Below are 57,671 nucleotides of genomic sequence, written 5' to 3'. Positions count from 1 at the left end.
TTTATACGTTCGATTGTTTTACTGTCGGGAGGTAATTTACATGCCGTTGATCATCTCATATCACGTTATTTTTGATACTTTCAACACTTATGGGCTTAACCCCAAAAGTGACTATAGAGTTAGTTTCAGAGGCTAACTTAGACGCTTTTTGAGTAGAAGCATAAAAACTATTCAAATCACCTATAAAATGGTCTGAAGGCAGAATTAACATTGTCTCGTTTTCATTGCAGAGAAGTGCAGCAATTAATATTGCCGCTGCTGTTCCAATTTTCACTGGTTCGAAAATCACTTTATATTCTTGCAGTGCATGCAATTCCTCCATCACTAATGACTCGTACTGTATATTTGTAGCAATTATGGGCGGCATATAATCGCTTTTTAGCCTCAACAAAGTGTTGTGAAACATAGTGTTCTGACTAAATATTTTCTGAAATTGCTTTGGCTTAGATAAAGGCCAAAGTCTGCTACCACTACCACCACACAATATTACAGGGCGCATTTAGTTAAGATATTAATTAAATAATTAATATCTTATACTGAGGGCAAAATACATGCAAGTTTTTGTTGTGGAATAGTTAATAAAGAAAGTAAATGTTGATTTAAAGTAATTGCTAATGAGAGTGATCATGTGTAGCGCCTTGCCCTTGCTGTGAATTTCTTCTATTTTGTAATTCCTCAACATGACCTTTTCTTTTATCACTTAATATTTCATTACCCTTATTTTGTTCTTCCTCAGGACTCTTTAGTATTTCATTACTCTTGCTAACTTCTTTATCATCCCCTTGTTTCTTTGGCCTTCTAGCGTTAAGCTCATCCCATGTGCCCACTAGTGAATCACGATTCCCATGATCCGGCTTTAGCCTTTCTTCACCTTTAATAACATTAAAGTCACTTTTTGCTTCTTCCCAACATCCTTTCAATTGGTGTTTCCACATAGTAAAGTAAGCATCACCATATTTTTTCTCATTTGCTACAAACAATAAAATTGGGGCCTTAAGTATTGTAGCTACCATATTTACTGAATTCTTCACTGCCATCGCAGGGGTGAACAAAAGATAGCCAAAAGACTTTGCAATTGGGTTTTGTTTGCTTATTAAATGCTCCCCTAACTTTATAGGAAGAGAAGTCAACAATTTAGTACAAACTTTAGCCAAGCTTGTAGCAAAAACGATAGGAACAGATATAAGACTTTTATCTAGCTCTAGATTACCATCCTGATCTCTAATTTCTGAAAAATGGGTGCTTAGCTTCTTGTAATCACTAGTGTATAATAATTCTCCATTTCTTCCTTTTTCATCAACAACTTCCTGAACTTTACCTTCTTTATTTTTTACCTCTTTAGTTAGCACAGAAGAATTAGTTAATTCAAATGGATATTGAGGATCCTTAGTTTTTTCAGCTTCAAAAATTGGCACGTGTTTTTTCAAATCCATTCTCGAAAAGCCTAATGGCTCAAAATATGACTTATGCAACTCATTTATCGGAATTTGCTTACCCTGATTGTCTATATAATTGATAGTAAAATAAGATCTATCATTATCTTTATCTTTGGTAACTAAAGATAATCTGAAACTTGGTTGTTCTCCATTCTCATCTTTTTGACCATACAAAAGTTTATAGGTTGGATTTTTATCTTTATCTAGTATAGCATTTCCATGCATATCCCTGTTTTCTATGATTTTAGCAGACTGTACAATTTGATCATAATTTTTTGGATACTGGCATTTCCTTCCATCATACATCATTACCTTTCTAAGGTCTTCGACGTAAACTTGAGATTCAGGTGAAGTAAGCAGACCTTTTGCTTTAAGTGTAAGATCTATTGCTCCCTTTTTTAATGCTTCAAACATATTGTCAAACCAAAATCGCTATAATGCTATAGTTCAATAATAAAACTAGTACACTAATAATATATTAACACAGCACCGGTGATTTTACAAGAAAATATGCCTGTAGAAGATAAAGATTGTAAAAGCGAGGGTTATATAAGTAATGCTTGATAAGTACTTTATGCATGTAATTGTAAAAATCCTCAAAGGTACGCTGTGTACATAATCTCCGCATACTACCTGCATTCCAAGAACTGCGTGCCAAAAAATGCAAAACAACAATACAACAAAAAATAAAAGCTCTAGAGGGTGATTAATAAATTTTTCACTAAAAGACAAAGAGCTATCAGTATAAAATGTGCAAGAAAATGAATAGATAAACCAAGGAAACAGGAACAGTAAAATTACCGCAGAAACACGCTGAACCCACCAATGATGTACTGAATTTCCAGACTGACTCATATAAACATAAATAAAAAAGCCATAGTAGAAAGAAGTAGCGTTACTGTCAGCAGTATAGCACTCCTTGAAACGCCAGTAATTTCTAAATTAAGCCCAGCATTCCACAATAAATGACGAATACCATTAAGAAAATGATATACAAAACTTATAAAACATAAGACATAAGCTAATTTAGCAACAGGAGTGAATAATAATGCATTTAAGTACCTTACTATAAGTAACTCAGGAAAGTAAACATGTAATATGAAATACCAAGAAAGTATCATTAATAAAAGGAATAGCAAGATACCAGTCAATCTATGCATAATAGAGAAAAAACTAGTAACTTGTACTTTATATATTTGTAAATGTGGAGAAAGAGGTCTATCACTCATAAAATTCCGTTATCGGGAAATTAAAATAAAGTAGAAGTAAAGACAGCAGTATAGCACATAACAACACCATCATTAAAAATGGTAAATTATGTGCAAAGCCTAAGGAGGTAATCCAGCTGCAGATTCCCCTACTGCTACCTTGTTACGACTTCACCCCAGTCACCGATCCCACTTTAAATAACTCCCTCCTTGCGGTTAGGTCGTTAGCTTCGAGTGAAACCAATTCCCATGGCGTGACGGGCAGTGTGTACAAGACCCGAGAACGTATTCACCGTGGCGTGCTGATCCACGATTACTAGCGATTCCAACTTCATGCACTCGAGTTGCAGAGTACAATCCGAACTGAGATGGCTTTTAAGGGATTAGCTTAGCCTCGCGACTTTGCAGCCCATTGTAGCCACCATTGTAGCACGTGTGTAGCCCACTCCATAAGGGCCATGATGACTTGACATCATCCCCACCTTCCTCCAGTTTATCACTGGCAGTTTCCTTAAAGTCCCCAGCATTACCTGATGGTAACTAAGGATGAGGGTTGCGCTCGTTGCGGGACTTAACCCAACATCTCACGACACGAGCTGACGACAGCCATGCAACACCTGTGTGAAACCCGGCCGAACCGACCCTATCCCTTCGAATAGGTATAATTTCCATGTCAAGGAGTGGTAAGGTTTTTCGCGTTGCATCGAATTAAACCACATGCTCCACCGCTTGTGCGGGTCCCCGTCAATTCCTTTGAGTTTTAATCTTGCGACCGTAGTCCCCAGGCGGAATGTTTAACGCGTTAGCTGTAATACAGAAAGTAAAACTCCCCATATTTAACATTCATCGTTTACAGCGTGGACTACCAGGGTATCTAATCCTGTTTGCTCCCCACGCCTTCGCGCCTCAGCGTCAGATTTGAACCAGATAGACGCCTTCGCCACTGGTGTTCCTCCTAATATTTACGAATTTCACCTCTACACTAGGAATTCCTCTATCCTCTTTCAATCTCTAGATTAGCAGTTTTAAAAGCAATTCCAAGGTTGAGCCTTGGGATTTCACTTTTAACTTACTAATCCGCCTACGCGCCCTTTACGCCCAATAATTCCGAATAACGCTAGCCCTCTCCGTATTACCGCGGCTGCTGGCACGGAGTTAGCCAGGACTTCTTCTGTGAGTACCGTCATTATCTTCCTCACTAAAAGAGCTTTACAACCCAAAGGCCTTCTTCACTCATGCGGCATGGCTGGATCAGGCTTTCGCCCATTGTCCAATATTCCCCACTGCTGCCTCCCGTAGGAGTCTGGACCGTATCTCAGTTCCAGTGTGGCTGATCATCCTCTCAGATCAGCTATAGATCATTGCCTTGGTAGGCTATTACTCCACCAACTAGCTAATCTAATATAGGCTCATCTAATAGCAATAAATTTTTCCCCCGTAGGGCGTATACGGTATTAGTTGCCGTTTCCAACAATTATTCCGTACTACTAGGTAGATTCCTATACATTACTCACCCGTCTGCCACTAAGTTATACCATAGCAAGCTACAATATAACTCCGTTCGACTTGCATGTGTTAGGCCTGCCGCCAGCGTTCATTCTGAGCCAGGATCAAACTCTCAAATTTAGACTTCAACCTATAAAAGGTTGAGGGTACATCGGATAAATCCGACAAAAAATAATTTAGCTTAATACTGCTGTCTTTATTTCTACTTTAGAAATATTTTAATCTCCAACTATTCAAACAACTTTGAGAATATTATTATGTGATATAATCACTATGTCAATATGTTTTTGCAAATCAAAAGCATTAATGTATAAATATATAACTATTTGGAATATTACCATGAAAAAATACATCTTTCTGCTTGCACTCGCGCCAATGTTAGTTGGCATCACATTATACTTATTGCGCAACATTGATAACACAAAACAATCTATAACTGCAGGTGACAAGTTTTACGAAGTATTATTCTTAAAAAAAGATAATAAGCCGCTGCTAGAAGAAATAGATTCAAATTGGGAGTATTTAGCAAATTTTGAACGCGCATTCAATCATATCTCAGATTCAATGCCAACAGACACAGCATCTATTTATAATGATTTGGCAGATGATAAAGATGCTCCTAATGTTTTGCGTGAGTTAGCACAATATTTAGAAGTAATGAGCTTACTTCACTCCAACGGTGAAAAAATAAATAAAGATAAAATTGATAATTTAGAATCAAGTGCAGTGTATCCTTATTCAAGCCAAGAAGCTATCGCTGTAGTAAAGATACACAATAACGACATTAAAGGTGCAACTGAAGTATTGCATTCCCTATTAAATGACAGAAAATGCCCTACTCTAATAAAGGCTAATGCACAAGAACTACTCCGGATATATGGGAGTTAACTCATTGGACTTTTTGCATAGCTTTTGGCAGCGCGTTGGATGAAACGAAAAACTTCCTTGACAAGCCTCGCCAGCTCCCTTATCATAAAACTGAAGCTATTTATTTATCTTCGCAATCTGTGCAGGTTAATGACAAAAAACTTAGGGTATTTGGCGCCTCATGTTTAATTTTTCGCACTACGTGCATCGCATGTCTTTAAAAATTTCTGGGTTTTTACCTATATAAGCCGAAACGCGCTTACAAAGCGTTTAAGACAGCAAAAAACGTCAAATTGACAAGGGAGAATTTGAATGCTAGCTACTACGGGGTTTCTTTGCCTTTTTTCCTGCTTAGTAAATTTCTTAAACACTTGCGGTGTAGGTTAGTTGCAAGTTAAAAGCAGCTAAATCGCTCTTAATCAAGCGTTTTAGAATAAAAAAAACGCCGATATTTTAGTACATGGTAAATAGCCAACCACCACGGGGTTTCTTTTGCCTTTTTTTTCATTTGGTAAATTTTTTAAATATTTATGGCTAAAGATTGCACGAATGTTGCAATTACAAAAACGATTTCTACTAGGGTATCACGCACTGGGATGACACCATTCTTTTTCCTGGATCCAAGTAGTCAGGGCACTGGGATGACAGCTACCCTGACAATCGTCATCCCGCTGCTTGTTAGCGGATACCGCGGCGGTATGACGTAGAAGTTATACTTTTATGCTTACCAACTTAATAAAATTCCTGGATTCCAGTGGGCTTTGTTGCATAGCAACTGAAAAAATCTGGTGGCTACTGACAAAATTCATTATAAAATAGCCATTTAACCTTGAAAGAAAAAATATGCCACAAAAAATGAGGGTCAGTAACCATAGCGAATATAACAAATTTCTAGAAAAAAGAGGAAATATTTTTCATTATATCAACGAAGCCATAGAAAAGTGGTACGAGAATGGTCCAAAAATACCAGGTGGCAACAATATTTATAGCGATAAAGTTGTAATTTTGGTGCACATAATAACTTGTTTATTTAGAATAGGCCTGAGGCAAACAGTTGGGTTTATAGCAGGATACCTTGAGCAAATTGGGAAAAATTTGCAAGTTATCAGCTATTCACAATCATCAAGAAGGTTTAAGAAACTCAATATTAAGATCAATGATTGCAGAATTGATAAAAATAATATGGAAGATATCGAAATTACTATAGACAGTACAGGAATTAGTATATACAACAACACTCCTGGTCATAGCAAAGAAAATAGCGAAGATAGAAAGTATCGCAGCTATGAACAGACAAGAAAATTGCATGTAATGTTGAATACAAACAGCAAAAAAGCCATAGCTGTAAAATACAGTAACGGTGTCTACTCTGATCACTATGGAGCTTGTGATTTGCTAAAAGAAGTCGATTTTCAGTATGTCATAAAAGTACTATATGCAGATAGGGCATATGACAGAGAAAAGCTCTATAAGCTGTGTAATCAATATGGTATAAAAACGAAAATTCCTCCGAAAAACAACGCAGCAGAGCATCCAAAATTGGATTATATGCTTGATAGAAATGCCGCTATTCAGTTAATGAAATTACATGGTGAGAATGGTATAAAAAGATGGAAAGAAGAAGTAAATTACGGAAAAAGATCGTATATTGAAGGATTTTTCTCAAGGTTGAAGCGAATATTTGGGTTTAGTTTTAGGAGCAAATCTGAGATTAATCGTGAGAAGGAACTGCTACTCAAGTGTTATTTGCTTAACAAATTTACTGAAATAGGCATGGCTAAGTTTGAGATAGCTTCATGAATTTATTGTACGTTACCTACTATCCGAAGAGCGATACAACAAAGCCATTCCAGTGTCAGCTACTTTCATGACACCAACAGTTGATATTGGTTTGTTGCTTTGCTAGCCAACTACTAGCTATGCCTCAAGTTTCCTATTCAAAATTTTCAATATCAAATCCAATTCATTTGGATTATCATACCGTATCATAACTTTACCCTTAGAATTGTTGTCATTAATTTTGATCTTTAAACCAAGTTGAGAAGATATAGCGCCTTCTATTACTGTCATATCTTGATTTCTAGTATATCTCTGCTCTTTTTGATTGTTGTTTTGATGTAGGTCCTTTATCAGTTTTTCAGTTTGTCTAACGCTTAAGCCCTGAGAAACTATTTTTTCTGCAATACTTTCCGCATTTTCAACATTAATCAACGCTCTTGCATGACCCATAGACAATTTTTTCTCATTGATCATTGTTTTCACCCTATCAGGGAGCAACAACATCCGAATCATATTGGTTATGTGGCTGCGGCTTTTGCCTATAGCTGAAGCTAATTCCTCATGTGTATAGAAAAACTCATCTATCAGTTTTCTGTAAGCTTCACCTTCCTCTATTGGATTAATATCTTGCCTTTGTATGTTTTCAATAATGGATACTTCCAAGCATTCCTTGTCGCTCAGATCTTTTATGATAACCGGTGCACTATCAAGATTTGCAATCTTGCTTGCTCGCCAACGACGTTCTCCAGCTATTATTTCATAACCATCATCATTTGAATCTTTGCGTACCACGATAGGCTGTATAATGCCACTTTTCTTTATCGAATTTGCAAGTTCTCTTAATGACTCCTCGTCAAAATGTTTCCTCGGTTGAAATTTGCTTGGGTGCAGTAATGAAATAGGCAAATGCTCTTGTCGATCTTCTTTATTATCATAATTATCGCCTATGAGGCCGGCAAGACCTCTGCCGAGGCGTCTATCATCCTTCATACTACGCCCTCGCTTACTAGTTTCTTCTCCTTACAACTGCTCGCGTGCTTTTTTAAAATTTCCCTTGCCAAACTTATATATGCTTGTGCACCAGGACACTTAAGATCATACACAATAGCGGGTTTTCCATGAGAAGGCGCTTCTGATAACCGTACGTTACGTGGAATAACAGTCTCATACAATGGGATGATAGTTTTGTATACTTTATCATTTAAATACTGGCAAATATCGTTTTTAATCTGTTCACTGAGTTTGTTGCGCCTGTCATACATTGTTAACACTATCCCTTCTATTGCCAAAAAAGGGTTTAGGTTATTTCTTTTTATCAGCTCTACAGTTTTAACTAAATGGCTTAATCCCTCCAAAGCAAAAAATTCACACTGAAGAGGAACAATAATAGAATTAGCAGCAGTCAAAGCATTTATGGTTAGAAGCCCAAGTGATGGAGGGCAATCGATGATTATATACTCATAATTATCGCGTATCTTCTCTAATGCGCTTTTTAGCACAAATTTTCCTCGCTCAAGTTGCGATAATTCAATTTCTGCAGCTGATAAATCAACTACTGACGAAATTAGTGATAAATTTGGAATTTCCTTTATATTGAAAATTGCCGATTCTATCAATTTATTTTCGCTGCTTAGTAGTATTTTGTATATATTTTTTTCTTCCCTACTACGATAAGAAATCCCGAGTCCGGTGCTAGCATTTCCTTGAGGATCAAGATCTACCAATAAAGTGCTTTTTCCTACAGCAGCAAAGGCTGTCGACAAATTTATACTAGTTGTGGTTTTGCCAACTCCACCCTTTTGATTTACTATTGCAATAATCTTGCTCACGCCTTTTATCTTATGTATAAAATAATTCTATTGTATATATGCAAGAAACTTTTGCATTAGAAAATTTTTTTGTTGTTAACCACACTAAAATTAGACTGTCTTTTTTGCTTTGTGTAACACACTTTGAACCTTGTTTCCTAATTCATTCAGAGTGAATGGTTTTGGCAAAAAGTGAAAATCTTCTATATTGATGTCATCACTCTTTAAAAAAGCATCTTCTGCATACCCAGAAATAAAAATAACGTTGATATTTGGCCTATGGATCAATGCTTCTTTAACTATTTCTGGGCCGCTCACCTCTGGCATGATTACATCAGTGATTATAAGATCTATGTGTTGACTTTTTTTACTGATTATTTCTAGCGCCTCGCTGCCTATGCTTGCTTCTATTACATCAAATCCTTTTCTTTTGAGTGCTTTAGAGATGAATTCCCTTACTGAATCTTCATCTTCAATCAATAAAATTATACCATTACCTTTAATTTCACTTACTACCGGTCTTTCTATTTCTTCACTATCTTCCTCTCTCAGATTTTCATCTGATATGTAAACCATGGGCAAAAATATGCTAAATTTAGTTCCATGATTTACTTTGCTAGCAACATAGATGTATCCTTCAGTTTGTTTAATAATGCCATATACAGTAGAGAGGCCAAGACCTGTACCAGAGGTAATATCTTTGGTAGAAAAAAATGGATCAAAGATCTTTTCAGTTGTATCACTCGTCATTCCACATCCAGTATCAATTACTTCAATCACAACATAATTTCCATGTTCAATCGCTTCCTTGTCTGGAGAAAACATATCCTGAGGTGTAGAATTTAATGAGTCAATCTTTTGATTAAAGGTTCGTATAGTTAATTCTCCGCCCTTTTCCATAGCAGCACTAGCATTGACTGCTAAGTTAAGTATAACTTGCTCTAATTGCCCTTGATCAGCCCTAACAGCACCCAAGTCTCTACCATAATAAATATTAAATTTTATATTTTCACCTATTAATCTTTTTATCATTTCATAAAGATTAGCTATAGTATTATTTACATCAATAATTTTTGGCTGCAAGGTCTGTCTTCTTGAGAAAGCAAGCAATTGTCTTACTAAATTTGATCCACGCTTTGCATTTTGCTGTATCTGTATTATATCTCCAAAAGATGGGTCACCAGCTGAGTGTTGGAGTAAAAGCAAATCGCAAAATCCTATTATCCCAGTCAATATATTGTTGAAATCATGCGCAATACCACCTGCTAACTGCCCTATAGCTTGCATCTTTTGATAATGCTCAAGCTTTATCTCTAGGTTTTTGTGTTCAGTATTATCAATAAAATAACAAAGTATGAAGATCATTTTATTATGAAGAAACTTATTGAAATATATTTTTATGTTATTACCGCCGTTGAGCTGTACATCAAAAGACGCATTATTTATTCTATTACTCGAAAAATATTCACGTATTTTCACATGATAACTATCCAATATCAACGTAAAGATTGAATTATTATCTGACCCTGCAAGCTTTATTAGTGCCGTATTTTTCTTTACAAAGTTGCCGTTTATGTCACATTGTGCAATAGCAATTGATGAATTTGCAAAACAAGGGTGTAATTGATAATCAACAATATTTGATTCGGTTGGTGTTATAAAGCCATATATATAGCTATGGTTGTATTTATCACAAAATATAGCAGTGCTCATATAAGCCTTGAATGGAATACCACTTATAGTAAAAAACAAAATTTCATTATCGGTTGTTGTATTGTTATATTTAGATTGAGATATAAAATCACTGATTGAGCTACCTTTTTCCAGTTTTTTCAGTTCAAATATGTCTAAAAATCTTTTATTTACAGATAAAATCACCCCTTTGGCATTTGCAATGTAAGTTCCTATACTGTGTTTTTCTATTAACTCTTCATATATCTGCTCCTTGTTTATCTGTGTTGCTTTTAACACAAAATACCCATCTGGCCTTGCTATTGGCACTAATGATAAATTTAAAATCTTATTACTATTTATAGCAATTTGGGGATTATCTGGTATCGGCTCAAAGAGCAAAAGAAAGTTAGATACTCTATTCTTCTTGTTTAAGGAAATGCATACCTGTACAGAAGAGTTATTTTTTAGTGCATGATAGAGTACTTTTTTGTCTGCTTCTGAAACATCTCCTATTTCAAGAATCTTGTCTAACGTAATGTCATCATCTATATGATCTTTAAACCTTTCGTAGAACCTTGCATCAGCATAAATAATACCTTCATCTTTATGTAAAATAAGGCAAAATTCTGTATTATGATTTAGTGCATTTGCAAATATTGCATTTTGAAATTCTATAGTATTAAGTAGGTATCTGTAGCGTTTTACATTATACATCATAAAGAGAGTTGTTAGAATGCTAACTAATAAATTAATCTCTATATTAATATGCTGACTATATATATCAAAAAAGTAGAGTATCGATATTGCTACTGGAGGTAAGAGCATAATAACTGCCATCACAACAATTGACATTCCATAATTTCTTAGTATGAAGTCAACCCTGTTCTCTTTTTTGTTATCTATGTATCTTTTATTCATTATTGTTACTTGGCATTGTTGTACATACGAAAATGTTCTATTATATTGATTTAATTATTATAGATTTATTAACGTCTTTGATAGATAATTATCATCCAAATCTAATTAAGTTCCTTAAATATCAGATATAACAATGTTAATAAGCTAGCAAGAGGATATTATGGAAAAACAAAAAACACAAGCATTTAAATGGTTCTGTGCACTAAGAGATAAGATCATAGAATCTTTCTTATTAATTGAAAAACAATCATCCGCAGAGCCAAAGATCGAAAAGAGAAAGTGGGATCGCCCAGGTGGTGGAGGTGGTGAATCTACAATTATTTTTGGTAATGTTTTTGAAAAAGTTGGAGTAAACGTTTCAAAAGTACACGGAAAATTTGCAGATTCAGCCATTAATGAAATTCCTGGTGCAAGTGAAAGTAACGGAGAGTTTTGGGCAAGCGGTATATCTTTAGTGTCTCATATGCAATCGCCCCTTATCCCTGCAGCACATATGAACACAAGGCTGATATATACTTCAAAACAATGGTTTGGTGGAGGAATGGATTTTACGCCAATATATACAAATGAAGAAGATTGCAAGTATATCCATGAATCAATCAAAATGACATGTGATAGATTTGACACCGGATATTATCCAAAATTTAAAGAGCAATGTGACAACTATTTTTTCTTACAACACAGAAAAGAGCCGCGTGGCATTGGTGGTATTTTCTATGATAATCTGAGTTCTGGTAATTGGGAAAATGATTTTGAGTTCACAAAAGCAGTAGGTGAAGCCTTTTTGGAAATTTATTCGCACGTCATACGTAAACATATGCAAAAATCTTGGACAAAAGAACAACGAGAAAATCAATTAATAAAACGTGGCAGATATGTAGAATTCAATCTGTTATACGATCGTGGCACAAGGTTTGGTTTAATGACGGACGGCAATCCAGATGCAATTATGATGTCAATGCCACCACTTGTTAAGTGGTTATAGAGAGCTGCTATTAGTAGAAAATAAATCATCATAGTTTAAAATTGTACCATGGTAGTGAGCTTTTATATAGGGGGTATAATCATGGGCATAATAGATAATTTTTTAATTAAATCTGTCAAAAACAATGACATAAAAGGTGTTAAACTGACTCTAATTCTCTATGATGCATTAAATAGTTTTAGAAAATTCTTTTCAAAGACTATGTCTCTCAAGAATACAGGATCATTTGATATAAATAATAATCAAGCTTTAAATCAGGCTTTAGGACATGCTACAGATCACAAAATAATGGAATTGCTGATTAATCGTGGAGCTGATATCCACTCAATAGATGAGAATGGAAAGAATGTTATAATTCGTGTTATTGAGAGTTTAGCAGAATCAAAAAATCTAAAATTGGATAGTGAGAAAAACTTACCAGCAGAGATAATTCTTCACCCCACAGTTTCCTTTTTACTAGGAAAAGGCGCAGAGTATTATTCTACAGATGATTTGAATGTTGAAGCTATACAACAAAAACCTCCTAGAACCTCTGAATATGAGCCAATAATACCAACTCTCATTGTTGGCCAGTCAAATAGGAGACATTGCAGAGTTGTTTAATTGTGGAGCTGGCAAGAGAAGTAATAAATTTGCACAAAGCACCCTCAAGCAGAGCAATTGTATCGTATATTTTATTGCGCAAAATGTTCTGTTTTATATATAACCAAAGCCTCTCAACAGGATTTAGCTCTTACTTTTACCCACAATTTTGAGAGGTTATGATGTGAAGCATAACAATGCTCTCCTTAAGGTTTTCATAGCCCCGCCATAGAGTCATAGACCCTGGTAAATTATCACTTTTTCTATTCATAAATCCACCCAATTTTCCTAACCAAATAATAGCTTGTTTTATGTTTGGAGGTTCTTCGGGTAATGTTGCATAAGTGTTGAAAGTATCAAAAATAACGTGATATGAGATGATCAACGGCATGTAAATTACCTCCCGACAGTAAAACAATCGAACGTATAAAAGAGTCATTTAGATCCAATGTGAATTGCAGTAATGCTATTTTGAACCCATGTAGATTATTTTTGATTTTATAAACAAGAAATAACAAAGCCGTAATAATAATCATGTAAATATACACCTTCATGCCATTCATAGTATGGCTTAAAAAGTGCTTATATCCAAGATTTTGCTTTATAAATTTAAAGAACACTTCTATATCCCATCTGCGCCTATATAGCTCTGTTACTTCATAAGCTGGCATTTCAAACAAGTTTGTCAAAAACCATATTTCATCTCCAATTTTATTTCTGATTTTTATTAGCCGTAGATCATGCTTTTCTGCCACTTTACCTCGTGCACGATAAAGATTAACTATTATATCTTCTAAAATCTCTGATCCATCCGATTTTTGTTCTCTTATAACTTTGTTCCTGCTTATAACATCATGTTTTCTTCCTACTTTAACTCTTGTGATAAATTTGTACTCCTTTTCATCAAATTCGGCAAAAGTTCCAACTTTTCTGATTCCTCTATCAAATAATAAAATATCCTCTTTTTCAACTTTAGCTTCATTAATTGCTCTCACTAATGCTATATCTTCACTACTTTCTTCTTGTCCTTTACAAAATCTTATACTTGTCGGCAATTGATCCTTTAATCCTACACTCACTTTAACTTGACTGTCGTTACTTTTACCGCCTATTTTTAGCCCATCTTTTATGAGATATCCCGATAAATTTATGATCGTCGAATCAAACTTATGTAAGTTATTTAATGTTTTTTGGGGTAATAGCTTTTTAATCTTGCTCATCAAATCAATATATACTCCCTTAAAATATTCTGGATTTATAACTTTTAACCTTTTTGACAAACCACTGTATGTTACTGTACTTTTATCGCTATTCTTATCCATTATACACCTGTTTATTACCATTTCTAGCGCTCTTAGGCTTGTTTTTTGCCCCATTAATATTAACTTCATTAGACCTTTAAATATAATCTTGCCCAACAATTTAGTATTACATTTATCTACTTCACTTAATTTTCCTAGCCTTTCTAAATCCTCATCTTTTATTAAATTTAGTACTCTTTCTATTTGATCCATTATTGCCTCCATTTTCTTGCAATAATAGTTCTTTATGTCTTTTTTGTGTTACTTTCAACACTTATGGGATAAATGGCTGGAAAGAGAGTTAAAACACATTAATTTGGGAGATAAAAGGCTTAATAAAAGGCTTATAAAAACAAGTTATTGCATAGAGGGTAAGGCATCTGGTTCAATTAATCAAAGCTGTAGTGGGTGGAAAGAAGCTAAGGGTGCATATAGATTATTTAGCAATGAAAAGCTTGAAGATAAGGAAATTTATTCTTCCCATTATAAAGAAACTAAGGAAAGAATAAAAGGAAACCAGTTGGTCTTTTCAGTTCAAGATACAAGTTATTTGGATTTTGACTCTCATATAAAGACCAAGAGACTAGGCAGTATTTCTAAAGCTTATACAAAGCATAAAATGGGTTTACTGTTGCATAGTGCCTTAATAGTCAGCAGAGACGGATTACCTTTAGGTCTATCTTCCCAACAATGTTGGGCGCGTTCTATTAGGGAAGAAGAAACGGCACAAGAAAAAGCAAACAGAAAATACCGTACCTCCATAGAAGAAAAAGAAAGTTATAAGTGGATAACAGCTCTTAAAGAAACTATAAACAACCTTCCTCCAAATGTACAACTTGTTACCCTTGGTGATAGGGAAGCAGACATCTTCAAATTTTTATGGGTGGCTGAGACGTTAGGTAGTTTTTATGTAATCCGCAATCGAGCTAATAGAAGATTTATCTGTACTGAAGTCGGAAAAACAGATTTGCAAACACGCATCACTCAACTGCCAGTAAAAAAGAAAATTTCTCTAGAAGTTACTAAAGGTGGAAACCAGAGATCAAGGAAAGCTAATATTGAAGTTAAGTATATGAAAGGCTATATACCTATCAGATCTTCTTCCATTTATGGGTCAAAAGATACAATACATAAAATAAGTGATAAAATCCCTGTATATGTGGTAAGTGCAAAAGAAACAAATCCTCCTGATGGATTGGAAGCTATCGACTGGACTCTACTAACTAATGTACCGATTAATAATACTTTAGATGCCATAGAAAAGATAAATTGGTATAAGCTAAGGTGGAAAATTGAAGAGTATTTTAGGATTTTAAAATCAGGATGTAAGATAGAAAGCTCCCGCTTAGCTACAAAAGAAAGATTACAGAAGTTAATTGCTATAAAAAGTATAATCGCGTTTAAAATTTTATATTTGACAAAAGTGGCTTTATCAAATCCCATGGAAATTTGTACTAAAATTTTAAGCAACGAAGAGTGGAAGGTCCTTTACATGCGTGAGTATCGGGTAGCAACATTACCCGAAGAACCTCCAAACATAAAACAAGCTATTATTTGGTTAGGAAAATTGGGTGATTTATGAATAGAAAAAGTGATAATTTACCAGGGTCTATGACTCTATGGCGGGGCTATGAAAACCTTAAGGAGAGCATTGTTATGCTTCACATCATAACCTCTCAAAATTGTGGGTAAAAGTAAGCCCTTAACAAAGGAGTATATCCTGGATCATTAAATTTCTGACCTTACCCAGAAAAAGTGGAGAGAAAGAAAGGAGTTTTTTCGGGTAAAATAAAATTTTGGAGGATTAGAAATGGTAAGAGAATATACAGCAGAATTCAAATTGGAAGCTGTTAAACTGGCAAATGAACAAAGAAAGGTAGGTCAACCAGTTGCAAAAGTAGCAAGAGATCTAGGAATAAGGGATAGTGTATTAGGAAAATGGATGAAGAAATATAACGAAAAAAAGTCAGCGGCAAATGCATTTCCAGATGTAGCACCTTATGACAAAGAGAGATTTGATTTACAGAAAGAGTTAGCAAAAGTAACAAGAGAAAGAGACATTTAAAAAAAAGCCCTGGCCAGTCAAAAAGAGTAAAATATTTTTTTATAAAAGAGCATAGTAACTGCTATAAAGTACAGGAATTATGTAGGATTTTCTGCTAGTGGCTACTATAAGTGGACCACAAGAAAAATAAGCAGTAGAGAATCAGCAAATAAAGAGCTACTCGCAGCTATTCAAAGTATTATGCAGAAAAATGACATCAGGGCTATACTGAGAAGAAAGTTTAAAATTAAAAAACAACAAACAGATAATAGAGCTGTAGCTCCCAATATACTAGATCAAAACTTTATTGTTGATCAACCAAATAAAGTACTTACTATTACCCACAAATATAAATGTTTGTTGCATAGCTCTTAATGGCATAACTTTTGCTTGAAATAACTGTTTATATGGTGCAATTTACAGCTTTTAGTTGCTAAAATTATAACTCTTAGTTTAATAATTTTAATCTAATAAGCTTTCAGGTTAATAAAATTAAATTATTTGAGTAAATACAATACTATGTTTTTATTTGTGGGTAATAGTAAGAATAAAGTATGGGATTACTTACATCAAAACCAAGGAGGGATGGCTATATTTGGCAGCAATAATTCTCACGTATGGTAGTTAATGAGTAGTGCAATAAATAAACAATTGGTTATGAACTCTTTATTAATGGCCATTAATAGGCGTAAACCTGTTAAAAATCTACTGCTGCACAGTGACCAAGGTTCACAATATACTGCGCAAGGGTATCAATATCTCTTAGCTGTAAAGAATATAGATGAGTAATAAAGGCTGTTGTTACGACAGTTCTGTTGCAGAAAGCTTCTTTAGCTCATTGAAAAGAGAAATACTTATTGATACTTCACAACACTCTGCTCAACAAACTAGAACTGCAATATTTGAATACATAGAAATTTTTTATAACAAACAACGTCACTATTAACTATTGCATTCCTGAGCATTTTGATTCATCATTCTCTTTGTGAAAAACATTCCAAACTTTCTCTCCACTTTTTCTGGGTAAGGTCACTTTTCCACTGATCATATTTAATCGCCATAACTTTACTCCTACTTTAATAATATTTTAATTATCATATATTATGGCAAGAAAGTCAACCCTACCTAATTTTGCTTAGTGAGCACACTAACTATGAAACAATCTATATTACCATCAAAAACAGAATTTATATTGCCCACTTCATGTCCAGTTCTTAAATCCTTCACCATTTGATATGGATGCATAACGTACGATCTGATCTGATTGCCCCAGCCTATATCGCATTTTTTACCATATTCTTCAGCCATTTTCTGTTCTTTTTTTTCCAGTTCAATTTGGTATAAACGTCCTTTAAGTAATTTTAACGCCTCATCTTTATTTCTGTGTTGAGAACGACCATTTTGGCATTGAACTACAACACCAGTTGGAATATGCGTAATGCGTACTGCACTTTCAGTTTTGTTCACATGCTGACCGCCTGCTCCAGAAGCTCGGTAGGTGTCGATCTTTAGATCCTTTTCATCCACAGCAATATCAATTGAATCTTCGATCACTGGAGTTACTCCTACACTTGCAAAACTGGTATGACGTTTACCATTTGCATCAAATGGCGATATTCTAACCAGCCTGTGAATTCCACTTTCACTTTTTGCCCACCCATAAGCTTTTTCTCCAACGATTTTTATCATTGCAGACTTTATACCAACTGACTCTCCTTCTAATTTTTCTACAACTTCAACTTTAAAGTTGTGATAAATTTCTGCCCACCTTATATACATGCGCATCAGCATTTCAGCCCAATCATTGCTCTCGGTTCCGCCAGCTCCTGAGTGGATTTCTAAAAAGCAGTTATTATTATCTGCTTCACCAGTAAATAAGGACTCTGTTTCTTTATACTTGATTAATTTCTCTAGCTTAGCTAATTCATTTTCAACTTCAGAGAAAAATTCTTCATCATTTTCATCAATAGCAGACTTCATTAAGCTGATGGCATCGTTGTAATCGCTTTCCAGCTTTAAAAACGACTCTACGTCATTCTTAATTTTAGAACGTTCTTTTAAAACTTCTTGTGCTTTTTGGTTATCTTGCCATAGGTCATCATTCGACGCTTGGGAGTCAAGCTCTTCAAGGCGCAACTTTAATTTTTCTATGTCAAAGACACCTCCTGATAAGAGAAATACTTTTATTTAAGCTTTGAAAGTGTTCAAGAATTTCTGGATAAGTTTTCATTATACTTTAGATTTTAATATATTTACTATCAATAACAATAACAGTAAACAAAATAGAAATTTAACCATATGATAGTTAATTTAAATAATTTCATTATACTTTAATGTTTAAGGAAATCAAGCGCGTATATTTATTAAAAAACAAGGTAAAGTAATGAATATTGAAATAAGTTCCCATTATGGTTTAGACAAAAAGGCTATTGATGACTTAATAGAGTCACTTGATAACGAGGAGCTAGAGAATGTTCGTAATATTGTAAAAACGATAGACAGTGTTCAGTTAGCTTATTTTTTATCTACTTCAATCAGTGATCACAGGGAGAAATTAGTTAATATCCTCGATCAACATTTGTTAAGTGATGCCCTAGTGCATGTAGTGCCAGATTTACAAATAGAGATCATAGAAACATTGGGAATAGAAAATACAGCAAAGTTACTAATGCTCCTTGATGTAGAAGATATAGTAACCATAGTGAAAGATTTAGATAGAAAGTCTGTAGAAAATATACTTTACTATTTGCCCAGCAAAACTCAGAAATCGGTAGAGGAGTTGCTATCATATCCAGAAGAAAGTGCAGGAAGGTTAATACATAAAGATATGGTTATAGCTCCATATTATTGGACAATAAATCAACTGACAGAATTTGTGTGCAACTATAAAAAAATACCAGAAAAATTTCACCAGATATTCATTATCAACTCAAAATTAGAGCCTATAGGCAGTGTTAATTTAAATAAGGTAATATCTCACTCAGGAGACACAATAATAAAAGAGATAATGGATCATGACATAAAAATCATTAAAACTGGAATAGACCAAGAGGAAGTAGCAAGAATATTTAAAGATTACTCTCTATTATCGGCTCCGGTAGTAAATAAGAATGGTAAAATTATTGGTGTGATCTTAATTGAAGATGTGATAAAAGTTGTTCAACAAGAAACAGAAGAGGATGTACTCAAAATAAGCGGTGTATCTTCTAAAGCCGATATAAATGCTCCTATACATAAAACTATAATTAAAAGGCTACCTTGGTTACTGTTTAACCTCTTAGCTGCAACAATGTGTTCCATAGTAGTTGGCTTTTTCGATGATGTAATAAAAAGTTTTATAGTGCTGCCAATAATCATGCCGATAATTGCATCAATGAGCGGAAATGCAGGATCCCAAACAGTAACGCTAACCATCCGGGCAATCGCAACAAAATATCTAACTGAGCAAAATGCAAAAAGAATACTGATGAAAGAATTTTTAATAGGTCTTATAAACGGGGTGATCTTATCTACTATTTCATTAGTAGTGTTAGCAATAAGGTTTCACAACTTCAAAGTGGAGATGATTTTTGTGGTCTCCATGATTATGATGTCAATTATTGCAACGTTCATCGGAACTTTCATTCCTATAATGCTTCATCGCTTAAAGTCTGACCCTGCCGTTTCTTCTTCAATCCTAACATCGGCAACAACTGATATTCTCTCAGCTTTTATATTTCTTGGTTTAGCTACGATCTTTTTATTAAATAGCTAATACTATCTATAGCTATACCGCCGCGAACCGTCATGCCGCGATTCATTCGCGGTATCTCTTAGCATAGATCCCGCTAACAAGTAGCGGGATGACGAGAAAGGGGCTACTTGGATGACATTCTTCCTGGTGTGCCCAAATCACAATGTTCGTACATCTGTGGATTTATTCGCGGTATAGATTCCGCTAACGAGTAGCGGAATGACGGTTTTTCAAATTGTCGTAAGTCAGTTTAGCTATAATATCAAATTTCACAACTTCACCAACTATTTCTTTCTATTAAATAAGAATAAATTGCCTATACAAAAATAGATTGGCAATATTTCAAGTCTGCCAAGCAGCATTAAAAACGATAGAAATAATTTTACTTCATTACTGAAAGAGGAATAATTACCCGAAGGACCTATTAAATTACTAAATCCCGGGCGGCTTTGTTGCATCACACTTTATGAGATGGTGATTTATGGTAAATTCATGTAACTATCTCAAATTTAGCCATACCAATATCAGTGAATTTATTAAGCAAATAGCATTTGATTAGCAGTTCTTTTTCTCGATTTATCTCAGATTTATTCCTAAAACTAAATCCGAATATTTGCTTTAATCTTGAGAAAAACCCTTCAATATAAGATCTTTTCCCATAATTTACTTCTTTTTTCCATTCTTTCATGCCATCTTCACCGTATAATTTTATTAACCTAATAGCAGCATTCCTGTCAGACATATAATCTATTTCTGGATGTTCTGCCGCATTGTTTATTGGTGGAATTTTTGTCTTTATATCGTATTTGTTACACAACTTATAAAACTTGTGCCTATCACATGCTCTATCTGCATATAGTGCTTTTATGGCATGCTGAAAATCAACTTCTTTTAGCAAATCACAAGCTCCATAGTGATCAGAGTAGACACCGTTACTGTATTTTACAGCTATGGCTTTTTTGTTGTTTATATTCAACATTACGTGCAATTTTCTCGTTTGCTCATAGCCACGATATTTTCTGTCAGTGCTATTTTCCTTGCTGTGACCAGGAGTGTTGTTGTATATACTAATTCCTGTACTGTCTATAGCAATTTCGATATCTTCCATATTATTTTTATCAATTCTGCAATCATTTATCTTAATATTAAGTTTCTTAAACCTTCTTGATGCTTGTGAATAGCTGATAACTGCCAAATCTCTTCCTATTTGTTGCAAATACCCTTTTATAAACCCGACTGTTTGTCTTAAACCAATTCTAAAGAAACTGACGATTATATGCACCAAAATCACAACTTTATCACTATAAATATAGTTGCCGCCCTGCATTTTTGGACAATTCTCGTACCAATTTTCTATGGCGTCATTGATATAACAAAAAATGCTTCCTCTTTCTTGGAGAAATTTGTTATATTCATGGCAGTTACTGACTCTCATTTTTTGTGGCATATTTTTTCTTCAACAGTTAAATGGCTATTTATAATGAATTTTGTCAGTAACTGCCAGTTCTTTTCACTTGAGCGATGCAACAAAGCCATCCCGGGCCAGAGTTTGTAAGCGTTGCAGAGACTGAACTGACAATGGCGTCAACTTAAGAACTTTCATTAGCAAACTCTCCTAAAGACATGATGGCGTTTGGGCTTATCTACCTTATCGCGGCTATACAATCGTCCCGGTCGGATTTTAACTCTTACTATTACCCACAAATAAAAACATAGTATTGTATTTACTCAAATAATTTAATTTTATTAACCTGAAAGCTTATTAGATTAAAATTATTAAACTAAGAGTTATAATTTTAGCAACTAAAAGCTGTAAATTGCACCATATAAACAGTTATTTCAAGCAAAAGTTATGCCATTAAGAGCTATGCAACAAACATTTATATTTGTGGGTAATAGTAAGATTTTAACTTTAGCGCGTATACTTGCTCTATCAAAAAGGGCTTGAAAGTTTTTTGGCGCAATAAGTACCTGATAGAGTTTCTGCCTCATTACACCAAATAAAACCGAAAAATTTAAACGATACTCAGCAATTTGATCTGGATTCCAAGGCCCTTGTGCATCACACATATGAAGCGACAATATATTACACATGACTAAGTTTGCCCAAAATTCTTGTAATACAGCCTCTAAATTTACGCCAGAAAAATTCTCTAATTCTGCACCTATTTTGAGTCGTTTATAGCACTCCTCTATATGCCACCTTAACACATAAGCTTTGCTGATATCTTCCAAAATAAATTTTACTCGGTCAAAAAGTGAAGTAATCAATACCTCTGTTTCTCAGTTGGCTAATGTCAGCACTATAACTCTTACTTTCTGTCCTTTCATTTTATTTTTTAGCTTTTCATTTTCTAATATAAAATCGAAATCTAATTCGCCAGCGTTCCCATAGCTTGCTATAATTTCTTTTTTGCAAGCGAAAAATAAAATCTACTTCCAAATCATAATGCTGCTGAATGAATTTTACTGAAGACGATCATAGATAAATAATAATTTCTTTTGATTTAATGAACGCATTTGAGTGATAACTTCGGGTAATTGCTCTTCCGCCAACGTTTGTTCACCTATATTCCAAGCCGCAAGACGAGCACTACAAATCAGCGAAGTACACAAATCAACAAACAAATTGCCAATGGTGGCATTGTGCCTGTTGTTCCATTTGGTTTAAAGCGGCCAAACTCGGATACAATTTCCTCAGAGCTGGGTAATCTCATACCAGAACCATCTGCTGCAATAAGCCTATAGCCTCTCCAACTCAGGCTCATCTTGATAGGCTGTTTGGATGCTTAAATTCTTTAAAACCTGTATGACAAATCTTATATCTTGCTTTAGAAAAAGCTTGCTTTGAGGGTACATGTCAATGGCTCCATAAGTTCACATTCTATTCCCAAACTTTTTTTAACTAACTTTAAAATCATAGAAAATACTGTCGAAAAAGGAAGTTTTCTTGTTCGTGTAAAACTCAACACAATGGATTCTCTGAAAAGCTTTCGAGTATATTATATTTTTAATTTGTAGAATAAAATTTTTTCCTTTTTGTTTGGTAGAAGTCATAGTTTTAAATCCTCCTGATTAAGTTTTATCGCTATGACTCCCCCACCAGAACCGTGCTTGCAGCTTTCCCGCACACGGCTCCACAATGTAGTATTCACAGCATTTCCTATTTTGTATATAATGAGTAGCATATTCTTGGTTTTGGTAATGGATTAACTTGTAGATAGTGTATAAATTGCTTTGAATTCATACTCTTCTTCTGACTACGTCGGTTTATCCATTTATACGCTAGCTTGATTACCCGCCAGAAGAATTTATTCAACCACCGGTAATTTCCGCTAACTCCGAAGTAGTTATAGTGTCCTGTTAGTTTTGCTTTAAGTATTGACCACCAATCTTTAAGGTGAACTTTATTTCGAATCTTTTTCACCCATTCTTTGATTTCTTTAAGTTTTCTAGATAGATTTTCTTTCGAGGTTTTATGACCTACCATTACTCTACCTTTACGACTCCTTGTACCATAATGGGTGAATCCTAGAAAGTTGAAACTTTCCGTTTTTCGTTTCTCCCTTATTCCTTGTTGCCACTCCTTTTTGCCAAACTTTACTATTCTTGTTTTGTCTTCAGATATTTCCAGTCCAAATTTTCCTAGCCTTTGTTTCAGTGACTCTAAGAGTTCTCTAGCATCTTTTTCTCTTTCGCAGCAAATCAGGTGATCGTCTGCATACCTAACTAGCTCCATATAACCTTTAGATCTTAGCTTGAATTTCTTTTCAAACCACAAATCCAGCACATAATGCAACTATATATTAGCTAGTATAGGACTTACTATTCCCCCCTGAGGTGTGCCTAGTTCAGTTGCTTCATAATGTCCTGCTTCGACTACTCCTGCCTTAAGAAATCGTTTTACTAACCACAGTATGTTTGGGTCTGTTATCCGTTCTCTCAAGCATCTCATTAGCCATTTGTGCTGGACATTATCAAAGAATTTCTTGATATCAACTTCTACTACATAGTTAGTTGGTCTGTACATAACTGCTTTATTTAGTGCATTTACCGCTTGATGACAGCTTCTACCAGGACGAAAACCATATGAGTTATCCAGAAAGTTAGCTTCATAAATATTTTCTAATATCTTCTTCAGCATTATCTGGACTAACTTATCTTCTGTAGACGGTACTCCAAGCCCGCGTTTCTCTTTGCTTCCAGCTTTTGGTATATATACTCTTTTCACTGGTTGCGGTTGATATCGCTTTCTTTTCATACTATCCACCAGAGTGTTGAGCTTCTCTTCAAGATTTTCTCCATAAGCTTCTACTGTCACCTGGTCTATACCGCATGCTTTGTTATGCTTTAGCTCTTTATAACATTCAGCAAGATTCTCTGCGTTTATCAGATGAATTAACGATTAAATTTCAATCGTTTATCTTGCCTGGCTCTTACTGCTATCTGATTTAGTTTTCTTTGCACGTTATTCCAACCTCCGTTGTATTGGCATAGCAATTCCTAAACCAGTCACTATATTGCTGACCGCTTCCCCTTGTATGTGGCTTTCCCACACTCTGAGTACTATCAATCAGTCCGACTTCCTTTATATCTTCCGTCAGTACTCGCCTTTGTTGACTTGTTCCAACGTACCTTAATAGGAATACAAAGGATCTCCCAAGTTTACGTAAACTCCATCTCAACACGTGATACGGCCTCAGATCCCGATAGAGTGAGTGATAACTTGCCCTATTGTTACCCTTCTTGCTGTCTTCCACTATATGCAACGTGTCGACCTCTATGACATCGAGAATTTCGGGACTCAATACCTTCACTTTCGTTGTACCCTGTGTTGTCCATTCCACTAGCTTTACTACGCTCGTTACCTTACGCAGCATAGTGGTTTGTTCCAGCCTGCTGGCTAGGCTTTGCCTGGGTTGGATTTTCACCAACTGGACTTTACGCACTTTGCTTGGCGCACGCATGTTTCACCTAAAAAGGACACATTTTAAACTTCTTTGTTGAAATAAAATAGAAACAAAAGTGCTGTTTCCTGCGGCTTCTGGATAATTTAATGGTAAAAGTTTTAGAGAGAAATTTTATACACTATCGCTGATATTTTTCCTTAAGTTGACGCCATTGTCTGTTTACGGGTTTTCATTTAATCCTGCAATTCTTTGACCTTATTAATGGAAAACTTAACAATAGTGTTATTATTAGCCAACAGAAACTTCTTAGTTCCTTAAAACTATGTAAAAGCAATAAATTTCTTTATTTAAGGTCGAAGTTTTGCTATTCTCAGGTTTTAATAATTTAAATTTAATGAATATAAACAAAAATGAGTTTTTATTTCTTCCGCTTGGGGGAGTAGGAAGAATCGGGATGAATGTTAGCCTATATCATTACCAAGGTAAGTGGATTATGATCGACCTTGGTGTTGGTTTTGCAGATGAAACTATGCCAGGTGTTGAGCTGCTCATTGCTGATATAGATTTTATTGCTCAAAGAAAAAAAGATTTACTTGGAATAATAATTACACATGCACATGAGGACCACTGCGGTGCAGTGCCCCACTTGTGGGAAGAGTTGCAGTGCTCCATATATACAACAAAGTTTACGGTTAATTTTCTTAAAGAAAAACTAAAAGAATTTCGATTGGAAGGTATAGTGCCTGTAAAAGAGGTAGACATAAATGGCAGCATAAATTTGGGTCCTTTTACCGTCGAGTTTATAAATGTAACTCATTCAATTCCTGAGGCAAATTCAATATTAATTAGCACTGAAATGGGTAGTGCACTCCATACCGGAGACTGGAAATTTGATCCAAAACCTGTTGTTGGATTAACTTCTAATATGGAGCGTCTAAAAGAAATTGGCGATAAAGGTGACCTGCTTGCAGCAATTTGCGATTCAACCAATATATTAAGCAAGCATCACCCTGAGTCAGAAGGTGAAATTTATAATAATATTTATAACATAATAAAGCGGTCTAAAAAATTAGTTGCTGTTTCGCTATTCGCTTCAAATGTGGCACGAATTGAAACGATAAGCCAAGCTGCAAAAGCACTAAATAGAAAAGTAGTTTTACTTGGTAGATCTTTATGGAGAATAGTGAAAGTTGCGCAAGATAGTGGTTATTTAACTGATTCTCCTCAGTTTCTTGAAGCAAAGGAAGCAGTAAATTTTCCAAGGGAAGAACTGGTGCTACTTTGCACAGGTTGTCAAGGTGAGCCACTGGCAGCTACCGCAAGACTTGCTGCTAAGAGTCATCAAGCATTTAAAATGCAGCAAGGTGATACCATGATCTTTTCGTCAAAAATCATTCCTGGAAATGAAACTCGTGCGCACAACATGCTCAATGCCTTTATTGAGATGGGGGTAGAAGTTATTACTGAAAAAACAGAGCATGTTCATGCTTCTGGGCATCCAACAAGAGAAGAGCTAAAGGAAATGTATTCTTTAATAAAACCGAAGATGTCTATTCCAGTTCACGGCGAATATATTCACACGCATGCACATGTAAAATTTGCTAAAGAGTGCGGTGTGGCAAAAGCAATAATGATTGCACCAGGTGATATTGTTAATTTGGAGAACGGAGAAAAGGTTGATTCAATTGATGTTGACTACTTTGGTATTGATGGTATGTTGCTACGTCATCCGGAGAGCAGTGTTATAAAAATGCGTAAAAGAATGAGAGATGCCGGAGTTATTGTGGTAACAGCAGTTGTAAACAAGAAAAATAAATTGCTTGCTAAACCAAAAGTATTTGTACCTGGTGTTTTTGAAGTGCTAGAAGATGCAGCTACCATACAGAAAATTGTCAAGAAAGTTGAGTCGTTGTTTAGTTTGCAGCCAACAAAAAAAATTAAAAATAAGATTGAAAGTTCAATATTGAGTATCTTAAAGGAATATTTACTAAAAAGACCTATAATTGAGGTTCAGATAGAACAGGTATGAAATGAATGAAGCTATTCGTTCATCTGGTGTTATTTATTTCGTTATTTATTCCTTATTTTACAAAAGCTGCTTTATATGTTGATATAAAAAAAAGCAGTGTTGGTAACATTGGTCTTGTTGTATCTAAATGTACATGTAAAACAGCGTTGGAAAGCGAATTAAGCGAAAATATTGCAAAGGTAATAGGAACAAATTTATCTAATTGTGGCTTATTTAATGTAAAACGTGGCGCGGAAGCTGAATCTAAATCTTGGAAAAGCGATACTGTAGTCACAGTAAGTTTAAGCGAAATATCTGGTAGTGCATTAGAGCTATCATTTCGTTTATTTGACACTTTTACAAAAAGAGAATTACTTACTCAGTCAGTTGTTTTTCCAGCAAAAGACTGGAGAAAAATTGGTCACCTCGTTTCGGATATGATACATGATAGATTAATTGGTGAGAAAGGGCACTTCAACACAAAAATCACGTATATCGCTGAAGAAAAAGATAGCAACTACAAATCTGTGCGTAAAATTGCTGTGATGAATCAAGATGGAAGTAATATAAAATACTTAACAAATGGCGATAGATTTGTGTCAACACCGAGATTCTCACCAAATGGAAAGGGTATTGTTTATATCTCGTACGCAAATGGTAAAAGTTATATAATATTAAAAAATTTAAAAGATAACACTGAATCAATAATCAGCGCATTTGAAGGAGTTGTTTCTGCACCAAGATTTTCTCCCGATGGTAAATCTCTTTTAATTTCCCACTCATTGGGTGGTGAAACGAATATATTATCTTTGGATTTAAGTAGTAAACGAACAAAAAAAATTACTAAAGGTTCAGCTATAAGCACTTCTCCCTCTTTTTCTCCAGATCAAAAGTATATGGCTTTTAGTTCTGATATAAGTGGGAGTCAGCAACTGTACGTTATCGATTTTACTAACAAAAGTAAAAAACCTAAAAGAATTAGTTTTGGAAGTGGAAGATATGCTACGCCTGTTTGGTCGCCAAAAGGAGATCTGATAGCTTTTACAAAGATTCAGTCAGAAAAATTTTACATAGGAGTTATGAAGCCAGATGGCAAAGAAGAACGTCTGCTTTCAGAGGGGCATAAAATTGAATCCCCGGCATGGTTACCAAATGGTAGAGAAATCATTTTTACAAGAACAGAATCACCAAGCAACTCTAAACTATATTTAGTAGACTTAGTAAAGAAAAATCAAAAAATGGTTTCCACTCCCACAAATGCTTCTTTACCGGATTGGTCTTATTTTTGAAAGTAGATCTATTATAGGTTTGATATGAGCCTTATTTTACTTTAATCGCTTATAACCTTTGGCACTACAAAATACCCATGCTCAGGTTTTGTATTGGACAATATCTCTTTTTTAATGTTTTGAGAATTTATAACATCATCGCGTACATGAATGTCCTTGTCTATGCTGCCATAACGCATAGGAGAAACACCTTCAGTATTAACTTGCAATAAAGTATCATGTATCCAATCCAGCATTGTCAGTTCTTTGGAGTAGTGATCAATCTCGTCATTTGATAACTTAATCCTTACAAGCTGTGCAATTTTAAGCATTTCTTCCTTGGTAATTGTTATTTTTCTCTTATTTGCAAATTCTATTAGTGAAGTAATAACGTCTTCTGTTGACTTAGCTGGCATTTCTACCTCCTTGGATGAAGTGAGTTAAAATATTTACAACCGAAACAACTTCTATTTTACCAGTTTTTTCAAGTTTGTGAAGTATGGTATCCGTAATCACTAATTTATCTAAAGAAGAGGAAGAGATTTTCTCAACTGCACTTCCTGAAAGCACACCGTGTGTGATGCATGAAGTTACGGACTTTGCTCCGTAACTTTTTAAAGCAAGAGCTGCATTACACAATGTTCCACCAGAGTCAACTATATCATCAACAATGACACAATTTTTGTTTGCAACTTCTCCTATTATGTTCATTACTTGAGATGTGCCTGCTTTCTCCCTATATTTATCTACTACAATAATCTTATCACTTAACCCTATCTTGTACTTTTCCTCTAAAGTCTTTGCAAAAGCACGTGCTCTACCAATTGCTCCAACATCAGGTGCAACAATTGCCAAATTTTCCGTGTGTATAGAGTCAACAAATGCTTCAAAGCAGTTCAAATTAGTTATCGGTACATCAAAGAATCCTTCAATTTGACTTGAGTGCAAATCAATAACTGCAACGCTACTTGCACCTGCAGTTTGAATAAGATTTGCAACTAATTTGGCACTTAAAGCAGACTGCACATTATTGTTCTTGATAATTCTATCTTGCCTGCTATATCCATAATAAGGGATAATTACTACTATCCTTTTGGCTCCTAATCTATTTACTGCATCAATTATAAGCAGAAGCTCCATAAGATTATCATTCACAGGGGGAGAAAGAGATTGTATTATATATACTTCTTGATTATACAGATCATTTGCTACTTCTACATTTACCTCACCATCGGTAAACTTTGATATCCAAGCAGAGGATGGTTGAACATCTAGCCGGTTAACTACTGATTCCCCTAATTCCTTACTAGCATTACCTATTATTATCTTCATAACGCACTAATTGAGTTTTTAAGATTATACAGAAATTGTGAAATAATTGAAATGTAAGTGTCTTTATCTAGCATTCTTGTCGGTGAATTAGGTACCTCTTGTACAATGACCTGTCATTTTCACGCGTTGTTTCAATATACAGACCCAAATTGAAACAACTATACAAAATCCTGCTTATGTTTCAAGATAAATGACTTTAATGAAATATAATTTATCTAGTCATTTGTATCTGCTAACATACTACACTTCCCATTGTAGAGCCTCTGCAACTTACTGAAATTTATAATCGCTTTATAAAAATTTATACTCTTTGCTTAATTGGAGGCGCTACCTCTGCACTTTCTGCTCTGTCTAGGGTACTACTTGGTTTTTCTGCAGTAATTTTTTGAATGCTACCATCTACCTTATTCTTGATATCTGCTCCATATGATCTTAATACTTCAATAGCTTTCTCGTTTCCACTATTCAGCGCAATATCCAAAGCATCCATTCCATCATTATTTTTGTGGTTGATAAAATTCTCTAACTCAAAGATTTTTATATATTGCTCAATGATGAATTCTACCACTTTTCCAGGGCAATTATTAGCGGCAGGAAAGAGTACTGCATTGTTATTATTGTCTTTCTTTGTTACATCTGCTTTGAGCTTGTCTATCAAATACTTGATAATTTCTATTCTGCTATCATCTTCTGCTTCAGTGCACTGCCTAGCAGCTAAAAACAGAGCTGTTCGCCCATTATTGTCCACATCTTCAATATCTTGTCCCTTATCAATTAAGGCTTGTATTATATTTTTGTTCCCATATAAAGCAGCAAAGTGAAGAGGAGTATACCCTTCGGTGCTTTCTCTTTCATTAATCAATGCACCATGGCTAGCTAGTAATTCTATAAATTCTGGCGTATTTGCAAAAACTGCAAAGTGCATTGGTGTTAGATCATCTTTACCATGATTTTGAGTTTTTGCATTAACGTTTGCTCCATTTTTTATCAGCAATTTTGCTATTTCTAATTGTTTGCGTCCGATGGCAATATGCAGTGGCGTACGATTGCGTTCATAATGATCATTGACGTTTGTGCCACATTTTATTAGTAGTTCTGCAGCTTCAATATTACCTTCCTGAATTGCAACGTATAAGGAAGCATATCCATCTTTTGTTTCCTCTGTCATACGAAATTGCGAACATGTTAGTTCATATATTATTAAGGATTATTATTAAGTTTTTATTAATACAATATTAATGTAGCGGGATGACGAGCTTATCGTCATCCCGCCGCGAACCGTCATACCACTGCGAACCGTCATACCGCCGCGGTATCTCTAGATCCCGCTAACAAGCAGCGGGATGACGGTTTTTCAAATTATCGTAAGTCAGTTTAGCTATAGCTACAAGTTTCATTCTTCCCTTACAAATAACTTTACTGCGTCCTTTTTTCGGATTCAGAATTAGCAAGAAACGTTCTTGTAAGGTGGTCTACTAAAATTTTGCTTTATAAAACAATGTCTGAACTATGCAATTAATACATTATCAACACAACTGATTCATAAAAGCAAATATTATAACCACGAAGAGAGAAAATGTTATGCTTAGTTTAATAAGAAAGACCTTGAGAAAAAAAATGACTCATCAGGTAAACGATTCGAAATTGAAAGAGAAAGATGAAAAAAGTATTTTAAAATTAGCATCAAAAATAAAAGGCAAAAAAAGTAGCATTGCTGAAGAACTAGAAAAAATATCTGAAAAGGAAAAACAAAGGATTCTTACTACGGAAGTAAGCAAACATCGGGGTAAAGAATCAACTTTTACACTACTTACTCATGCTATATTTTGCGAGAATAGTCAAACTGTAAAGGATATTTTGCAACAAGCCAAATTGAGCAACCTTTTAAAGAGTGTTCTTAATGCAAAAATCATTAGTGATGATTCATTAATTTACACACCGCTTACTTATGCCATATTATGTAAAAATAGCAAAGCTATTAAAGAAATTTTAAAAGTCTCTAAGGAGAACGGTATTCTGAAAGATATTCTTGACGCAACAACAACTATAAAATATCTAGATGGTCGGAGAGCAACTGTCACACCACTTGCTTGTGCTATACTATGTGGAGATAGTATAGCTATTGAAGAAATTTTAAAAGTCTCTAAGGAGAAAGATACCGTCTCACCAGTCAACAAAAAAATTATAAAAATTGCTCAAGTTACATCATAAAATCAAAAAATACTTCTTATTCATATCCTGTGTAGCGGTACACAGATTATAGTTAGTGGATATGTTGATAAGTAAATTAGTTACATATAAAACAGCAGAAATTTACTTATCAACATATCCACTAACCAACAACATTCAATAAATTTGTGTAAGATGCCATTTTACATAAGATGAATTAGAAGCATTTTTTGATTTTAAAGTACTAAACCTTCAGTTAACCTTTTAGCCCTATAGTTCTTGATATGATCTGGATCAAAGGCCTTTTTTGAACTTAAAACACCAAAAACTATATGAAGTAACTTACGCATTGCAGCACCAACTATGGCCATAGCATGCTTGCCTTTCTCTTTTAATCTTTCGCAAGAAGCCATAATGATAGGATTGTGCTTTTTAGCTGCTATAGCAGGAAAGTACATTGCCTTACGTAATGTTCGTGAACCGGTTTTACTTAATCTGGGCTTGGCATGTACGGATGAGCCTGATGTTATATTTTGTGGTATAATTCCAGCATATGCTGCCAATTGCCTAGCATTTATAAAGGCTTTTATACCAGGAATTTCAGCTAAAATAGCTATTGCTGTTTCCTCTCCTATTCCTGGAATAGTTAATAGGAGTTGAAAATCTTCCAACAATTCTTTGTGTTGTTTTAATAGTTCGCGTATGGAGTTTTTTATTGTTTCTATTTTTTGCTCTATGTTCATTGCAAGGTCTTCCCAAGCATTTGCAACTTCTTTAGGCAGCCTCTCTTTTTTTTCTAAATGATTATTTGCTAATGTTAACTCATCCTTTAACGCATTTGAGCAACGATAAAGATGTTTTAATTTTTTCTTTTCAAGAGAAGGTAGTGTCCAACGAGAAGGTTTCTGTCTTTGACAATAATCTGCAATAATCTCTGCATCAGTCTGGTCATTCTTTTGTCGTGTAAGCTTACTTTTTGCATAAAACCTTATGCAAGCTGGGTTTACAACACTAACGAAATATCCAGCGTTGTGGAGGAACTCAGCCAAAGCTTCGCTATAACAACCAGTGGATTCCATGCAAGCTTTTACTTCTTCTATGTTATGTTTTTGTAGAAAGTTCAGCAGACCTTGAAACCCAGTATCATCATTTTTAAATTTCCTTTTCCTAGTTTCACGCTTTCCTTTTTTACTTATGAATGAGAGAGAAACATCAAAACGTTCTTTTGAAACATCTATACCTAAAAAGTTGTTGATCATATATAACTCCATATACTACTATTAAAAATGAAAAGTAAGGCTTACCTTGTGAATACAGAATTAGAACCATTTAGGTTTTTCTACGATACCGTCCAGCCTCTACTTTTGAGAAGGGAACTCTTTTCTTTCCCACAGATTTTATATCTAAGGTATTGCCCAGAGTTTTTCCCTTCTCCATCTAATGCTTAAGCTTAAAGCATTAGATGCTTTTTTCAAGATACAAGGTGTAGTATGAAGCAATTTAGGTTCTGCAGCTGTTGTGATTTTAGTCCACCAAGAAAGGGTAGTAGCCCGCAGAAACGAAAAACTTGCTTGACAAACTCCGCCAGTCCTCTTATCATGGTATTGAAGGTATTCAGTTATCTTCATCTGTGCAGATTAAACAGCAAGAAAACAACGTAGTTGGCGTCTTATTTTTAATTTTTTGCACTATGTGCACCTTATGTCTTCACAACATTTCTAGGTTTTTACCTATATAAGCTGAAACGCGCTTATAAGTCGTTTAAGACAGTATAGTACGCCAATTTGCAAGATTAGAGAGTGACAACTAGCTAACACGGGGTTTCTTTTGCCTTTTTTTCTGCTTAGTAAATTTCTTAAACATTTAAACTAAGGTGAGTTGCATTTAAAAGCAGCTAAATTGCAGTGTTTAAGACTTAAAAAACGCCAATACTGAAAATAGACAATGACTAGGGCTTCTTTTGCCTTTTTTTTCGTTTGGTAAATTTCTTAAGTATTTATGGCTAAACGACAATCGTCATCCCGCTACGTGTTAGCGGGATCTCTTGTTAGCGGCTGAGATACCGCGGCGGTATGACGGTTCGTGGCGGCGTGACGATAAGCTCGTCATCCCGCTACGTGTTAGCGCCGCGGTGGTATAGCTATACTTAAAAATATGGTTGAATAGTTGTTAATAATAGTGTATAATTATTAATCTTTTCTCAGTATTTTTACTATGGCTCTTTCTAAATTTCTCGATCCAAAGTTAGATTTAACATTTAAGAAAATCTTTGGCACTGAAAAAAATAAGAATATTCTTATCCATTTTTTAAACGATATTTTAGGATGTACTGAAGTCAACACTATACAAGAAGTAGAATTCTTAAGCACCATTATGGACCCTGAAATTGCTTCTGATAAACAAAGCGTTGTTGATGTTCTTTGCAGGGATTCTAGTGGGAACAGGTATATAATTGAGATGCAGCTCACTCGTGATAAAGGCTTTGAAAAACGCGCACAACTTTATGCTGCTAAGGCTTACTCAAGACAAGCTGATAAATCTGGTAAATACGTTGATTTAAAGAAGATTTTCTTTATCGCGATTTCAAATTGTACCTTATTCCCTGATAAGCTTGACTATATATCTAGCCATACCATAAGAGATGAAAAAACCAATGAGCATGACTTAAAAGATTTTCAATTTATCTTCATAGAGCTGCCAAAATTTCCTAAGAGTAGAGAAGAACAACTAGAAAGTGTAGTAGACCGTTGGCTATTTTTTTTCAGTGCGACCTGGAAGGTCATGGTTTTGTGGTGGTTAAATTCCATCTTCCCAGACATCAGGGATAATGTATATCTCACATTTCAAAGAGTGGCAACCTCTGGGATGCAAGCATGAGATAAAAGCAGGTAACACTAAATCTCGTGGTGAATCCCTGCAAACAGAGTTAGATATGATTACGAGAGAAACCTATGTTTGAATTGTCGTCAAAGCATAATATGCGAAAAGAGATTGAACTACGCATAGACCAAAATGGTACGAAGCAAAAAGGGAACTAAAGATTGAAGACTTTAGTTATTGATGTTCCAAGCTTCCGGCAAATAGTAGGAATCTAAGTTTAACGTGAAACGAAGCCATGGAACAGAGTAACCACATAGAAGCTCTTATATTCATTAAAATATAAGTAAGTAGCCAGCCACAAGCTACTATGTGGAAGGATTGTTTAAGAAGCTAATGCCCAAAGTAATATCTGGGATATGCAGACGTAAACACTTTAATTTGGAAGGTAAAGTGGTGAATAGTAGTGAATATGTTATGGACCAGCAAAAAGTTAGGTATGAATGGAATGGAATTCCTTGGCGCAAGCTAAAGAAATCTTCATTTAAGCTACAAAAACGAATTTACCAAGCTTCTAAATGTAATGATATCAAAAAGATGCATAATCTTCAGAGATTATTACTCAAATCAACAAGTGCAAAAACACTCGCTGTTAAGAAAGTAACACAGGACAATAGGGGGAAGAAGACTGCAGGTATTGATGGAAAAGCTAACCTTAATCAAAAAGAAAGATTACAACTATCATATTCTTTAGATATAAAAGAAAAAGCAAAGCCATCAAGACGTGTCTGGATTCCAAAATCTGGTAAGCCATCGGAGCATCGCCCACTTGGTATACCCACTATATCGTGTCGAGCAAAACAAACACTTGTAAAAATGGCTTTAGAACCAGAATGGGAGGCAAAACTTGAGCCAAACACTTATGGTTTTAGACCTGGTAGATCATGTCATGATGCAATTGAAGCCATATTTGATGTGCTAAAACAGAAAACAGCATATGTATTAGATGCTGATATTTCTGGATGCTTTGACAATATTAACCATAATAAATTGCTTGAAAAGCTCAATACCACACCAACATTAAAGAAAATCATAAAAGGATGGTTAGGAGCTGGTGTTATGGAAGATGGAAAGCTTCAATCCACAAAACGTGGTACAATTCAAGGAGGGACGATCTCACCGTTGCTAGCTTGTGTTGCATTACACGGATTAGAGCAACATGTCAAAAAAGCATTAACAAACGAACTCTTTCAATGCATGAAAAGAAAATATGGTAGGATATCGCATAGAAACGCGCAAAAGTCTATTAGTGTAATTTTCTACTGTGATGATTTTGTCATCATACATGAAAACGAAGAGATTATTCTTAAAGCAAAAATTTTAGTTGAAGAATGGTTAGAAACCATTGGACTAAAATTAAAGCCCTCTAAAACAAGAGTTTCTCATACATTAAGAACCATTGACGAAACAAAACCAGGATTTGATTTTCTTGGATTTTCAATAAGACAATATCCAATAAAAGAAAGTAAGAAAGGTTACAAGTTATTAATCAAACCAAGTCGTAATTCTATAAAACAGCATACACTAGCTATTAAACATAAACTCAGAGAAATGCGTGGAGCACCACAAGAACGTGTGATAAAGGATCTCAATCCAATAAACAGAGGATGGAGTCAATATTACTCCTCGGTAGTTTCATGTAAAATCTTTAGCTCATTGGATAATATTATGCATAGAAAACTCTGGAAGTGGGCAGTTTTTAGGCACCCAAACAAAGGGAGATGCTGGATAAAAAGAAAGTACTTTAAGAAGTATAATAACGAAAACTGGCGCTTTATGACAAGTAACAAGGTACGTCTTACTATACACAGCGATCATGTTATTAAACGACATATCAAAGTGCAAAAAACCAGATCCCCATATGATGGTGATTGGGTATATTGGGGTAAACGTCTGAGAAAAATACCAGATAAGCCACTAGGAGTAATAAAATTATTGAGGTTGCAACAAAGTAAATGCGATAATTGTAGACTATGGTTTAAAAGTGATGATACAATAGAAATACATCACAAAGACCGGAATAGACGAAACAATATGATCACAAACTTATCTTTGTTACATGGACATTGTCACGATGAATTACACAGGAGGTGTGCATGAAAAGCACCAAATTAGAGAGAAGCCGTATGAGGCGCAAAGTCTCACGTACGGTTTTGCAGTCGAGTGAGGAAGGGCGACCTTCTTCACTTAGACAACAATATGCAGATGAAACTACGGAAGAAGACTTAAGGAAAATAGCAGAAAAAGCACCAATAATAAAGTTAGCCTACGATGAATTAGACAGGTTTAGCTGGAATGAAAAAGATTTAGTAGCGTATGAAGAAAGAATAATGGATCTACGCAAAGAAGAAGCCATTCTTGAATACAGACTTGACCTTGCTACTGAAAAAGGCATCCAAATTGGCGAAGAAAGAGGCATCAAAATTGGTAAAGAGGAAGGGAAAATCGAAGGGAAAATTGAAGTCGCAAAAGCAATGCTGGCTAATAATGTTGATGTCAACACTATTGTCAAGTTTACTGGCCTTTCTATTAGTGAGATTGAAGAATTAAGTGTGAACGGTACAGAGTAATTTCAAAGTGCATTTGCAGTTGGAACGGATACATTTAATGAGAGTCCCATTTCACGGTGTTCAAATCTACTCCTTCTTGTACCATCTCCCAAAGTGGGCTCATTTCTCTCAGTCGGCCAACATTTTTAGTAATAAGATCTGTTGCGTACAAAACTTCTTCTTTGGTTGTAAATCGGCCTAGGCCAAATCTAATTGATGAATGCTCAAGGTCATGGCCATTATTTAACGACCGTATGACATAGGAAGGCTCAAGAGACGCAGATGTGCACGCAGAACCAGAACTTACTGCTAAATCCTTGATTGCCATGATGAGAGACTCACCCTCAACATAGGGAAAGCTCAAGTTTAGGTTGCCAGGAATCCTATTTTCATAGTCACCATTTAAAACAACATCAGGAAATGCTTCTTTTATCTTATTGTACAAAATATCTCTCAGTCCTTCCAATTTGCTTGCTTCTGGTTCCATTTCTTCTTTAGCAATACGTGCTGCTTCACCAAAACCGACTGCAAGGGGAGTTGGAACTGTTCCAGAACGCATACCTCTTTCTTGTCCACCACCACTGATCAATGGTGTCAATCTAACACGAGAGCCCTTTTTACGAACGTATAATGCGCCTATTCCCATAGGTCCATAAATTTTGTGGCTAGAGAGACTCATAAGATCAATGCGCATCTCATTAACATCAATTGGAACTTTTCCAAAGCTTTGAGCTGCATCTGTGTGGAAAAATATATTATACTTTCTACATATTGCACCAATTTCTTTGACAGGCTGAATTATTCCGATTTCATTATTTACCATCATCACTGAAACCAGGATTGTTTGATCAGTAATTGCTTCCTCAAGCTTTGATAAATCTATAATTCCGTTTTGCTTAACAGGCAAATATGTAACTTTAAAGCCTTCATTTTCCAGATGCCGACAAGAATCCAAAACACACTTATGCTCCGTGCAGACAGTGATTATATGATTTCCTTTATTTTTATAAAAGTGAGCAACGCCCTTGATTGCTGTATTATTTGACTCAGTTGCACCTGAGGTAAAGATAATTTCTTTGCTATCTGCGTTCACCAGATCAGCGATGTGTTTCCTTGCTTTTTCCACTGCTTCTTCAGCAGTCCAACCAAATGAATGGCTGCGAGAGTGTGCATTGCTGAACTCACCAAAGTAAGGTATCATCACCTCTAAAACACGGGGATCCACTTTAGTAGTAGATTGATAATCAAGAAATATTGGTAATTTTATTTTAGCATCATGTATTTTTTTACTTTCAACATTCATAAAGCTACCACAGAGACAAAATTTACAACCATTTAATAGCACTAAAACTTAATTTTTTCAAGATATAATCTTGCATCAAGTACAAAAGTGTCATCCAAGTAGCTGACACATAACTGTACGAACAATGGCGTCAACTTAAGGAAAAATATCAGCGATAGTGTATAAAATTTCTCTCTAAATTTTTTATCATTAAATTATCCAAAGAGTGCAATAAACAGCACTTTTGTTTCTATTTTATTTCAACAAAGAAGTTTAAAATGTGTCCTTTTTAGGTGAAACATGCGTGCGCCAAGCAAAGTGCGTAAAGTCCAGTTGGTGAAAATCCAACCCAGGCAAAGCCTAGCCAGCAGGCTGGAACAAACCACTATGCTGCGTAAGGTAACGAGCGTAGTAAAGCTAGTGGAATGGACAACACAGGGTACAACGAAAGTGAAGGTATTGAGTCCCGAAATTCTCGATGTCATAGAGGTCGACACGTTGCATATAGTGGAAGACAGCAAGAAGGGTAACAATAGGGCAAGTTATCACTCACTCTATCGGGATCTGAGGCCGTATCACGTGTTGAGATGGAGTTTACGTAAACTTGGGAGATCCTTTGTATTCCTATTAAGGTACGTTGGAACAAGTCAACAAAGGCGAGTACTGACGGAAGATATAAAGGAAGTCGGACTGATTGATAGTACTCAGAGTGTGGGAAAGCCACATACAAGGGGAAGCGGTCAGCAATATAGTGACTGGTTTAGGAATTGCTATGCCAATACAACGGAGGTTGGAATAACGTGCAAAGAAAACTAAATCAGATAGCAGTAAGAGCCAGGCAAGATAAACGATTGAAATTTAATCGTTAATTCATCTGATAAACGCAGAGAATCTTGCTGAATGTTATAAAGAGCTAAAGCATAACAAAGCATGCGGTATAGACCAGGTGACAGTAGAAGCTTATGGAGAAAATCTTGAAGAGAAGCTCAACACTCTGGTGGATAGTATGAAAAGAAAGCGATATCAACCGCAACCAGTGAAAAGAGTATATATACCAAAAGCTGGAAGCAAAGAGAAACGCGGGCTTGGAGTACCGTCTACAGAAGATAAGTTAGTCCAGATAATGCTGAAGAAGATATTAGAAAATATTTATGAAGCTAACTTTCTGGATAACTCATATGGTTTTCGTCCTGGTAGAAGCTGTCATCAAGCGGTAAATGCACTAAATAAAGCAGTTATGTACAGACCAACTAACTATGTAGTAGAAGTTGATATCAAGAAATTCTTTGATAATGTCCAGCACAAATGGCTAATGAGATGCTTGAGAGAACGGATAACAGACCCAAACATACTGTGGTTAGTAAAACGATTTCTTAAGGCAGGAGTAGTCGAAGCAGGACATTATGAAGCAACTGAACTAGGCACACCTCAGGGGGGAATAGTAAGTCCTATACTAGCTAATATATAGTTGCATTATGTGCTGGATTTGTGGTTTGAAAAGAAATTCAAGCTAAGATCTAAAGGTTATATGGAGCTAGTTAGGTATGCAGACGATCACCTGATTTGCTGCGAAAGAGAAAAAGATGCTAGAGAACTCTTAGAGTCACTGAAACAAAGGCTAGGAAAATTTGGACTGGAAATATCTGAAGACAAAACAAGAATAGTAAAGTTTGGCAAAAAGGAGTGGCAACAAGGAATAAGGGAGAAACGAAAAACGGAAAGTTTCAACTTTCTAGGATTCACCCATTATGGTACAAGGAGTCGTAAAGGTAGAGTAATGGTAGGTCATAAAACCTCGAAAGAAAATCTATCTAGAAAACTTAAAGAAATCAAAGAATGGGTGAAAAAGATTCGAAATAAAGTTCACCTTAAAGATTGGTGGTCAATACTTAAAGCAAAACTAACAGGACACTATAACTACTTCGGAGTTAGCGGAAATTACCGGTGGTTGAATAAATTCTTCTGGCGGGTAATCAAGCTAGCGTATAAATGGATAAACCGACGTAGTCAGAAGAAGAGTATGAATTCAAAGCAATTTATACACTATCTACAAGTTAATCCATTACCAAAACCAAGAATATGCTACTCATTATATACAAAATAGGAAATGCTGTGAATACTACATTGTGGAGCCGTGTGCGGGAAAGCTGCAAGCACGGTTCTGGTGGGGGAGTCATAGCGATAAAACTTAATCAGGAGGATTTAAAACTATGACTTCTACCAAACAAAAAGGAAAAAATTTTATTCTACAAATTAAAAATATAATATACTCGAAAGCTTTTCAGAGAATCCATTGTGTTGAGTTTTACACGAACAAGAAAACTTCCTTTTTCGACAGTATTTTCTATGATTTTAAAGTTAGTTAAAAAAAGTTTGGGAATAGAATGTGAACTTATGGAGCCATTGACATGTACCCTCAAAGCAAGCTTTTTCTAAAGCAAGATATAAGATTTGTCATACAGGTTTTAAAGAATTTAAGCATCCAAACAGCCTATCAAGATGAGCCTGAGTTGGAGAGGCTATAGGCTTATTGCAGCAGATGGTTCTGGTATGAGATTACCCAGCTCTGAGGAAATTGTATCCGAGTTTGGCCGCTTTAAACCAAATGGAACAACAGGCACAATGCCACCATTGGCAATTTGTTTGTTGATTTGTGTACTTCGCTGATTTGTAGTGCTCGTCTTGCGGCTTGGAATATAGGTGAACAAACGTTGGCGGAAGAGCAATTACCCGAAGTTATCACTCAAATGCGTTCATTAAATCAAAAGAAATTATTATTTATCTATGATCGTCTTCAGTAAAATTCATTCAGCAGCATTATGATTTGGAAGTAGATTTTATTTTTCGCTTGCAAAAAAGAAATTATAGCAAGCTATGGGAACGAATTGCATCTGGAGAATTAGATTTCGATTTTATATTAGAAAATGAAAAGCTAAAAAATAAAATGAAAGGACAGAAAGTAAGAGTAATAGTGCTGACATTAGCCAACGGAGAAACAGAGGTATTGGTTACTTCACTTTTTGATCGAGAAAAATTTACTTTGGAAGATATCAGCAAAGCTTATGTATTAAGGTGGCATATAGAGGAGTGCTATAAACGACTCAAAATAGGTGCAGAGTTAGAGAATTTTTCTGGCGTAAATTTAGAGACTGTATTACAAGAATTTTGGGCAAACTTAGTCATGTGTAATATATTGTCGCTTCATATGTGTGATGCACAAGGGCCTTGGAATCCAGATCAAATTGCTGAGTATCGTTTAAATTTTTCGGTTTTATTTGGTGTAATGAGGCAGAAACTCTATCAGGTACTTATTGCGCCAAAAAACTTTCAAGCCCTTTTTGATAGAGCAAGTATACGCGCTAAAGTTAAAATCCGACCGGGACGATTGTATAGCCGCGATAAGGTAGATAAGCCCAAACGCCATCATGTCTTTAGGAGAGTTTGCTAATGAAAGTTCTTAAGTTGACGCCATTGCGTAAACAGTTACCCCTTTATGTCATTTAGCAGATTTCTTATTTTTTTTTTACTTTACTAAAAAACCCTTCAGATTGCTGTTGTACACTTGCATTTTCCTCTTCTTCAAGCGCTTTTAATAGTTCAATTTGCTTTTTAGTTAAATTTTTTGGATTTAAAGTCTCAACTATTACCTGTACGTATAAATCACCACGAGCATGTGAGTTCATATATGGCATACCCTTTTCCCTACAACGTAGTTTGGTACCAGTTTGAGTGCCTTCAGGGACCTTTACTTTTATTTTAGCTCCATCAATTGATTGAATATCGATTTCACCACCAAGCACTGCTAGTGTCATTCTTATAGGCACTTTACAGTGTAAATCTGCTTTATTTCTAGCAAAGATTTTATGGAAAATTATTTTCACGTATACGTATAAATCTCCACTTTTTCCACCTTTTGTTCCAGCTTCTCCTTTACCACTTATCCTTACCTTAGCTCCTTCTTCTATGCCTTTTGGAATTGAAACGGATATATTTACTTCATCTCTTCTACGTCCACTTCCACCACATTTCTTACATTTGTTTTGTATTATTTCTCCTTCCCCATAGCATGTAGTACATGTTCTTTCGATGGTAAAAAAGCCTTGTTGAGTTCTAATCCTACCGCTTCCCTGGCATGTGTGGCACTGAACTGGTTTAATTGCTCCTTCGCCACCTGTGCCTTGGCATGTATCACATTTTACATTTGTCACATAATGTATAGGCGCTTGTATTCCTTTAAATGCATCTTCTAAGGTAATTTCAAGATCATAACGTAGGTCTGCTCCAGATACTCCTGTTGTACTTCTTTTTGCTCTCGATCTACTTGCACCACCACCGAATCCTCCACCAAAGAAGTCATTGAATATGTCGCTAAAATCTCCTGCAGAGCTAAAGCCTTGAAATCCACCAGAAGCACCTTCGTGGCCATAACGGTCATAGCCTGCCCTTTTCTCAGAGTCAGACAGAACTTCATATGCAGCTGTTACTTCTTTAAATTTTTCCTCTGCTTCTTGATTGCCAGGATTTCTATCAGGATGATATTTTAATGCTAATTTTTTATACGCTTTTTTTATCTCATCAATACTGGCATTTCTGCCTACTTCCAGCAGATCATAGTAGTCTTTTTTGCTCATATATAATAGTTTAGTGCTTAACCTTTAAAGATAGGTATTACATATATTAATTTCAAGTGTGACTTCTGTTTCCTATAAAATGTGGTGCACCCTGAGCGACTTGAACGCCCGACCTTTTGATCCGTAGTCAAATGCTCTAATCCAACTGAGCTAAGGGTGCTTTCACAAAGTTAACTTTAGCAGGTTTTGTAGCTTGATTCAATTAATTTGGCTAAAAATAAAACTGTTAATTTTTATCACGCGTGAACCCCTTACAATTCCCAAACTTCTGTTGCAAATAAGGATTATCAAATGCATTTTGAGGAGGAGCAGTTGGAGTAGTATTAGGATCTTGAGAAAAGTAAGGAGGTGGTGCATCATAACGAGAAGAATCTCCATAACCATGCCCTTGTCTAAGACAGCTATCTACCGCTCCTTTAGCTTTCTCGATATTTTCTGATTCTTCCTCATGCTTCATATGAAAAGCTAAACCACCAGCAAAACATACGAGAGAATTAACGCCAAGGATAGCTAAACCCCACACTGGTAAGACCTTACTATTACCCACAAATAAAAACATAGTATTGTATTTACTCAAATAATTTAATTTTATTAACCTGAAAGCTTATTAGATTAAAATTATTAAACTAAGAGTTATAATTTTAGCAACTAAAAGCTGTAAATTGCACCATATAAACAGTTATTTCAAGCAAAAGTTATGCCATTAAGAGCTATGCAACAAACATTTATATTTGTGGGTAATAGTAAGGGTAATAGTAAGTGGGTAAACAGCACAAGCTACCAAAGCTGCCAAAGAAACAACGCCAACCGCAAATTCTATATTTCTGAACGTTTTAAATTTACTATCCAGGTAATCTATTTTTTCTTCTTTTCTAGCCACTTTTCTGCTGCTGTTATACCAAAAACACATACCAGCATGGAAAGCAACACACACAACTGCAGCTACTATACCCAAAGCTAATAGCTTTCTACTGTCTTCTGATTCTTTTTTATTCTCTTTTCTCCCTTGATGAGTGGTATTACCATTGTTAATATTCGTTATATTATTAACCGTAGTGTGACCACGTCCACCGAATAAAGAATCCATCCAGCATTGTAATAGCAAATAATCCCAAAAGTCTAAACCTCTATTGTGTACATGTATATGTGTAATCTGAGAGCCTGTAGGTTGTGCGTTATTCCCTGCGTTATATTGATCATTTCTGCTTCCTGTATCGTGCCTATTGCTTGAATTTGGATGTGTAAATTTTTCATACGCATTTTTAAAATTCTCCTCACTCCAATTTGTGGTATTTTGCGTATTACAAAATTGTAAAAACTCTTTAACATCACTGTTACTACCAGATTTCTTTATATAGGCTAACGCATACCTTTTTAAAACACTATCACTTGCTACCATAAATACCCTCTTAAGTTAAGATTAAATTAATAAATACTTACTTACTTATTATAACAAGATAACATCTACTTGTCAACTTGAGCCTGATTCAAGTATCCGTTCAGACAATGGCGTCAACTTAAGGAAAAATATCAGCGATAGTGTATAAAATTTCTCTCCAAATTTTTTATCATTAAATTATCCAAAGAGTGCAAGGGACAGCACTTTTGTTTCTGTTTTATTTCAACAAAGAAGTCTAAAATGTGTCCTTTTTAGGTGAAATATGCGTGCGCCAAGCAAAGTGCGTAAAGTCCAGTTGGTGAAAATCCAACCCAGGCAAAGCCTAGCCAGCAGGCTGGAACAAACCACTATGCTGCGTAAGGTAACGAGCGTAGTAAAGCTAGTGGAATGGACAACACAGGGTACAACGAAAGTGAAGGTATTGAGTCCCGAAATTCTCGATGTCATAGAGGTCGACACGTTGCATATAGTGGAAGACAGCAAGAAGGGTAACAATAGGGCAAGTTATCACTCACTCTATCGGGATCTGAGGCCGTATCACGTGTTGAGATGGAGTTTACGTAAACTTGGGAGATCCTTTGTATTCCTATTAAGGTACGTTGGAACAAGTCAACAAAGGCGAGTACTGACGGAAGATATAAAGGAAGTCGGACTGATTGATAGTACTCAGAGTGTGGGAAAGCCACATACAAGGGGAAGCGGTCAGCAATATAGTGACTGGTTTAGGAATTGCTATGCCAATACAACGGAGGTTGGAATAACGTGCAAAGAAAACTAAATCAGATAGCAGTAAGAGCCAGGCAAGATAAACGATTGAAATTTAATCGTTAATTCATCTGATAAACGCAGAGAATCTTGCTGAATGTTATAAAGAGCTAAAGCATAACAAAGCATGCGGTATAGACCAGGTGACAGTAGAAGCTTATGGAGAAAATCTTGAAGAGAAGCTCAACACTCTGGTGGATAGTATGAAAAGAAAGCGATATCAACCGCAACCAGTGAAAAGAGTATATATACCAAAAGCTGGAAGCAAAGAGAAACGCGGGCTTGGAGTACCGTCTACAGAAGATAAGTTAGTCCAGATAATGCTGAAGAAGATATTAGAAAATATTTATGAAGCTAACTTTCTGGATAACTCATATGGTTTTCGTCCTGGTAGAAGCTGTCATCAAGCGGTAAATGCACTAAATAAAGCAGTTATGTACAGACCAACTAACTATGTAGTAGAAGTTGATATCAAGAAATTCTTTGATAATGTCCAGCACAAATGGCTAATGAGATGCTTGAGAGAACGGATAACAGACCCAAACATACTGTGGTTAGTAAAACGATTTCTTAAGGCAGGAGTAGTCGAAGCAGGACATTATGAAGCAACTGAACTAGGCACACCTCAGGGGGGAATAGTAAGTCCTATACTAGCTAATATATAGTTGCATTATGTGCTGGATTTGTGGTTTGAAAAGAAATTCAAGCTAAGATCTAAAGGTTATATGGAGCTAGTTAGGTATGCAGACGATCACCTGATTTGCTGCGAAAGAGAAAAAGATGCTAGAGAACTCTTAGAGTCACTGAAACAAAGGCTAGGAAAATTTGGACTGGAAATATCTGAAGACAAAACAAGAATAGTAAAGTTTGGCAAAAAGGAGTGGCAACAAGGAATAAGGGAGAAACGAAAAACGGAAAGTTTCAACTTTCTAGGATTCACCCATTATGGTACAAGGAGTCGTAAAGGTAGAGTAATGGTAGGTCATAAAACCTCGAAAGAAAATCTATCTAGAAAACTTAAAGAAATCAAAGAATGGGTGAAAAAGATCCGAAATAAAGTTCACCTTAAAGATTGGTGGTCAATACTTAAAGCAAAACTAACAGGACACTATAACTACTTCGGAGTTAGCGGAAATTACCGGTGGTTGAATAAATTCTTCTGGCGGGTAATCAAGCTAGCGTATAAATGGATAAACCGACGTAGTCAGAAGAAGAGTATGAATTCAAAGCAATTTATACACTATCTACAAGTTAATCCATTACCAAAACCAAGAATATGCTACTCATTATATACAAAATAGGAAATGCTGTGAATACTACATTGTGGAGCCGTGTGCGGGAAAGCTGCAAGCACGGTTCTGGTGGGGGAGTCATAGCGATAAAACTTAATCAGGAGGATTTAAAACTATGACTTCTACCAAACAAAAAGGAAAAAATTTTATTCTACAAATTAAAAATATAATATACTCGAAAGCTTTTCAGAGAATCCATTGTGTTGAGTTTTACACGAACAAGAAAACTTCCTTTTTCGGCAGTATTTTCTATGATTTTAAAGTTAGTTAAAAAAAGTTTGGGAATAGAATGTGAACTTATGGAGCCATTGACATGTACCCTCAAAGCAAGCTTTTTCTAAAGCAAGATATAAGATTTGCCATACAGGCTTTCAAGAATTTAAGCATCCAAACAGCCTATCAGGATGAACCTGAGTTGGAGAGGCTATAGACTTATTGCAGCAGATGGTTCTGGTATGAGATTACCCAGCTCTGAGGAAATTGTATCCGAGTTTGGCCGCTTTAAACCAAATGGAACAACAGGCACAATGCCACCATTGGCAATTTGTTTGTTGATTTGTGTACTTCGCTGATTTGTAGTGCTCGTCTTGCGGCTTGGAATATAGGTGAACAAACGTTGGCGGAAGAGCAATTACCCGAAGTTATCACTCAAATGCGTTCATTAAATCAAAAGAAATTATTATTTATCTATGATCGTCTTCAGTAAAATTCATTCAGCAGCATTATGATTTGGAAGTAGATTTTATTTTTCGCTTGCAAAAAAGAAATTATAGCAAGCTATGGGAACGAATTGCATCTGGAGAATTAGATTTCGATTTTATATTAGAAAATGAAAAGCTAAAAAATAAAATGAAAGGACAGAAAGTAAGAGTAATAGTGCTGACATTAGCCAACGGAGAAACAGAGGTATTGATTACTTCACTTTTTGACCGAGTAAAATTTACTTTGGAAGATATCAGCAAAGCTTATGTATTAAGGTGGCATATAGAGGAGTGCTATAAACGACTCAAAATAGGTGCAGAGTTAGAGAATTTTTCTGGCGTAAATTTAGAGGCTGTATTACAAGAATTTTGGGCAAACTTAGTCATGTGTAATATATTGTCGCTTCATATGTGTGATGCACAAGGGCCTTGGAATCCAGATCAAATTGCTGAGTATCGTTTAAATTTTTCGGTTTTATTTGGTGTAATGAGGCAGAAACTCTATCAGGTACTTATTGCGCCAAAAAACTTTCAAGCCCTTTTTGATAGAGCAAGTATACGCGCTAAAGTTAAAATCCGACCGGGACGATTGTATAGCCGCGATAAGGTAGATAAGCCCAAACGCCATCATGTCTTTAGGAGAGTTTGCTAATGAAAGTTCTTAAGTTGACGCCATTGTCCGTTCAGGCAATGGCGTCAACTTAAGGAAAAATATCAGCGATAGTGTATAAAATTTCTCTCTAAATTTTTTATCATTAAATTATCCAAAGAGTGCAAGGGACAGCACTTTTGTTTCTATTTTATTGCAACAAAAAAGTTTAAAATGTGTCTTTTTTAGGTGAGGCATGCAAAAAGGAAAAGATCTTATCTTACAAATTAAAAATGCAATATACTCGAAAACTTTTCAGAAAATCCATTGTGTTGAGTTTTACACGAACAAGAAAACTTCCTTTTTCGACAGTATTTTCTATGATTTTAAAGTTAGTTAAAAAAAGTTTGGGAATAGAATGTGAACTTATGGAGCCATTGACATGTACCCTCAAAGCAAGCTTTTTCTAAAGCAAGGTATAAGATTTGCCATACAGGCTTTCAAGAATTTAAGCATCCAAACAGCCTATCAGGATGAACCTGAGTTGGAGAGGCTATAGACTTATTGCAGCAGATGGTTCTGGTATGAGATTACCCAGCTCTGAGGAAATTGTATCCGAGTTTGAACCAAATGGAACAACAGGTACCATTGGCAATTTGTTTGTTGATTTGTGTACTTCATTGATTTGCAGTGCTCGTCTTGCAGCTTGGAATATAGGTGAACAAACGTTGGCGGAAGAGCAATTACCCGAAGTTATCACTCAAATGCGTTTATTAAATCAAGAGAAATTATTATTTATCTATGATCGTCTTCAGTAAAATTCATTCAGCAGCATTATGATTTGGAAGTAGATTTTATTTTTCGCTTGCAAAAAAGAAATTATAGTAAGCTATGGGAACGCTGGCGAATTAGATTTTGATTTTATATTAGAAAATGAAAAGCTAAAAAATAAAATGAAAGGACAGAAAGTAAGAGTTATAGTGCTGACATTAGCCAACTGAGAAACAGAGTTTTTGACCGAGACTTTGGAGCAAAGCTTATGTGTTAAGGTGACACATAGAGGAGTGCTATAAACGACTCAAAGTAGGAGCAGAGTTAGAGAATTTTTCTGGAGAGGCTGTATTACAAGAATTTTGGGCAAACTTGGTCATGTGCAATATATTATCGCTTCATATGTGTGATGCACAAGGGCCTTGGAACCCAGATCAAATTACTGAGTATCGTTTAAATTTTTCAGTTTTATTTGGTGTAATGAGGCAGAAACTCTATCAGGTACTTATTGCGCCAAAAAACTTTCAAGCCCTTTTTAAGTATACGCGCTAAAGTTAAAATCCGACCGGGACAGCCGCAATAAAGTAGATAAGCCTAAACGCCATCATGTCTTTAGGAGAGTTTGCTAATGAAAGTTCTTAAGTTGACGTCATTGACTGTTCCGATTCGTTATATGACATAAGAGCATCATATATTTCATGCAATGTATTTGAGATGTTTTTTTCCATATGTTGATTAATATGCCCATATATTGTCGTCTCTTCCGAACACTCTGTATCTTTATGTATATGATTTTGTTGCTTTAATTCTTCCCTATCTACACTCTCTATTTGCTCTGACACTAGCATAACTACCCCATATTTTACATAACGAAATAAAAAAATTCTAACTGTAGTATGCTTATATAATCTACGAAGTCAATAGTTAAATTGAAAAGTTTCGGTTATAATTTACTTCATATAGAACATGCCCTTGAATTATGCTAAAAATCGCCATAGTAGGCCTACCAAATGCTGGAAAATCGACCCTATTCAACAGATTAGTAGGAAGAAAAGCAGCAGTAGTGAGTAACATTCCAGGAGTGACAAGGGATAGGCGAGAGGGAATGGGGAGAATTAGCGATTTGGAGTTTAAAGTTATAGATACAGGAGGATGGAACGACCAAACTAGTTTTTCACTGCAAGTTATTGAGCAAATAGAGTTTTCTTTATCCAGTTCAAACATAATTTTCTTTCTTGTTGACGCAAAAGTGCAAAATGAGCGAAATAAAGAGTTTGCAAAGTGGCTGAAGAGAAAAATAAATAAACCTGTGATACTGATAGCAAATAAATGCGAGAGTCATAAATCCGAAAATGTTGATTATTTGCAGTTTTTTGATTTTCTTGGCCCGGTGTATATCTCTGCCGAGCATAATCTTGGCATGGTTGATCTTTATGATGCATTAGCTGGTGTTATTGAAAATTTTAACGAGAACACTGAGTTACCTAACAATGAACTGAGTAGGCTGAGGATCGCGATCATCGGCCGTCCGAATGTTGGAAAATCAACTTTTTTAAATGGTTTACTTGCAGAAAACAGACTAATAACAAGTTCAGAGCCAGGTACCACACGTGATTCTGTGGATATTACATATGATCATGATGGAGAGTTAATTACTCTAATTGACACTGCCGGAATCCGCAGAAAGGCGAATGTTGTAGATGGCTTAGAATCAAGATTTGTTGAGAAAAGCATGGAATCAATCAAGCGCTCTCATGTGGTAGTTTTAATGCTAGACTCCCTAGTTGGTATTGAGCAGCAGGATTTATCAATTGGTGAAGCTGCAATTAAGGGAGGGAAAGGGATTATTGTTGTTTTAAATAAGTGGGATTTAATAGGTAAGGATGACAGAAGCAGGTTAATAAAATTTGTCAAACAACAGGAAGTAACCAGGTTATTCTTGGAAGTGCCAACTATAACAATTTCTGCGTTAAAAGGCATGCGCTGCGGTGATGTGATAGATAAGTGTCTTGAAGTGAGTGAATCCTTGAACAAGAAGATCAGCACTGCAAAACTGAATAAGTGGCTCATAGATGCTGTAGGAAAACATTCTCACCCTCTTGTAAAAGGCAAAGCAGTTAAAATGAAGTATATCGCTCAAATTGGTACTAAACCTCCAGCTTTTTCTTTGATATGTAACATACCTGAAAGTGTTGATGAAAGTTACAAACGCTATTTAATTAACGATCTCAGAAAAAATTTCTTTGCAGACGGTGTGCCAGTTAGATTGCTTTTGAAAAAAAATAAAAATCCCTATGTAAAATGAATACTCTGCTTTATACTTTCAGGGATAATTTACTTAAAGTTATGTGTAATAATTCCAGAATTCCTGCAATCTTTCTGCTGTCGAGTGCCGCTGCTCTAATTTTTGCATATGTGCTAGAATATTTTTTCAACATGCTGCCATGCAAGTTATGTACATACGAGCGAATAGTTTACTATATCGCCGGATTACTTGCAGTAGCGTGCATGCTTAAAGACAACAAAATTCTAATCTATGCAATGTTTTGCAGCTACCTCATAGGTGCAGTAATATCTTTTTATCATATAGGTCTTGAACTCCACTTATTTCATGATGTTTTAGGTTGTACAGAGCAAGCAAGTGGTAACGTTAGTATAGAAGAGCTCAGAAATAATCTACTAAATCCTAATTACTCTCCATCTTGTGACAGACCTCATTACGTTCTAGGTGTTTCCTTAGCAACATGGAATCTAATTTATCTCATAGTAGCTCTGTTCGTATCAGGTAAGGTGTATTGTGGAGAAAGAAAGAAATCTAAATAATTTAAGGTACAGCAACAATCAGTTCTTGCAACAGGCAATTAGAGTAGATCACGCTGGAGAATATGGAGCTATTTGCATTTATTCTGGTCAAAAATTTACTCTTAAGAAATCTTCTATAATCAATGAAATAATTGAAATGGAAGAGCAGGAAAAAAAGCATTTTCACTATTTTAATGAGAAAATCAAAGAGCAAAAAGTTCGTCCTACTGTTTTGTTGCCTGTTTGGCGTGTTTTAGGAGTGTCGCTTGGCGTTGCAACTGCCATTATGGGCAAAAAAGCTGCTATGGCTTGCACTGCTGCAGTTGAAGAAGTTATCGGGGAGCACTACAAAGAGCAAGTTTCACATTTAGAAGATGGGGAATTAAGAGAAACTATAAGTAAATTTCGCGACGAGGAGTTAGAGCACAAAGATATTGCAATTCAGCACAATGCTGAAAGCGCATTTGGCTACAACATTTTATCATCATTCATAAAAACAGGCTGCAAAACTGCTATTTACTTGTCTAAGTTAATTTAACTAAGCAGCTTTCTTAAAGTGTTTTAAATGTTCTGATAACAACAGAAACCAGGAAGGAATTCAAGTGTAACAATTATTTTATAACTATATTTACATATCACCATTATTAATAAATAATTAGTATTTGTAAATTAAATACATCTAAAGTATAGACTGCAAAGGAGGCAAAAGTGCGTTTTAATTTAGAAGAGGGAAATGCTCTTATGTAATACCTGCCACAGGTTCACAACTGTACGAACATTCATTTTTGAAGGTAAATTGCACAGCAAATGGTGTCATTCCAGTCTGGAATCCAGAAATTTTGCTTATAACTGAGCTGATAAGCTAAAGGTAATTGTCTTACACTAAAACAAACGTTTTTAATTAAGTTGCATAGAACCAGTGTCTGGGCACTGGGATGACACCCCACTGGTGGTCCAAACTACAACGTTCGTACAGTTGTGGATTCCAGACTGGGATGACACCCTACTGATGGGCCCAAATCACAATGTTCGTACAGTTGTGGGTCAGGCTATAGGATGACAGAAGTTGACTTTATTAGCTATAGGTGGTATGACACTTAGTCAATTTAAGTAAGCAGATGATCTTAGCTACAAAAGTATTTTTTACCTCATTTGTTTTTGGGTTTATTCTTTTTCCCTATTTTATAAAGCTTCTAAAAAAAATAAGCAAAGATGGGCAACCAATTAGATCATGTGGACCAGAAAGTCATTTAATAACAAAAAAGAATGTACCACCTATGGGCGGAATAATAATACTGATTTCTTCTTTATTACCAATTTTACTCTGGGCTCAGTTAACACCAGAAATTTTGCTGCTGATATTGATAACTCTATTTTTTGCTCTACTTGGATTTATTGATGATTATTTAAAATTGAAGACAAATCACTATCGAGGTTTAAGTGCAAAAACCAAAATACTTATTCAGTTTATTGTTGCTCTGGTTGGTGTGTTTATACTTAAGCTATACTCTGCTGAATGTTTTACAAAAACGTCCCTATTTAAAGGAGTAATAATAGATTTTGGCTATCTATATGTTCCGTTTGCTGCGTTTGTAATTGTCGGCTCTTCTAATGCTGTGAATCTCACAGATGGTTTGGATGGCCTTGCTGCAACTCAAGTCATCACTTCCTTTGCTTTTTTGGGGCTAATTGCATATATAACTCAAGCAGATATGAATATTACTTTATTCTGCATTGCATTTATAGGAGCTATTCTAAGTTTCTTGTGGTTTAACACACATCCAGCAAAAATATTTATGGGTGATGTTGGTAGCTTGTCGGTAGGCGCAGCCTTAGGGTTAACTAGTGTCCTAATTAAAAGAGAAATGCTTTTTGCCGTTATTGGAATAATTTTTGTAATAGAGACTCTATCTGTTATTATTCAGATATCATATTTTAAATATACAAAGTTTAAATATGGAGAAGGAAAAAGAGTTTTCCTTATGGCACCAATGCATCATCACTTTGAAAAGAAGGGATGGTCAGAAAATGTAATCGTTATGAAATTTTGGATAATTTCTATTATCTGTTCAGTTTTTACTATAACTTTCTTATTATAAAAACCTATGAAATACCCAGACTTTACATTAGAAAATAAATTATCAGGAGTGATAGCAGGAGTGGATGAAGTTGGAAGAGGTCCGCTAGCTGGTCCAGTAATATCCGCAGCCGTAGTGTTTATTGATAGAAATACAATTATTGATGGAATCAACGACTCGAAAAAGTTGACTCCTCAATGTAGGCAAGTCCTATATGAAAAAATAATATCCGTTGCAAAATTTGGTATAGGAATGGCAAGCGTAGAAGAAATAAATTCATACAATATCTTGCAAGCAACAAAACTTTCAATGAAACGTGCGTTGATAGACTTGGACCTAGAATTAGATTATGTGCTAGTTGATGGTAATCAACCACCTGAAGTGAAATGGCAAGTGAAATCCATAGTAAATGGTGATAATTTGAGTACATCAATTGCAGCAGCTTCAATCGTTGCAAAAGTTACGAGAGATCGGCTTATGCAAGAATTGCACAATAAGCATCCTGAATATAATTGGTATAAAAATAAAGGATATGGGACAAAAGAGCACCTTAACGCTATTGGCCTTTATGGAATTACAGAACATCATAGAAAAAATTTTGCACCCATATCTCAGGCATTATAGCCTTTACCCTTTTTTGAAAGGTATGGTTTCATTAAATAGGCAAACTGTACTCGATCCATTCCTTAAGGTAAACACTGAACTTACCCTTTCGATTATCAGGTAGTTATCAACTGTACGGAAATTTACTAAAGACTCATATCCTGCAGAATCAACCATAAAAACTGCCGGAAAATCAGAGTTTATTTTATTGAATTGTAGATATGTAAATTTTCCGTCATCAAAAACCTTAATTGGTATTATTGACTGACTACCTTTGACGTGCGAGATGGAATAATTAAAATTTAATCCCTTCTTTACAACTTCAATATCATTGATATCAGGAATAATGGTATGACTAGCTTGTTCGAAGATATCACCGTTATTTGTTGTGTAAATCTCATCACTGCTAAATAGTGGATAAAGAAACCTTACTTCATATGCTAATCTTGGATCATCTAGTCCAGTTGCTTCTTCAGCATGAAGTTCAAAGTAATAAACTCTTTTATTGGTAATTATAGTTGCATTAGTATCAGCAATATCATCTATGGGCTTAATAAACAATCTGTTACCTTGAGGAAGGAGTTGCCAACCAGTTGAATCACCCATTGAAAGGTTTTGTATTACCTCCCCTGGTTCAAACAATATACTGGACTGATAACCATAAAAACCCGTATACTTATGTATAGCTTGTGGGTTATAATTTATCACCTTTATGTGATTATCTCCAGCTATTGAACGTGGCTCCTGTTTTGCAAGTGCATCACTACCACAGAGGAACAACAGTACGGCAAACAGTAAACCAATCATAATATCAAAATAAATTAATTTTCATTTTATCATTGATAGACATGCACTGCAACTATTAAGGCACTTTCTATACTATAAACCCCAAAGCAAGCGGTAGAAAAGGCAAGAAATAAGGCAAACTCCTTAAATACTTTAGAACTACAGGAGGCTTTACCCTTACTATTACCCACAAATATAAATGTTTGTTGCATAGCTCTTAATGGCATAACTTTTGCTTGAAATAACTGTTTATATGGTGCAATTTACAGCTTTTAGTTGCTAAAATTATAACTCTTAGTTTAATAATTTTAATCTAATAAGCTTTCAGGTTAATAAAATTAAATTATTTGAGTAAATACAATACTATGTTTTTATTTGTGGGTAATAGTAAGGGCTTTACCTGAACGGATATACTTGGAATCCTGCCATTTTCACTTTGTAAACATACCAAGAATTCTGTCCATTATTCCACCCATATTTGCTTCAGCTTGAGTATACTCTATTTTACCACCATGCAAGATTAGTTTAATATCTGATCCAGGTGATATATTAACAAATTTACTGCCAACAACTCCACTGCTAGTGATCAGAGCTGAACTATCAATTGGCAATTTTATGTCTTTGCTTATACACATATCGATTCGTGCTACGTAGGTAGCTTTGTCAAGTGATACACCAGTTATGCTTCCAACATCTACACCAGAGATCTTGACACTATCACCAACTCCTATACCGTTAGCGTTAGCAAAAAGACCATATATTTTATTGCAATCCTTATAGTTTTTCTTTATGTAAGATAGCTTATCAATAGCAAAGAAAATCAGAAAAATAGTGAAAATTAATACAAATAATCCAGCGGTTATTTCAAGTATATTTGACCTTCGCATCTTTAGTTATCAGGACTCCAGCTTTTATAGTAATTTTTCACTTTTTGGTTTGGATAGTATGCACCTTTTGTACCCGTTAAATTAGGAGTATGTTTTACTTTTCTTTTTTTATTATTAACTGGTACTACATTATCAGTATAGTGAAGCCATATATGCCATTCCGGAGGCACTGTTGTAGGCTCAGAGACACCGCTATACATAACCCACCTTTTTCCTTTACTTGATTCATAGTAAGAATTTCCATTTTCATCTCTTCCTACAAATTTATCTTCTCTTCGTAATAGGCGTTTTATTGCGTTACAAATTTTAGATAACATAAGGGTATTAAAACAAAAAGTATTATATATACTAATACTTTAACGATATATTAACAACAATTTAATGCAATTACCAATTTTACAAGTTATTATCCCAATAATTGCATCAATGTTTTGCTTTCTTGCCAAGAAACACAAGGTATCTTGGTTTATTTCTTTTATTGCAACAACAATCACTCTTATCATTTCATCAATACTACTCATTAAAACATATAAAGGCGAAATTATAACTTATCACCTTGGGGATTGGGCTCCCCCGTACGGCATAGAGTTAAGAATCGACGTGTTGAACTCCTTGATTCTAACTTTGGTGAATTTTATAGCGCTGATTAGCGTGCTTTATAGCTTTTATATTAACGAAAAAGAAATTAGCAAAAACAAAATCACTGGTTTTTACTCTCTATTTCTACTGTGCTTAAGCGGACTGTTCGGGATTCTAGTAACAAACGACATATTTAACCTTTACGTTTTCTTGGAAATTTCATCTCTTTCTTCTTATGTATTAGTTTCAATGGGAAGGGATAAAAAAGCCTTGGTTGCAGCATTTGAATATCTAATTAGTGGAACAATAGGCGCAACATTTTATTTATTTGGCATCGGGCTCTTGTATTCAATGACTGGAACGCTCAATATGTCTGACATGGCTGAAAGAATAGTTCCATTATACGATAACAACATCATAAAACTTGGCACGTTGTTCATTTTTGTTGGTCTCTCAATCAAAATGGCACTGTTTCCATTAAGCAGGTGGCTGGTTAATGCATATAGTGAGGCGCCAAGTTTCATTAGCATATTCTTTTCAGGCACAGTGACAAAAGTGATGATATATGTTTTCATCAGAATCTTTTATACTGTTTTTCATCAAAATTTTTTCTTGTTTAAGCCGCTACTGGACAATGTGATAATTATCCTCGCACTTTGCGCTATTGTATTTGGGTCGATATTTGCAATAACCGCAAAAGACATAAAAAGACTGCTTGCTCACTCTAGTATTAGCCAAATTGGTTATATAATTTTAGCACTGAGTTTTAACTCAAAAACAGGTGTATTTGCAGCAATTCTTCACATAGTAAACCACAGCATAATAAAAACATCTTTATTTATGGCTGCAGGATGTATTTCTTACAAATTTGATACAACAAAAATAGAGAATTTATCGGGACTCAAGAAATCAATGCCTTATACAGCACTTGCGTTCACTCTACTCAGTTTAGCATTAATCGGTGTGCCTTTAACAAATGGCTTTGTAAGCAAGTGGTATATAATGAAAGCAATTATCGAATCTCATGCGTGGATTTCCCTTGTAACATTTGCTGCTGGCTCTTTCCTTGCATTGATATATATGTGGAAGATGGTAGAGAAAATGTATTTTGAAAATGATGCAACGTCACGCACTGGAATGACACCGGACAAAATTAATGATGTGCCATTTCCTATGCTTTTCTGTCTATTGTTTATGGCAGTTTTAACAGTAGTAACTGGAATATATAGCACTCCAATTCGGTTAGTAGTTGAGAAGTTGGTTTTTTGATTTTTATCTTTGTTTCATATTTTACTATACTTTAAGGTTATAAGGTCTTTATTGTGGATAGACTGAAGAAGATTCATTGGTTGTTAGTCATTAACGTGATAGCGCTGTTTTGCGTTGGCATTGTTGTTCAATACTCTTCTGCTGGAGGAAAGTGGGTGCCATTTGCGATTCACCAACTGGTCATATTCTCCTTCTTTTTCCTACTTGCTATAGCTATGTCATTCATAGAGCTAGATTTTTATTTGAAGCACGCCTACTTTTTTTATGTAGCAGCAGTGATTTC

At 35.3% G+C, this 57,671-nt stretch carries 41 protein-coding genes, 1 tRNA gene, 1 rRNA gene and 13 pseudogenes (2 of these 56 cut by a window edge); 26 read left to right on the top strand and 30 right to left on the bottom strand.

Going from position 1 to position 57,671, the window contains the following annotated elements; genetic code table 11:
• Positions 1–75: the end of an IS4 family transposase gene (locus NL281_RS02210; protein WP_253303197.1), read on the top strand. It extends 1,095 nt beyond the left edge of the window; the window shows 75 of its 1,170 coding nt (coding positions 1,096–1,170); its start codon lies off the left edge, out of view; the stop codon is at positions 73–75.
• A gap of 16 nt (positions 76–91) precedes the next feature.
• On the opposite strand, the pseudogene NL281_RS02205 reads toward NL281_RS02210, so the two are convergent.
• The 5 genes and pseudogenes from NL281_RS02205 to NL281_RS02185 all read right to left on the bottom strand — a co-directional run.
• Positions 92–499, bottom strand: a pseudogene (locus NL281_RS02205) (sugar phosphate nucleotidyltransferase); the annotation flags it as partial.
• A gap of 112 nt (positions 500–611) precedes the next feature.
• The gene (locus NL281_RS02200) at positions 612–1,850 is read right to left on the bottom strand and encodes a hypothetical protein (RefSeq protein ID WP_253303522.1); all 1,239 of its coding nucleotides are present in this window, start codon (positions 1,848–1,850) and stop codon (positions 612–614) included.
• An 84-nt stretch (positions 1,851–1,934) separates the two neighbouring features.
• A complete protein-coding gene (sdhD, locus tag NL281_RS02195) occupies positions 1,935–2,291 on the bottom strand; it encodes a succinate dehydrogenase, hydrophobic membrane anchor protein (RefSeq protein WP_253303521.1) in 357 nt (118 codons plus the stop codon).
• Positions 2,288–2,665 (bottom strand): succinate dehydrogenase, cytochrome b556 subunit, encoded by a 378-nt coding sequence (sdhC, locus tag NL281_RS02190; protein WP_253303520.1) that lies wholly within the window; start codon positions 2,663–2,665, stop codon positions 2,288–2,290. The genes sdhD and sdhC overlap by 4 nt, the downstream gene beginning before the upstream one ends.
• Before the next feature lie 100 nt (positions 2,666–2,765).
• A 16S ribosomal RNA gene (locus NL281_RS02185) occupies positions 2,766–4,270 on the bottom strand.
• 153 nt (positions 4,271–4,423) lie between these two features.
• Between NL281_RS02185 and NL281_RS02180 the strand changes: the two genes are divergently transcribed.
• Together NL281_RS02180 and NL281_RS02175 are read left to right on the top strand one after the other, a co-directional pair.
• Positions 4,424–5,038: a hypothetical protein gene (locus NL281_RS02180; protein WP_253303519.1), complete on the top strand. Its 615-nt coding sequence runs from the start codon at positions 4,424–4,426 to the stop codon at positions 5,036–5,038.
• 822 nt (positions 5,039–5,860) lie between these two features.
• Positions 5,861–6,817 carry an IS5 family transposase gene (locus NL281_RS02175; RefSeq protein ID WP_253303449.1) on the top strand — a complete coding sequence of 319 codons (957 nt, stop codon included), beginning with the start codon at positions 5,861–5,863 and terminating at the stop codon, positions 6,815–6,817.
• A gap of 117 nt (positions 6,818–6,934) precedes the next feature.
• Here NL281_RS02175 and NL281_RS02170 read toward each other — a convergent pair whose 3' ends face one another.
• The 3 genes from NL281_RS02170 to NL281_RS02160 form a co-directional block, all read right to left on the bottom strand.
• Entirely contained in the window at positions 6,935–7,786 is an 852-nt protein-coding gene (locus tag NL281_RS02170; protein ID WP_006279814.1) for a ParB/RepB/Spo0J family partition protein, read from the bottom strand.
• Positions 7,783–8,625, bottom strand: a complete 843-nt coding sequence (locus NL281_RS02165) for a ParA family protein (protein ID WP_006280226.1) — start codon at positions 8,623–8,625, stop codon at positions 7,783–7,785. Before NL281_RS02165 ends, NL281_RS02170 begins: the two co-directional genes overlap by 4 nt.
• A gap of 90 nt (positions 8,626–8,715) precedes the next feature.
• Positions 8,716–11,196, bottom strand: coding sequence for a response regulator (locus NL281_RS02160; RefSeq protein WP_253303518.1), 2,481 nt, complete (start codon positions 11,194–11,196; stop codon positions 8,716–8,718).
• A 160-nt stretch (positions 11,197–11,356) separates the two neighbouring features.
• Between NL281_RS02160 and hemF the strand changes: the two genes are divergently transcribed.
• Positions 11,357–12,181, top strand: a complete 825-nt coding sequence (hemF, locus tag NL281_RS02155) for an oxygen-dependent coproporphyrinogen oxidase (protein WP_253303517.1) — start codon at positions 11,357–11,359, stop codon at positions 12,179–12,181.
• A gap of 81 nt (positions 12,182–12,262) precedes the next feature.
• The gene (locus NL281_RS02150; RefSeq protein WP_253303516.1) at positions 12,263–12,784 is read left to right on the top strand and encodes a hypothetical protein; all 522 of its coding nucleotides are present in this window, start codon (positions 12,263–12,265) and stop codon (positions 12,782–12,784) included.
• On the opposite strand, the pseudogene NL281_RS02145 reads toward NL281_RS02150, so the two are convergent.
• The 3 genes and pseudogenes from NL281_RS02145 to NL281_RS02135 form a co-directional block, all read right to left on the bottom strand.
• A pseudogene (locus tag NL281_RS02145) lies at positions 12,741–12,914 on the bottom strand (IS630-like element ISWpi10 family transposase); the annotation flags it as partial. The gene NL281_RS02150 and the pseudogene NL281_RS02145 overlap by 44 nt on opposite strands.
• Positions 12,915–12,920: 6 nt before the next feature.
• Positions 12,921–13,148, bottom strand: a complete 228-nt coding sequence (locus NL281_RS02140) for a hypothetical protein (protein ID WP_253303515.1) — start codon at positions 13,146–13,148, stop codon at positions 12,921–12,923.
• The gene (locus NL281_RS02135) at positions 13,120–14,289 is read right to left on the bottom strand and encodes an IS4 family transposase (protein ID WP_253302993.1); all 1,170 of its coding nucleotides are present in this window, start codon (positions 14,287–14,289) and stop codon (positions 13,120–13,122) included. Before NL281_RS02135 ends, NL281_RS02140 begins: the two co-directional genes overlap by 29 nt.
• Positions 14,290–14,311: 22 nt before the next feature.
• On the opposite strand from NL281_RS02135, the gene NL281_RS02130 reads away from it, so the two are divergent.
• Together NL281_RS02130 and NL281_RS09115 are read left to right on the top strand one after the other, a co-directional pair.
• On the top strand, positions 14,312–15,646 hold the full coding sequence (locus NL281_RS02130) for an IS4 family transposase (RefSeq protein WP_253303447.1): 1,335 nt from the start codon (positions 14,312–14,314) through the stop codon (positions 15,644–15,646).
• A 228-nt stretch (positions 15,647–15,874) separates the two neighbouring features.
• Positions 15,875–17,097, top strand: a pseudogene (locus tag NL281_RS09115) (transposase).
• Positions 17,098–17,233: 136 nt separating this feature from the next.
• On the opposite strand, the gene prfB reads toward NL281_RS09115, so the two are convergent.
• A protein-coding gene (gene prfB, locus NL281_RS02115) for a peptide chain release factor 2 (RefSeq protein ID WP_141456981.1) occupies positions 17,234–18,338 on the bottom strand; the annotation gives its coding sequence in 2 pieces (ribosomal slippage) (positions 17,234–18,262 and positions 18,264–18,338; 1,104 coding nt in all).
• A gap of 153 nt (positions 18,339–18,491) precedes the next feature.
• Between prfB and mgtE the strand changes: the two genes are divergently transcribed.
• Positions 18,492–19,862 (top strand): magnesium transporter, encoded by a 1,371-nt coding sequence (gene mgtE / locus NL281_RS02110; protein WP_006280192.1) that lies wholly within the window; start codon positions 18,492–18,494, stop codon positions 19,860–19,862.
• 263 nt (positions 19,863–20,125) lie between these two features.
• Here mgtE and NL281_RS08625 read toward each other — a convergent pair.
• The 4 genes and pseudogenes from NL281_RS08625 to ltrA (NL281_RS09110) form a co-directional block, all read right to left on the bottom strand.
• A pseudogene (locus tag NL281_RS08625) lies at positions 20,126–20,290 on the bottom strand (TrkH family potassium uptake protein); the annotation flags it as partial.
• Between the two features lie 41 nt (positions 20,291–20,331).
• Positions 20,332–21,288: an IS5 family transposase gene (locus NL281_RS02105; RefSeq protein ID WP_253303014.1), complete on the bottom strand. Its 957-nt coding sequence runs from the start codon at positions 21,286–21,288 to the stop codon at positions 20,332–20,334.
• Positions 21,289–21,743: 455 nt separating this feature from the next.
• Positions 21,744–22,898, bottom strand: a pseudogene (locus NL281_RS02100) (IS4 family transposase); the annotation flags it as partial.
• 106 nt (positions 22,899–23,004) lie between these two features.
• A pseudogene (gene ltrA, locus NL281_RS09110) lies at positions 23,005–24,102 on the bottom strand (group II intron reverse transcriptase/maturase).
• 1,043 nt (positions 24,103–25,145) lie between these two features.
• On the opposite strand from ltrA (NL281_RS09110), the gene NL281_RS02090 reads away from it, so the two are divergent.
• The gene (locus NL281_RS02090; protein WP_012673044.1) at positions 25,146–26,780 is read left to right on the top strand and encodes a ribonuclease J; all 1,635 of its coding nucleotides are present in this window, start codon (positions 25,146–25,148) and stop codon (positions 26,778–26,780) included.
• Positions 26,781–26,785: 5 nt separating this feature from the next.
• Entirely contained in the window at positions 26,786–28,048 is a 1,263-nt protein-coding gene (locus NL281_RS02085; RefSeq protein WP_253303513.1) for a Tol-Pal system protein TolB, read from the top strand.
• Between the two features lie 41 nt (positions 28,049–28,089).
• On the opposite strand, the gene gatC is transcribed toward NL281_RS02085, so the two are convergent.
• The 3 genes from gatC to NL281_RS02070 form a co-directional block, all read right to left on the bottom strand.
• On the bottom strand, positions 28,090–28,443 hold the full coding sequence (gatC, locus tag NL281_RS02080; protein WP_015588776.1) for an Asp-tRNA(Asn)/Glu-tRNA(Gln) amidotransferase subunit GatC: 354 nt from the start codon (positions 28,441–28,443) through the stop codon (positions 28,090–28,092).
• Positions 28,433–29,359 carry a ribose-phosphate diphosphokinase gene (locus NL281_RS02075; protein ID WP_155968767.1) on the bottom strand — a complete coding sequence of 309 codons (927 nt, stop codon included), beginning with the start codon at positions 29,357–29,359 and terminating at the stop codon, positions 28,433–28,435. Before NL281_RS02075 ends, gatC begins: the two co-directional genes overlap by 11 nt.
• A 301-nt stretch (positions 29,360–29,660) precedes the next feature.
• A complete protein-coding gene (locus NL281_RS02070; RefSeq protein WP_006280296.1) occupies positions 29,661–30,527 on the bottom strand; it encodes an ankyrin repeat domain-containing protein in 867 nt (288 codons plus the stop codon).
• Between the two features lie 437 nt (positions 30,528–30,964).
• Here NL281_RS02070 and NL281_RS02065 point away from each other — a divergent pair, with 437 nt between their 5' ends.
• The gene (locus NL281_RS02065; RefSeq protein WP_253303512.1) at positions 30,965–31,570 is read left to right on the top strand and encodes a WD_0033/WD_0034 family tandem repeat-containing protein; all 606 of its coding nucleotides are present in this window, start codon (positions 30,965–30,967) and stop codon (positions 31,568–31,570) included.
• Between the two features lie 194 nt (positions 31,571–31,764).
• Here NL281_RS02065 and NL281_RS02060 read toward each other — a convergent pair whose 3' ends face one another.
• Positions 31,765–32,787 (bottom strand): IS110-like element ISWen2 family transposase, encoded by a 1,023-nt coding sequence (locus NL281_RS02060; RefSeq protein WP_253303218.1) that lies wholly within the window; start codon positions 32,785–32,787, stop codon positions 31,765–31,767.
• 955 nt (positions 32,788–33,742) lie between these two features.
• Between NL281_RS02060 and NL281_RS02055 the strand changes: the two are divergent.
• From NL281_RS02055 to NL281_RS02045, 3 genes and pseudogenes are all read left to right on the top strand, one after another.
• Positions 33,743–34,291, top strand: a pseudogene (locus NL281_RS02055) (Rpn family recombination-promoting nuclease/putative transposase); the annotation flags it as partial.
• A gap of 426 nt (positions 34,292–34,717) precedes the next feature.
• Positions 34,718–36,505 carry a group II intron reverse transcriptase/maturase gene (gene ltrA, locus NL281_RS02050; RefSeq protein WP_253302976.1) on the top strand — a complete coding sequence of 596 codons (1,788 nt, stop codon included), beginning with the start codon at positions 34,718–34,720 and terminating at the stop codon, positions 36,503–36,505.
• 95 nt (positions 36,506–36,600) lie between these two features.
• A pseudogene (locus NL281_RS02045) lies at positions 36,601–36,975 on the top strand (nuclease/transposase family protein); the annotation flags it as partial.
• A gap of 34 nt (positions 36,976–37,009) precedes the next feature.
• Here the strand turns inward: NL281_RS02045 and NL281_RS02040 are convergent.
• Positions 37,010–38,257: an IscS subfamily cysteine desulfurase gene (locus tag NL281_RS02040; RefSeq protein ID WP_077188391.1), complete on the bottom strand. Its 1,248-nt coding sequence runs from the start codon at positions 38,255–38,257 to the stop codon at positions 37,010–37,012.
• 985 nt (positions 38,258–39,242) lie between these two features.
• On the opposite strand from NL281_RS02040, the pseudogene ltrA (NL281_RS09105) reads away from it, so the two are divergent.
• Together ltrA (NL281_RS09105) and NL281_RS02025 are read left to right on the top strand one after the other, a co-directional pair.
• Positions 39,243–40,340 (top strand): annotated as a pseudogene (ltrA, locus tag NL281_RS09105) (group II intron reverse transcriptase/maturase).
• Positions 40,341–40,446: 106 nt separating this feature from the next.
• Positions 40,447–41,684: pseudogene (locus NL281_RS02025) on the top strand (IS4 family transposase).
• Between the two features lie 64 nt (positions 41,685–41,748).
• On the opposite strand, the gene dnaJ reads toward NL281_RS02025, so the two are convergent.
• From dnaJ to NL281_RS02005, 4 genes are all read right to left on the bottom strand, one after another.
• Positions 41,749–42,867, bottom strand: coding sequence for a molecular chaperone DnaJ (gene dnaJ / locus NL281_RS02020; protein WP_012673045.1), 1,119 nt, complete (start codon positions 42,865–42,867; stop codon positions 41,749–41,751).
• An 82-nt stretch (positions 42,868–42,949) separates the two neighbouring features.
• Positions 42,950–43,027, bottom strand: a tRNA-Arg gene (locus tag NL281_RS02015).
• Positions 43,028–43,093: 66 nt separating this feature from the next.
• The gene (locus NL281_RS02010) at positions 43,094–43,390 is read right to left on the bottom strand and encodes a hypothetical protein (RefSeq protein WP_253303510.1); all 297 of its coding nucleotides are present in this window, start codon (positions 43,388–43,390) and stop codon (positions 43,094–43,096) included.
• Positions 43,391–43,570: 180 nt separating this feature from the next.
• Positions 43,571–44,266, bottom strand: coding sequence for a hypothetical protein (locus NL281_RS02005; protein ID WP_253303509.1), 696 nt, complete (start codon positions 44,264–44,266; stop codon positions 43,571–43,573).
• 968 nt (positions 44,267–45,234) lie between these two features.
• On the opposite strand from NL281_RS02005, the pseudogene ltrA (NL281_RS09100) reads away from it, so the two are divergent.
• The 3 pseudogenes from ltrA (NL281_RS09100) (at position 45,235) to NL281_RS01985 (ending at position 49,013) form a co-directional block, all read left to right on the top strand.
• A pseudogene (ltrA, locus tag NL281_RS09100) lies at positions 45,235–46,332 on the top strand (group II intron reverse transcriptase/maturase).
• A gap of 106 nt (positions 46,333–46,438) precedes the next feature.
• A pseudogene (locus NL281_RS01990) lies at positions 46,439–47,676 on the top strand (IS4 family transposase).
• Positions 47,677–47,869: 193 nt separating this feature from the next.
• Positions 47,870–49,013: pseudogene (locus tag NL281_RS01985) on the top strand (transposase).
• Positions 49,014–49,022: 9 nt separating this feature from the next.
• On the opposite strand, the gene NL281_RS01980 reads toward NL281_RS01985, so the two are convergent.
• Entirely contained in the window at positions 49,023–49,232 is a 210-nt protein-coding gene (locus NL281_RS01980) for a hypothetical protein (RefSeq protein WP_015589377.1), read from the bottom strand.
• A 131-nt stretch (positions 49,233–49,363) separates the two neighbouring features.
• Between NL281_RS01980 and der the strand changes: the two genes are divergently transcribed.
• The 5 genes from der to NL281_RS01955 all read left to right on the top strand — a co-directional run bounded on the left by der (position 49,364) and on the right by NL281_RS01955 (position 53,888).
• Positions 49,364–50,689, top strand: a complete 1,326-nt coding sequence (gene der / locus NL281_RS01975; protein ID WP_012673406.1) for a ribosome biogenesis GTPase Der — start codon at positions 49,364–49,366, stop codon at positions 50,687–50,689.
• Entirely contained in the window at positions 50,686–51,207 is a 522-nt protein-coding gene (locus NL281_RS01970) for a disulfide bond formation protein B (RefSeq protein WP_015589379.1), read from the top strand. Before der ends, NL281_RS01970 begins: the two co-directional genes overlap by 4 nt.
• Entirely contained in the window at positions 51,182–51,724 is a 543-nt protein-coding gene (locus tag NL281_RS01965) for a demethoxyubiquinone hydroxylase family protein (protein WP_253303508.1), read from the top strand. Before NL281_RS01970 ends, NL281_RS01965 begins: the two co-directional genes overlap by 26 nt.
• A 580-nt stretch (positions 51,725–52,304) precedes the next feature.
• Entirely contained in the window at positions 52,305–53,285 is a 981-nt protein-coding gene (gene mraY / locus NL281_RS01960; RefSeq protein WP_253303507.1) for a phospho-N-acetylmuramoyl-pentapeptide-transferase, read from the top strand.
• A 6-nt stretch (positions 53,286–53,291) separates the two neighbouring features.
• Positions 53,292–53,888 (top strand): ribonuclease HII, encoded by a 597-nt coding sequence (locus NL281_RS01955; protein WP_253303506.1) that lies wholly within the window; start codon positions 53,292–53,294, stop codon positions 53,886–53,888.
• A gap of 3 nt (positions 53,889–53,891) precedes the next feature.
• On the opposite strand, the gene virB9 is transcribed toward NL281_RS01955, so the two are convergent.
• The 4 genes from virB9 to NL281_RS01935 form a co-directional block, all read right to left on the bottom strand.
• Positions 53,892–54,674, bottom strand: a complete 783-nt coding sequence (gene virB9, locus NL281_RS01950; RefSeq protein WP_010082330.1) for a P-type conjugative transfer protein VirB9 — start codon at positions 54,672–54,674, stop codon at positions 53,892–53,894.
• Positions 54,675–54,703: 29 nt separating this feature from the next.
• On the bottom strand, positions 54,704–54,880 hold the full coding sequence (locus tag NL281_RS01945; protein ID WP_253303505.1) for a hypothetical protein: 177 nt from the start codon (positions 54,878–54,880) through the stop codon (positions 54,704–54,706).
• Between the two features lie 204 nt (positions 54,881–55,084).
• Entirely contained in the window at positions 55,085–55,540 is a 456-nt protein-coding gene (gene mlaD / locus NL281_RS01940) for an outer membrane lipid asymmetry maintenance protein MlaD (RefSeq protein WP_010082331.1), read from the bottom strand.
• A 2-nt stretch (positions 55,541–55,542) separates the two neighbouring features.
• Positions 55,543–55,857 carry an NADH-ubiquinone oxidoreductase subunit NDUFA12 family protein gene (locus NL281_RS01935; protein WP_253303504.1) on the bottom strand — a complete coding sequence of 105 codons (315 nt, stop codon included), beginning with the start codon at positions 55,855–55,857 and terminating at the stop codon, positions 55,543–55,545.
• Positions 55,858–55,921: 64 nt separating this feature from the next.
• Here NL281_RS01935 and NL281_RS01930 point away from each other — a divergent pair, with 64 nt between their 5' ends.
• The gene (locus tag NL281_RS01930) at positions 55,922–57,388 is read left to right on the top strand and encodes a proton-conducting transporter transmembrane domain-containing protein (RefSeq protein WP_370274009.1); all 1,467 of its coding nucleotides are present in this window, start codon (positions 55,922–55,924) and stop codon (positions 57,386–57,388) included.
• A gap of 53 nt (positions 57,389–57,441) precedes the next feature.
• On the top strand, positions 57,442–57,671 hold the beginning of the coding sequence (rodA, locus tag NL281_RS01925) for a rod shape-determining protein RodA (protein WP_253303503.1). The gene runs 874 nt beyond the window's last position; the window shows 230 of its 1,104 coding nt (coding positions 1–230); it begins with the start codon at positions 57,442–57,444; its stop codon lies beyond the right edge, outside the window.

The organism is Wolbachia endosymbiont of Phyllotreta cruciferae, from assembly GCF_918697765.1.
GTDB classification, from domain to species: Bacteria; Pseudomonadota; Alphaproteobacteria; order Rickettsiales; family Anaplasmataceae; genus Wolbachia; species Wolbachia pipientis.
This window is presented reverse-complemented; position numbering and strand designations above follow the sequence as displayed.

Excerpts from the sequence above, each read along its gene's own strand:
- NL281_RS02200 (WP_253303522.1), bottom strand. The coding sequence starts at position 1,850 with ATGTTTGAAGCATTAAAAAAGGGAGCAATAGATCTTACACTTAAAGCA.
- sdhD (WP_253303521.1), bottom strand. The coding sequence starts at position 2,291 with ATGAGTCAGTCTGGAAATTCAGTACATCATTGGTGGGTTCAGCGTGTT.
- sdhC (WP_253303520.1), bottom strand. The coding sequence starts at position 2,665 with ATGAGTGATAGACCTCTTTCTCCACATTTACAAATATATAAAGTACAA.
- NL281_RS02180 (WP_253303519.1), top strand. The coding sequence starts at position 4,424 with ATGTCAATATGTTTTTGCAAATCAAAAGCATTAATGTATAAATATATA.
- NL281_RS02175 (WP_253303449.1), top strand. The coding sequence starts at position 5,861 with ATGCCACAAAAAATGAGGGTCAGTAACCATAGCGAATATAACAAATTT.
- NL281_RS02170 (WP_006279814.1), bottom strand. The coding sequence starts at position 7,786 with ATGAAGGATGATAGACGCCTCGGCAGAGGTCTTGCCGGCCTCATAGGC.
- NL281_RS02160 (WP_253303518.1), bottom strand. The coding sequence starts at position 11,196 with ATGAATAAAAGATACATAGATAACAAAAAAGAGAACAGGGTTGACTTC.
- hemF (WP_253303517.1), top strand. The coding sequence starts at position 11,357 with ATGGAAAAACAAAAAACACAAGCATTTAAATGGTTCTGTGCACTAAGA.
- NL281_RS02150 (WP_253303516.1), top strand. The coding sequence starts at position 12,263 with ATGGGCATAATAGATAATTTTTTAATTAAATCTGTCAAAAACAATGAC.
- NL281_RS02135 (WP_253302993.1), bottom strand. The coding sequence starts at position 14,289 with ATGGAGGCAATAATGGATCAAATAGAAAGAGTACTAAATTTAATAAAA.
- NL281_RS02130 (WP_253303447.1), top strand. The coding sequence starts at position 14,312 with ATGTCTTTTTTGTGTTACTTTCAACACTTATGGGATAAATGGCTGGAA.
- mgtE (WP_006280192.1), top strand. The coding sequence starts at position 18,492 with ATGAATATTGAAATAAGTTCCCATTATGGTTTAGACAAAAAGGCTATT.
- NL281_RS02105 (WP_253303014.1), bottom strand. The coding sequence starts at position 21,288 with ATGCCACAAAAAATGAGAGTCAGTAACTGCCATGAATATAACAAATTT.
- NL281_RS02090 (WP_012673044.1), top strand. The coding sequence starts at position 25,146 with ATGAATATAAACAAAAATGAGTTTTTATTTCTTCCGCTTGGGGGAGTA.
- NL281_RS02085 (WP_253303513.1), top strand. The coding sequence starts at position 26,786 with ATGAAGCTATTCGTTCATCTGGTGTTATTTATTTCGTTATTTATTCCT.
- gatC (WP_015588776.1), bottom strand. The coding sequence starts at position 28,443 with ATGCCAGCTAAGTCAACAGAAGACGTTATTACTTCACTAATAGAATTT.
- NL281_RS02075 (WP_155968767.1), bottom strand. The coding sequence starts at position 29,359 with ATGAAGATAATAATAGGTAATGCTAGTAAGGAATTAGGGGAATCAGTA.
- NL281_RS02070 (WP_006280296.1), bottom strand. The coding sequence starts at position 30,527 with ATGACAGAGGAAACAAAAGATGGATATGCTTCCTTATACGTTGCAATT.
- NL281_RS02060 (WP_253303218.1), bottom strand. The coding sequence starts at position 32,787 with ATGATCAACAACTTTTTAGGTATAGATGTTTCAAAAGAACGTTTTGAT.
- NL281_RS02040 (WP_077188391.1), bottom strand. The coding sequence starts at position 38,257 with ATGAATGTTGAAAGTAAAAAAATACATGATGCTAAAATAAAATTACCA.
- dnaJ (WP_012673045.1), bottom strand. The coding sequence starts at position 42,867 with ATGAGCAAAAAAGACTACTATGATCTGCTGGAAGTAGGCAGAAATGCC.
- NL281_RS02005 (WP_253303509.1), bottom strand. The coding sequence starts at position 44,266 with ATGGTAGCAAGTGATAGTGTTTTAAAAAGGTATGCGTTAGCCTATATA.
- NL281_RS01980 (WP_015589377.1), bottom strand. The coding sequence starts at position 49,232 with ATGCTAGTGTCAGAGCAAATAGAGAGTGTAGATAGGGAAGAATTAAAG.
- der (WP_012673406.1), top strand. The coding sequence starts at position 49,364 with ATGCTAAAAATCGCCATAGTAGGCCTACCAAATGCTGGAAAATCGACC.
- NL281_RS01970 (WP_015589379.1), top strand. The coding sequence starts at position 50,686 with ATGAATACTCTGCTTTATACTTTCAGGGATAATTTACTTAAAGTTATG.
- mraY (WP_253303507.1), top strand. The coding sequence starts at position 52,305 with ATGATCTTAGCTACAAAAGTATTTTTTACCTCATTTGTTTTTGGGTTT.
- NL281_RS01955 (WP_253303506.1), top strand. The coding sequence starts at position 53,292 with ATGAAATACCCAGACTTTACATTAGAAAATAAATTATCAGGAGTGATA.
- virB9 (WP_010082330.1), bottom strand. The coding sequence starts at position 54,674 with ATGATTGGTTTACTGTTTGCCGTACTGTTGTTCCTCTGTGGTAGTGAT.
- NL281_RS01945 (WP_253303505.1), bottom strand. The coding sequence starts at position 54,880 with ATGCCATTAAGAGCTATGCAACAAACATTTATATTTGTGGGTAATAGT.
- mlaD (WP_010082331.1), bottom strand. The coding sequence starts at position 55,540 with ATGCGAAGGTCAAATATACTTGAAATAACCGCTGGATTATTTGTATTA.
- NL281_RS01935 (WP_253303504.1), bottom strand. The coding sequence starts at position 55,857 with ATGTTATCTAAAATTTGTAACGCAATAAAACGCCTATTACGAAGAGAA.
- NL281_RS01930 (WP_370274009.1), top strand. The coding sequence starts at position 55,922 with ATGCAATTACCAATTTTACAAGTTATTATCCCAATAATTGCATCAATG.